Annotated in this window: 47 protein-coding genes and 8 pseudogenes (1 of these 55 only partly in view); 27 read left to right on the top strand and 28 right to left on the bottom strand. The window is 71.7% G+C overall.

All coding sequences use genetic code 11. The annotated features are described in order from the left end of the window. Positions 1–41: 41 nt before the first annotated feature. Together ACFWUY_RS07340 and ACFWUY_RS07335 are read right to left on the bottom strand one after the other, a co-directional pair. The gene (locus ACFWUY_RS07340) at positions 42–482 is read right to left on the bottom strand and encodes an SRPBCC family protein (protein WP_384103009.1); all 441 of its coding nucleotides are present in this window, start codon (positions 480–482) and stop codon (positions 42–44) included. Next, complete coding sequence (locus ACFWUY_RS07335) at positions 479–1,306, bottom strand: DeoR/GlpR family DNA-binding transcription regulator (protein ID WP_384103007.1); 828 nt, start codon at positions 1,304–1,306, stop codon at positions 479–481. The genes ACFWUY_RS07340 and ACFWUY_RS07335 overlap by 4 nt, the downstream gene beginning before the upstream one ends. Before the next feature lie 133 nt (positions 1,307–1,439). Here ACFWUY_RS07335 and ACFWUY_RS07330 point away from each other — a divergent pair, with 133 nt between their 5' ends. Then, on the top strand, positions 1,440–3,923 hold the full coding sequence (locus ACFWUY_RS07330; protein ID WP_384103005.1) for a hypothetical protein: 2,484 nt from the start codon (positions 1,440–1,442) through the stop codon (positions 3,921–3,923). Here the strand turns inward: ACFWUY_RS07330 and ACFWUY_RS07325 are convergent. The 8 genes from ACFWUY_RS07325 to ACFWUY_RS07290 all read right to left on the bottom strand — a co-directional run bounded on the left by ACFWUY_RS07325 (position 3,893) and on the right by ACFWUY_RS07290 (position 15,205). After that, positions 3,893–6,301: a right-handed parallel beta-helix repeat-containing protein gene (locus ACFWUY_RS07325; protein ID WP_384103003.1), complete on the bottom strand. Its 2,409-nt coding sequence runs from the start codon at positions 6,299–6,301 to the stop codon at positions 3,893–3,895. The genes ACFWUY_RS07330 and ACFWUY_RS07325 overlap by 31 nt on opposite strands. Before the next feature lie 242 nt (positions 6,302–6,543). Further along, positions 6,544–7,140 (bottom strand): hypothetical protein, encoded by a 597-nt coding sequence (locus ACFWUY_RS07320; RefSeq protein ID WP_384103001.1) that lies wholly within the window; start codon positions 7,138–7,140, stop codon positions 6,544–6,546. A 93-nt stretch (positions 7,141–7,233) separates the two neighbouring features. Beyond that, a complete protein-coding gene (locus tag ACFWUY_RS07315; RefSeq protein WP_384102999.1) occupies positions 7,234–8,058 on the bottom strand; it encodes an MOSC domain-containing protein in 825 nt (274 codons plus the stop codon). A gap of 53 nt (positions 8,059–8,111) precedes the next feature. Further along, the gene (locus tag ACFWUY_RS07310; protein WP_384102997.1) at positions 8,112–8,600 is read right to left on the bottom strand and encodes a DUF6643 family protein; all 489 of its coding nucleotides are present in this window, start codon (positions 8,598–8,600) and stop codon (positions 8,112–8,114) included. Between the two features lie 194 nt (positions 8,601–8,794). Continuing rightward, positions 8,795–11,719: an NHLP bacteriocin export ABC transporter permease/ATPase subunit gene (locus ACFWUY_RS07305; protein ID WP_384102995.1), complete on the bottom strand. Its 2,925-nt coding sequence runs from the start codon at positions 11,717–11,719 to the stop codon at positions 8,795–8,797. A 1-nt stretch (position 11,720) separates the two neighbouring features. Further along, positions 11,721–13,991: an NHLP family bacteriocin export ABC transporter peptidase/permease/ATPase subunit gene (locus tag ACFWUY_RS07300; protein ID WP_384103310.1), complete on the bottom strand. Its 2,271-nt coding sequence runs from the start codon at positions 13,989–13,991 to the stop codon at positions 11,721–11,723. Next, positions 13,976–14,782, bottom strand: a complete 807-nt coding sequence (locus ACFWUY_RS07295) for an HlyD family efflux transporter periplasmic adaptor subunit (RefSeq protein WP_384103307.1) — start codon at positions 14,780–14,782, stop codon at positions 13,976–13,978. Before ACFWUY_RS07295 ends, ACFWUY_RS07300 begins: the two co-directional genes overlap by 16 nt. A gap of 180 nt (positions 14,783–14,962) precedes the next feature. Further along, positions 14,963–15,205: a hypothetical protein gene (locus ACFWUY_RS07290; RefSeq protein ID WP_384102993.1), complete on the bottom strand. Its 243-nt coding sequence runs from the start codon at positions 15,203–15,205 to the stop codon at positions 14,963–14,965. A gap of 843 nt (positions 15,206–16,048) precedes the next feature. Between ACFWUY_RS07290 and ACFWUY_RS07285 the strand changes: the two genes are divergently transcribed. Together ACFWUY_RS07285 and ACFWUY_RS07280 are read left to right on the top strand one after the other, a co-directional pair. Continuing rightward, positions 16,049–17,764 carry a PP2C family protein-serine/threonine phosphatase gene (locus tag ACFWUY_RS07285; protein WP_384102991.1) on the top strand — a complete coding sequence of 572 codons (1,716 nt, stop codon included), beginning with the start codon at positions 16,049–16,051 and terminating at the stop codon, positions 17,762–17,764. A 105-nt stretch (positions 17,765–17,869) separates the two neighbouring features. Continuing rightward, a complete protein-coding gene (locus ACFWUY_RS07280) occupies positions 17,870–18,217 on the top strand; it encodes a triphosphoribosyl-dephospho-CoA synthase (RefSeq protein WP_384103304.1) in 348 nt (115 codons plus the stop codon). A 110-nt stretch (positions 18,218–18,327) separates the two neighbouring features. Here the strand turns inward: ACFWUY_RS07280 and ACFWUY_RS07275 are convergent, their stop codons facing one another. Beyond that, complete coding sequence (locus ACFWUY_RS07275; protein WP_384103301.1) at positions 18,328–19,545, bottom strand: glycosyltransferase; 1,218 nt, start codon at positions 19,543–19,545, stop codon at positions 18,328–18,330. A gap of 58 nt (positions 19,546–19,603) precedes the next feature. On the opposite strand from ACFWUY_RS07275, the gene ACFWUY_RS07270 reads away from it, so the two are divergent. The 6 genes from ACFWUY_RS07270 to ACFWUY_RS07245 all read left to right on the top strand — a co-directional run bounded on the left by ACFWUY_RS07270 (position 19,604) and on the right by ACFWUY_RS07245 (position 26,266). Further along, positions 19,604–20,395, top strand: coding sequence for a glutamate racemase (locus ACFWUY_RS07270; RefSeq protein ID WP_384102989.1), 792 nt, complete (start codon positions 19,604–19,606; stop codon positions 20,393–20,395). Positions 20,396–20,456: 61 nt separating this feature from the next. Continuing rightward, entirely contained in the window at positions 20,457–21,023 is a 567-nt protein-coding gene (locus ACFWUY_RS07265) for a hypothetical protein (protein WP_384102987.1), read from the top strand. Positions 21,024–21,244: 221 nt separating this feature from the next. Beyond that, positions 21,245–22,846, top strand: coding sequence for an apolipoprotein N-acyltransferase (gene lnt, locus ACFWUY_RS07260; protein WP_384102985.1), 1,602 nt, complete (start codon positions 21,245–21,247; stop codon positions 22,844–22,846). A gap of 81 nt (positions 22,847–22,927) precedes the next feature. Beyond that, positions 22,928–23,410, top strand: a complete 483-nt coding sequence (locus tag ACFWUY_RS07255) for an NUDIX domain-containing protein (protein WP_384102983.1) — start codon at positions 22,928–22,930, stop codon at positions 23,408–23,410. 55 nt (positions 23,411–23,465) lie between these two features. Next, positions 23,466–24,305 (top strand): 3-hydroxybutyrate dehydrogenase, encoded by an 840-nt coding sequence (locus tag ACFWUY_RS07250; RefSeq protein ID WP_384102981.1) that lies wholly within the window; start codon positions 23,466–23,468, stop codon positions 24,303–24,305. 68 nt (positions 24,306–24,373) lie between these two features. Further along, a complete protein-coding gene (locus ACFWUY_RS07245) occupies positions 24,374–26,266 on the top strand; it encodes a helix-turn-helix domain-containing protein (protein WP_384102979.1) in 1,893 nt (630 codons plus the stop codon). Positions 26,267–26,352: 86 nt separating this feature from the next. On the opposite strand, the gene ACFWUY_RS07240 is transcribed toward ACFWUY_RS07245, so the two are convergent. The 3 genes and pseudogenes from ACFWUY_RS07240 to ACFWUY_RS07230 form a co-directional block, all read right to left on the bottom strand. Further along, a complete protein-coding gene (locus ACFWUY_RS07240) occupies positions 26,353–27,720 on the bottom strand; it encodes an MFS transporter (RefSeq protein ID WP_384102977.1) in 1,368 nt (455 codons plus the stop codon). 667 nt (positions 27,721–28,387) lie between these two features. After that, positions 28,388–28,735 (bottom strand): hypothetical protein, encoded by a 348-nt coding sequence (locus tag ACFWUY_RS07235; RefSeq protein ID WP_384103341.1) that lies wholly within the window; start codon positions 28,733–28,735, stop codon positions 28,388–28,390. 92 nt (positions 28,736–28,827) lie between these two features. Further along, positions 28,828–29,786, bottom strand: a pseudogene (locus ACFWUY_RS07230) (ISAzo13 family transposase); the annotation flags it as partial. Between the two features lie 799 nt (positions 29,787–30,585). Here ACFWUY_RS07230 and ACFWUY_RS07225 point away from each other — a divergent pair. Together ACFWUY_RS07225 and ACFWUY_RS07220 are read left to right on the top strand one after the other, a co-directional pair. Continuing rightward, positions 30,586–30,750: a hypothetical protein gene (locus ACFWUY_RS07225; protein WP_384102975.1), complete on the top strand. Its 165-nt coding sequence runs from the start codon at positions 30,586–30,588 to the stop codon at positions 30,748–30,750. A gap of 48 nt (positions 30,751–30,798) precedes the next feature. After that, complete coding sequence (locus ACFWUY_RS07220) at positions 30,799–31,242, top strand: alpha/beta hydrolase fold domain-containing protein (RefSeq protein ID WP_384102973.1); 444 nt, start codon at positions 30,799–30,801, stop codon at positions 31,240–31,242. Here the strand turns inward: ACFWUY_RS07220 and ACFWUY_RS07215 are convergent. Beyond that, a complete protein-coding gene (locus tag ACFWUY_RS07215; protein WP_384102971.1) occupies positions 31,190–33,331 on the bottom strand; it encodes a SpoIIE family protein phosphatase in 2,142 nt (713 codons plus the stop codon). The genes ACFWUY_RS07220 and ACFWUY_RS07215 overlap by 53 nt on opposite strands. Positions 33,332–33,386: 55 nt before the next feature. Then, positions 33,387–33,590 carry a hypothetical protein gene (locus ACFWUY_RS07210; protein ID WP_384102969.1) on the bottom strand — a complete coding sequence of 68 codons (204 nt, stop codon included), beginning with the start codon at positions 33,588–33,590 and terminating at the stop codon, positions 33,387–33,389. Here ACFWUY_RS07210 and ACFWUY_RS07205 point away from each other — a divergent pair. Next, a pseudogene (locus tag ACFWUY_RS07205) lies at positions 33,589–33,642 on the top strand (hypothetical protein); the annotation flags it as partial. The gene ACFWUY_RS07210 and the pseudogene ACFWUY_RS07205 sit on opposite strands and share 2 nt — an antisense overlap. 204 nt (positions 33,643–33,846) lie before the next feature. Here the strand turns inward: ACFWUY_RS07205 and ACFWUY_RS07200 are convergent. Further along, positions 33,847–35,412, bottom strand: coding sequence for a serine/threonine-protein kinase (locus ACFWUY_RS07200; RefSeq protein ID WP_384102967.1), 1,566 nt, complete (start codon positions 35,410–35,412; stop codon positions 33,847–33,849). Positions 35,413–35,588: 176 nt separating this feature from the next. Between ACFWUY_RS07200 and ACFWUY_RS07195 the strand changes: the two are divergent. Continuing rightward, positions 35,589–36,182: pseudogene (locus tag ACFWUY_RS07195) on the top strand (IS5 family transposase); the annotation flags it as partial. On the opposite strand, the pseudogene ACFWUY_RS07190 reads toward ACFWUY_RS07195, so the two are convergent. After that, a pseudogene (locus ACFWUY_RS07190) lies at positions 36,179–36,523 on the bottom strand (transposase family protein); the annotation flags it as partial. The pseudogenes ACFWUY_RS07195 and ACFWUY_RS07190 overlap by 4 nt on opposite strands. 212 nt (positions 36,524–36,735) lie before the next feature. Here ACFWUY_RS07190 and ACFWUY_RS07185 point away from each other — a divergent pair. Further along, positions 36,736–36,900: pseudogene (locus ACFWUY_RS07185) on the top strand (pirin family protein); the annotation flags it as partial. Positions 36,901–37,170: 270 nt separating this feature from the next. On the opposite strand, the gene ACFWUY_RS07180 reads toward ACFWUY_RS07185, so the two are convergent. Further along, positions 37,171–37,638, bottom strand: a complete 468-nt coding sequence (locus tag ACFWUY_RS07180; protein ID WP_384102965.1) for a DUF6326 family protein — start codon at positions 37,636–37,638, stop codon at positions 37,171–37,173. 162 nt (positions 37,639–37,800) lie between these two features. Here ACFWUY_RS07180 and ACFWUY_RS07175 point away from each other — a divergent pair, with 162 nt between their 5' ends. Further along, a complete protein-coding gene (locus ACFWUY_RS07175) occupies positions 37,801–38,940 on the top strand; it encodes a sensor histidine kinase (protein ID WP_384102963.1) in 1,140 nt (379 codons plus the stop codon). Beyond that, positions 38,937–39,593 (top strand): response regulator transcription factor, encoded by a 657-nt coding sequence (locus ACFWUY_RS07170; protein ID WP_329427834.1) that lies wholly within the window; start codon positions 38,937–38,939, stop codon positions 39,591–39,593. Before ACFWUY_RS07175 ends, ACFWUY_RS07170 begins: the two co-directional genes overlap by 4 nt. Here the strand turns inward: ACFWUY_RS07170 and ACFWUY_RS07165 are convergent. Further along, a pseudogene (locus tag ACFWUY_RS07165) lies at positions 39,586–39,807 on the bottom strand (transposase); the annotation flags it as partial. The gene ACFWUY_RS07170 and the pseudogene ACFWUY_RS07165 sit on opposite strands and share 8 nt — an antisense overlap. Here ACFWUY_RS07165 and ACFWUY_RS07160 point away from each other — a divergent pair. Both ACFWUY_RS07160 and ACFWUY_RS07155 read left to right on the top strand, forming a co-directional pair. Beyond that, a complete protein-coding gene (locus tag ACFWUY_RS07160) occupies positions 39,794–40,117 on the top strand; it encodes a hypothetical protein (RefSeq protein ID WP_384103338.1) in 324 nt (107 codons plus the stop codon). The pseudogene ACFWUY_RS07165 and the gene ACFWUY_RS07160 sit on opposite strands and share 14 nt — an antisense overlap. Then, positions 40,081–40,280, top strand: a pseudogene (locus ACFWUY_RS07155) (transposase); the annotation flags it as partial. The gene ACFWUY_RS07160 and the pseudogene ACFWUY_RS07155, both read left to right, overlap by 37 nt. A gap of 375 nt (positions 40,281–40,655) precedes the next feature. Here the strand turns inward: ACFWUY_RS07155 and ACFWUY_RS07150 are convergent. Beyond that, positions 40,656–41,894, bottom strand: a complete 1,239-nt coding sequence (locus ACFWUY_RS07150; protein WP_384103298.1) for an IS701 family transposase — start codon at positions 41,892–41,894, stop codon at positions 40,656–40,658. Between the two features lie 167 nt (positions 41,895–42,061). On the opposite strand from ACFWUY_RS07150, the gene ACFWUY_RS07145 reads away from it, so the two are divergent. After that, positions 42,062–42,466: a type II toxin-antitoxin system PemK/MazF family toxin gene (locus ACFWUY_RS07145; protein ID WP_384102961.1), complete on the top strand. Its 405-nt coding sequence runs from the start codon at positions 42,062–42,064 to the stop codon at positions 42,464–42,466. 214 nt (positions 42,467–42,680) lie between these two features. Here ACFWUY_RS07145 and ACFWUY_RS07140 read toward each other — a convergent pair whose 3' ends face one another. Continuing rightward, positions 42,681–43,775 (bottom strand): alpha/beta fold hydrolase, encoded by a 1,095-nt coding sequence (locus tag ACFWUY_RS07140; protein WP_384102959.1) that lies wholly within the window; start codon positions 43,773–43,775, stop codon positions 42,681–42,683. Positions 43,776–43,883: 108 nt separating this feature from the next. On the opposite strand from ACFWUY_RS07140, the gene ACFWUY_RS07135 reads away from it, so the two are divergent. The 5 genes and pseudogenes from ACFWUY_RS07135 to ACFWUY_RS07115 all read left to right on the top strand — a co-directional run bounded on the left by ACFWUY_RS07135 (position 43,884) and on the right by ACFWUY_RS07115 (position 48,492). Beyond that, positions 43,884–44,618 carry a TetR/AcrR family transcriptional regulator gene (locus ACFWUY_RS07135; RefSeq protein WP_384102957.1) on the top strand — a complete coding sequence of 245 codons (735 nt, stop codon included), beginning with the start codon at positions 43,884–43,886 and terminating at the stop codon, positions 44,616–44,618. 168 nt (positions 44,619–44,786) lie between these two features. Beyond that, a pseudogene (locus ACFWUY_RS07130) lies at positions 44,787–45,449 on the top strand (dienelactone hydrolase family protein). Then, on the top strand, positions 45,449–45,859 hold the full coding sequence (locus tag ACFWUY_RS07125) for a hypothetical protein (RefSeq protein WP_384102955.1): 411 nt from the start codon (positions 45,449–45,451) through the stop codon (positions 45,857–45,859). Before ACFWUY_RS07130 ends, ACFWUY_RS07125 begins: the two are co-directional and overlap by 1 nt. 487 nt (positions 45,860–46,346) lie before the next feature. Further along, positions 46,347–47,270 (top strand): serine hydrolase, encoded by a 924-nt coding sequence (locus ACFWUY_RS07120; protein WP_384102953.1) that lies wholly within the window; start codon positions 46,347–46,349, stop codon positions 47,268–47,270. Between the two features lie 628 nt (positions 47,271–47,898). Further along, entirely contained in the window at positions 47,899–48,492 is a 594-nt protein-coding gene (locus ACFWUY_RS07115) for a hypothetical protein (RefSeq protein WP_384102951.1), read from the top strand. A gap of 493 nt (positions 48,493–48,985) precedes the next feature. Here ACFWUY_RS07115 and ACFWUY_RS07110 read toward each other — a convergent pair whose 3' ends face one another. Next, positions 48,986–49,342 carry a hypothetical protein gene (locus tag ACFWUY_RS07110; RefSeq protein WP_384102949.1) on the bottom strand — a complete coding sequence of 119 codons (357 nt, stop codon included), beginning with the start codon at positions 49,340–49,342 and terminating at the stop codon, positions 48,986–48,988. Between the two features lie 842 nt (positions 49,343–50,184). On the opposite strand from ACFWUY_RS07110, the gene ACFWUY_RS07105 reads away from it, so the two are divergent. Both ACFWUY_RS07105 and ACFWUY_RS07100 read left to right on the top strand, forming a co-directional pair. Then, positions 50,185–51,873, top strand: coding sequence for an endonuclease/exonuclease/phosphatase family protein (locus ACFWUY_RS07105; protein WP_384102947.1), 1,689 nt, complete (start codon positions 50,185–50,187; stop codon positions 51,871–51,873). Between the two features lie 196 nt (positions 51,874–52,069). Beyond that, positions 52,070–52,348, top strand: a complete 279-nt coding sequence (locus tag ACFWUY_RS07100; RefSeq protein ID WP_384102946.1) for a hypothetical protein — start codon at positions 52,070–52,072, stop codon at positions 52,346–52,348. 29 nt (positions 52,349–52,377) lie between these two features. Here the strand turns inward: ACFWUY_RS07100 and ACFWUY_RS07095 are convergent, their stop codons facing one another. Both ACFWUY_RS07095 and ACFWUY_RS07090 read right to left on the bottom strand, forming a co-directional pair. After that, the gene (locus tag ACFWUY_RS07095; protein ID WP_384102944.1) at positions 52,378–52,530 is read right to left on the bottom strand and encodes a hypothetical protein; all 153 of its coding nucleotides are present in this window, start codon (positions 52,528–52,530) and stop codon (positions 52,378–52,380) included. Between the two features lie 306 nt (positions 52,531–52,836). Continuing rightward, entirely contained in the window at positions 52,837–53,235 is a 399-nt protein-coding gene (locus tag ACFWUY_RS07090; RefSeq protein ID WP_384102942.1) for a winged helix-turn-helix transcriptional regulator, read from the bottom strand. Positions 53,236–53,375: 140 nt separating this feature from the next. Between ACFWUY_RS07090 and ACFWUY_RS07085 the strand changes: the two genes are divergently transcribed. Beyond that, complete coding sequence (locus ACFWUY_RS07085; protein ID WP_384102940.1) at positions 53,376–54,221, top strand: NAD(P)H-binding protein; 846 nt, start codon at positions 53,376–53,378, stop codon at positions 54,219–54,221. On the opposite strand, the gene ACFWUY_RS07080 is transcribed toward ACFWUY_RS07085, so the two are convergent. From ACFWUY_RS07080 to ACFWUY_RS07070, 3 genes are all read right to left on the bottom strand, one after another. After that, positions 54,195–54,749 (bottom strand): ATP/GTP-binding protein, encoded by a 555-nt coding sequence (locus ACFWUY_RS07080; RefSeq protein WP_384102938.1) that lies wholly within the window; start codon positions 54,747–54,749, stop codon positions 54,195–54,197. The two genes, ACFWUY_RS07085 and ACFWUY_RS07080, sit on opposite strands and share 27 nt — an antisense overlap. 77 nt (positions 54,750–54,826) lie before the next feature. After that, a complete protein-coding gene (locus tag ACFWUY_RS07075; RefSeq protein ID WP_384102936.1) occupies positions 54,827–55,384 on the bottom strand; it encodes a hypothetical protein in 558 nt (185 codons plus the stop codon). Between the two features lie 746 nt (positions 55,385–56,130). Next, on the bottom strand, positions 56,131–56,190 hold the 3' end of the coding sequence (locus ACFWUY_RS07070; protein WP_384102934.1) for a relaxase domain-containing protein. It continues 708 nt past the right edge of the window; 60 of the gene's 768 nt are visible here — the last part of the coding sequence; its start codon lies beyond the right edge, outside the window; it ends in the stop codon at positions 56,131–56,133.

Raw genomic sequence — 56,190 nt, 5'->3', positions numbered from 1 at the left:
CCGGGCTTCCGCTCTCGGGCCCGCACCATCCGGCCCCCACCTCATTCCCGCCGCAGCAGTCCGTCCACCGCCCGCCCGAACAGCACCCGTCCCGCCCGCGCGAGCACCGGATCGAGAACCCGTGGCACCCCGCGTACGGACAGCTCCTCCGTCCACACCACCCGGCTGCCACCGCCCGGCGACTCCGTCACCTCGACCAGCGCCCAACCCCGCACCACCCGCCCGGACTTCTCCAGCCGGCACGCCCCCGGCCGTCCCTCGGCCGGGGGTTCCCAGCGCACGACCTCCATCGGGTCGTCGAAGGACAGCCGGCCGATGCCCGTACGGGCCGTGAACCGGGTTCCGACCCGGTTCGGCCCCGGCGTCAGCACCCTCGTCCGGGTCAGCGGCACCTGGCGGCCGTGCGCCGGCCAGTCCGTCAGCCGCCGCCACACCTCCCCGGGCGCCGTCGGAACGGTCCGCTCGACCCGGAAGCGGCTCACGCCTGTTCCTCGCCCGCCACCACGAGTCCCGGCAGCTGCTCCGCCACCTCGGCGCGTACGCCGTCGGGCAGGCCGCGGTCCGTCACCCAGGTGTCCACCTCGTCGAGCGTGGCGAAGGAACTCAGGCCCACCGTGCCCCACTTGGTGTGGTCGGCGACCACCACCACCCGGCGCGCCGACCGCATCAGGCACCGGTTGGTCTCCGCCTCCGCCAGGTTCGGCGTCGACAGACCGGCCTCCACCGAGATGCCGTGCACGCCGAGGAACAGCAGGTCGAAGTGGAGCGAGCGGACCGCGCGGTCCGCCACAGGACCCACCAGGGCGTCGGAGGGCGTGCGCATCCCGCCCGTCAGGACGACCGTCGCCGCCCCGCGCCGGGACTCGCCCGCACCGGCGGCGAGCTGGGCCTCGTGGAACACGTCCGCCACCCGCACCGAGTTGGTCACCACCGTCAGGTCAGGGACGTCGAGCAGGTGCCGGGCCAGGGCGAAGGTCGTCGTCCCGCCGGAGAGGGCGATCGCCGTGCCCGGGGCGACCAGGGCGGCGGCCGCCCGCGCGATCTCGTCCTTGGCGCTCGGTTCGAGCACCGACTTGGCCTCGAAGCCGGGCTCGTGGGTACTCGCCTCGACCACCGGAACGGCTCCGCCGTGCACCTTCGCCAGCACGCCCTGCCGGGCCAGCGCGTCGAGGTCGCGACGGATCGTCATGTCCGAGACGCTGAGGCGCCGGGTCAGCTCGTTGACCCGTACACCGCCGCGCCGCCGTACCTCGTCGAGGATGAGGGCGCGTCGCTGCTCCGCGAGGAGGTTCTGGTTGTCAGTCACCGCCGTGGCCGGTCCTTCCGCAGGAGACAAGGGGATGGCTGTCGGATTCGGTGAGGAACGGTGCGCGGGCGCACCCCGTCCGGGATCCTGTTGCCGACGTCGCATCTTCCCACCCTGAGAGGAAGTCCCCTCAGTGTCCCCTGCCACACCTGCCCCGGAGAGCGGGGGCGCGGCGCTCGAACTCCTCGTCCACGGAGTCGGCGGAGCCACCCCCCAGGACATGCTCGACGACCCCAGGACGGTACGGGTCACCGGCGACCGGACCGCCGCCGTGTACCGGCGCGCCGACGACCTCGACGCCGAGGACCACCCCGAGCGGTACGCGGCACGCCCGGTCCCGGAGGCGTACTGCTGGTCCAACCTCACCTCGGGCGACGGCGCCCGCGCCCTGTGGTTACTGCTCCTGCCCTTCATGGTCGTCAACCTGGCGCACTGGATGCGCCCGCCCGCCCGGGGCCGTCAGGGGCTGGTCCGGCTGTACGGGGTCCTCGTCCGGCTCGTGGCGCTCACCCTCACCGTGCTCCTGACCGCCGCCGCCTGCGAGGTGGCGCTCGACCTGACGGCCTGGCAGTGCGCCGGGACCGCCGTCTGCGCCGACGCGTACCCCTGGCTCGGCTTCCTCTCCGAGGGGCGCGGCGGCTGGTGGTCGCAGCCCGGCCGCCGCCTCGCGCTCGCCGCCCTGGTGCCGGCCGCGCTCGTCGGTCTCCTCTGGTACCTGTCGACCAGGACCTGGAGCGCGTACGAGGCCCAACGCCCGCCCACCGGCGACGACACCCCCGCGGCGGAACCACCCGCCGGCCCGAGGACGGCGGACCCGGAGACGGCGGACCCGGAGACGCCCGATCCGACAGTGCCCTGCCCGGAGGCGGTGGGCCGGGCCGGTCCCTTCGGGGCGCGCCCCGCCCTCGGCCGCCCCGGGTTCTGGTACGGGCGCCGGCTCGTCGCCCGCCTCAGGGCCGCCCACACCGCCGCCGGCCTCCTCACCGTCGCCGCCGCCCTCACCACGGCCACCGCACGGCACGACGCGACGACCCCCGGCGCGGGCGTCGCCCTCGGCCGGGTCCTCCAGACCGCCCTCATCGCCCTCTTTGTGTTCGTCGTCTGGGTCGTCTGCCGCCGCGGCCGCAGCGAGCGCCGGCTCGACCTGCGCGTCGAGCGCGCCCTCGTCTCCTGGCTGCCCGGCGGCGCGCTCGCGCTCCTCGCGCTCAGCGCCCTGTACGCGGGCTGGTCCCGCCCCGGCTGGACATCCGGCGGGCCCCTCCCCGGCGACGCCGTCTTCGGCGGCCTCACCCTCGCCCAGGGCGGCCTCGTCGTCGCCCTCGGCATGGTCACGCTGCTGCTCCAGCGGCCCGGCCGTGACCCGCGCACGGCGTTGCGCGGACTCGGCGGCCCCGCCGTCGCCATGCTCGCCTGCGCCCTCGCCGGGGTCATGTCCGGGGGAGTGGCCCAATGGGTCGCCGACTGGCTCGACGGCCCGGGAGCGGGCCACGGCGGTCCCCGGATCGCTCCGCCCGTCCTGCTCAGCTGGCAGGCCTCCGTCATCCCCGTGCTGCTCCTGCTGCTGCTCGTGCCCGCCGTCCTCCTCGCCGTACGGACCGTGCTCGTCGCCCGGCGGCTGCGCGCCACGGTCGAGGCCGACTACCGGGCAGCCGACGAGAGCGACCCGGTCCGCACCGGACAGATCGCCTCCGGCCGGGCGCGTGCGGCGCTCACCGACTCCGCGCCGGTCCTCGTCGGCGTCGTCTCCGGAGCCACCCTGCTCCTCGGGGCCGCCTCCGTCGCCGGAGCCTGGGCCAGCGGAAACGTCCCCGGGCGGGCCTTCGACGGCGCCCACCCCGCCGTCGCGTCGCTCGCCTCCGCCACCCAGGCCCTCGGCTCCTGGATGATCGGCTTCGGCTTCCTGCTCTTCGTCACGTGGGGCCGCCGCGCCTACCGGGACGCCTCCGCCCGCCGCACCATCGGCATCCTGTGGGACGTCGGCACCTTCTGGCCCCGCGCCGCCCATCCCTTCGCCCCGCCCTGCTACGCCGAGCGGGCGGTTCCCGACCTGACCTGGCGGATGAGCTCCTGGACCCGGAGCACCGGCGGCCGGCTCGTCATCTCCGGACACTCCCAGGGCAGCGTCCTCGCCGCCGCCGCCGTCTGGCAGCTGCCGCCCACCACCCGCGGCCGGGTCGCGCTCCTCACGTACGGCTCACCCCTGGAGCGGCTCTACGGCCGCTGGTTCCCCGCGTACTTCGGCCCCGAGGCGCTGCGTGCCCTGCACCGTACGGTGCACTGCTGGAACAACCTGTACCGGGCCACCGACCCCATCGGCGGACCCGTCCGGGTGCCCGCGGAGGACGGCCGGCCGACCGTGGACGCGGCGGTCCTGCGCGACCCGGTCTCCTACGGCCGCACCCGCGAGCACCCGCTGCCCGAACCGATCCTCGGCCACTCCGACTACCGGTCCGACCCGGAGTTCGCGCTCCGGCGCTCCGCCCTCCTGGACCGGCTGCTGCCCGCACTGCCCCGGCAGCGCGACCCGAGCGAGACGATGGACCAAGGAATTTCGAGTCAAGGGAGTCCGAGTCAAGGGAGTTCGGATCAGGGGAGCTCGGGCAGGTCCTCGGGGTAGAGCAGCGTCAGGTCGTCCGTGCTCATCTCGGTGAGCGCGGCGACCCGCCCCGCGTGCCGCTCCACCATCGACTCGAACGTCTGCCGCGCCGTGCGGCCGTTGCCGAAGGCCGGGCCCTTGGGCAGCTTCGTGAAGTACCCGAGCAGCGCCTCGTCCGTGCCCGGGGCGAGCCGGTACTCGTGCTCGTCCGCCTGCTGCCCGACGATCCTGAGCAGCTCGTCCGGCTCGTAGTCGCCGAAGGTGATGGTCCGCGAGAAGCGGGACGCCACGCCGGGGTTGACGGTGAGGAAGCGCTCCATCTCCGCCGTGTAGCCCGCGACGATGACCACCACCGCGTCCCGGTGGTCCTCCATCAGCTTCACAAGCGTGTCGATCGCCTCACGGCCGAAGTCACGGCCCGAGTCCTCCGGCGACAGGGCGTACGCCTCGTCGACGAAGAGCACCCCGCCGCGCGCCCGGTCGAAGGCCTCCTGGGTACGGATCGCCGTCGAGCCGATGTGCTCGCCGACCAGGTCGACCCGGGACACCTCCACCAGGTGCCCGCGTTCGAGGACCCCCAGCGAGGCCAGGATCTCGCCGTAAAGGCGTGCCACCGTCGTCTTGCCCGTGCCCGGGTTGCCCGTGAAGACCAGATGGCGGCGGACCGAGGCCGCCTTGAGCCCCGCCTCCTGACGTTTGCGTCCCACCTCGATCATGTTGGTGAGGGTGCGCACCTCCAGCTTGACGCTCTCCAGACCCACCAGGGCGTCCAGCTCCCCGAGCACGTCCTGCGAGGAGCGGGAGGAGGGCACGGGCTCCGGAGCGGCCCGCGGTACGGGCGCCTGTACGCGCGGCGCCGGCACCGTCCCCAGGAGCCCCGTCGGCTGCGTGGCCGTCAGGACCGTCCCCCCGTCGGGTACGGAGGAGCGGACCGCGCTCTCGTCGCTGGTGCAGTCCTCCGCGCTCGTCCCCTCCTCCGGGAACTCGTAGCCGCCGCGCGCGCACCGCTCCGTACGGCACTTGCGCAGGGTCGTGCGGCAGCCGTCCGTGACGTGGAACCCGTACCCGCCGCTGCCGGTGACCCGGCAGCCGGTGAAGGAGCCGCGGCCCTCCGCCGACACGTAGAAGCCGGCCTCGGCGGGCGAGGTGACCGTGCACCGGTCGATCGTGGGATCGGCGCCCTTGGTGACGATGACCCCGGTCTGCACGGAGTCGAAGGTGCAGCCGCCGAGGGTGCCGCCGCTGCCGTGGTCGCGGAACCAGGCGCCGGTGGAGGCCTCCCGGATCCTGCAGTCGTCGAGCTGCGCCGTCGCCCCGTCGCTCACCGACACCGCCGTGTTCCGCACCTGCGACAGATCGCTGTCGACGACGTCCACCCGGGAACCCCGGTCGAGGACGAACAGCGCGTCCGGCACGTCGTGTACCCGGCAGGCGTCGAGGACGGCGGTCGCCCCGTCGCTCACCCACACCGCCGGGTAGTCGCCCGTACTGTCGTGGATCTCGCACTGGTTGGCGTCCACCCGGGTCCCCGGGTCCCACACCGAGAGGCCGTTGCGGCCGAAGCGGCGGACGGTCGACCGGGTCAGCGTCAGGACCGAGCGCGAACGCAGGTCGACGGCGTTCTCGGGGATGTCGTGGATGTCGCAGTCCGAGAGCGTGAGCACCGCGTCGGTGTCGAGGGTGATGCCGTCCGCCGACGTGCGGTGCACGGAGGAGTCGGTGAGGTGGGCGGTGGCGCGGGCCGCGATCTGGAGGCCGGCGCCCTTGATCTCGTACACCTCGCAGCCGATGCCCTCGAGGCCGCTGCCCTCGCCGGTCACCGCGATCCCGGCGCCGGAGGCGTGGTGCACCCGGCAGCGTTCGAGGCGCGGATGCGCCCCGCCCCGCACCGAGACGCCCGCCTGCCCGGCGGAGACCACCTCGCACTCCTCGAACACCCCGCCCGCCCCGTCGAGTACGGCGATGCCGACCCCGGCGGGATTGTCGACCGTGCAGCGGCGGACCGTCGGCCGGGCCGCGCCCCGCACCTCGATCCCGGCGGCGGAGCGGGTCATGATCCGCAGGTCGAGCAGTTCGGGCGTGCCGTCCTCGACGAGCAGCGCCGGAGCGGCGACGTCCTGCCCCTCGATGTGGAGGTCCTGCACGGTGACGGAGGCGCGGATGGTCAGCGGCACCCCGTCCGGCGGTGCGATCCGCACCGAGCCGACCCCGCCCTCGGGGCCGCGCAGGGTGACGGCCCGCCGCACCACGAGGTTCTCCCGGTAGGTTCCGGGCGCGATCGTGAGCACGTCCCCGTCGCCCGCGGCCTCCAGGGCGGCGGCCAGCGAGGGGTACTCACCCGTGCGGCGCCGCCACCGCGATGTGCCGGTGTGCGTCACCTGGACCGTGCCCTGTGCCATGGGTGTGTCCTGCCCCCGCCTCATGCCTCGCCGCTGAACCGATGCCCCACCGTAGCGCGCGCGGGGCCACGCGGTTGACGGGTCACCGGCCCGTACCCGTGCGGGCGCCGGACTGTCCCTCGGCTCGCGTCACAGGCGGTCGGCGGTGGTCGGCGGCGGTCGAGGTCGGTCGGGCCCGGTCGAACCCGGACCCGGTCCGCGTCCGGTCCCCGTCCGGGTCCGTTCCCCGCTCGCGCCCCGCCTCAGCTGCCGGTGCCGGTGCGGCCCCAGTCGGGGCCGGCCGCCGCCCACGCCCGGTCCAGGCGCGCGTACCGCAGCAGCACCAGCCGGCGCACGGCGAGGCGGCGGACGGTCTCCACCAGGAGACCCGTGAGCAGCGCGACCGTCAGACCGGCGACGGCGGCGTGCGCGCGGGCCGTGTCCGCGGGCAGCGGCGGCGGCACCGGGCGTCCCTCCCGGTCCGTCCACAGGGCGAAGGTGGCGCCGGGGGCGGAGGTCCGCCGGGCCGTCGTCACCGTGCCCGTACGGGCCGAGCCGTCCGGCGCGGTCCACCGGGCCACCACCGGGCGGCGCAGCCGCTGTTCCCCGGCCGTATCGGCGGTCTCCGCTCCGCCCGCGGGCCGCACCACCCGGGCCGTCGTCGGCACGCGTTGCTCCTGCTGGGCGCGGACGGCCCGCTGGAGCGAGCTGTCCGCGGAGGAGCCGGCCGCCCAGCCGGTCAGCGGCACCACGACACAGAGCAGCACGATCGCCACGGAGGCGACCCAGGCCTCGACGAGATCCGTGGTCCGGCGCAGGGGGTTGTGCCGCCAGCGCCAGAGTCCGATGGCCGCGCGCACGTCGGGACCCCCTCGTCGTTCACCGCTTCTCCGACGAGTGTGCCCCGGGGGAGGGCTCCCCGCCCGTCGGGCCGGTGATCGGGAGGTTTCCGCTCAGTCCAGGATCTTCACCTCGTCCCCGACCCGGACCGTGCCGGTGTGCTCGGGGACGAGGTTCTGGCCGAAGATGACCCGGCCGTCGTTCTTGCGGTGCCGGGCGAGGGTCCACAGCGGCTCCTTGCCCCGCTCGGCGGAGAGCTGGTCCGTCGTGGTGACGACACAGCGCCCGCAGGGCCTGGCGACCCGGAAGGTGACCTCTCCCACGGCGAGCCGCGTCCAGCCGTCCTCCGCCCACGGCGCGGTCCCCTCGATCACCAGGTTCGGCCGGAACCGGTTCATCGGCAGGGGACCCTCGTGGGCGTGGTCCCCCTGGGCGACGAGGGAGTTGAGGGCGTCGAGCGAGGACGTGGCGGCGACGAGCAGCGGATAGCCGTCCGCGAAGCTCACCGTCTCGCCGGGCAGCGCGTACTCCGGGTCGACCGGCCGCCGGTGCTCCGGCGCGTCCATGTGGACGAGCCGGAAATCGCCCTCCAGGTACGCCGAGAGCCAGCCGGCCGCCGCCCGGTCGGCCGGCACCGCCTCCACGAACTTGTCGAAGATCTCCACGGTGACGGTGGACGAGGGATGCGGAACCTCGACCGCCAGCACCGGGTGACCGGGCGCGGACAGGGCGACCCCGCCGCCCGGCAGGGGTTCGGCCGTGGCCAGCGCCATCCGGGGGTGACGGCGCTGGGTCACGACCTTGCCCGTCGCGTCGACGACGGCCCAGCGGCGGTCCCCGGCCAGCCCCCAGGGCTGGACCTCGGCCTCCGTGGGAGCCAGCGCGCGCATGGCCTTCACCGGGTGGACGTGGACGGAGCGGAGCACGGGAGTCGGCATGCGGTCATCCTGCCAGCCGCTCCGGGCCCGACGTCCCCCGGTGCGTGGGCCGGTCAGTAACCCCCACCCTGGTAGGGACGGTTGTACGGGTCGTCGTACGGCGCGGGGGCGGGGACCGGAGCGGGCCGGGGCGCCGCCGGACGCATCGCCTCGTATCCCGCGGGCGCGGGGCGGGGCGGCTGCGTGTACTGGCCGCCCTGATAGCCGCGCGGGGCCATCTGCTGCTGCGGGATGTACGGGGCGGGGGCGTGCTGCAGGGGCACGGGTGCCATCTGCGGCGAGGGCTGCGGGTATCCGTAGCCGCCGCCGTAGGAGGGCTGCGGGGTGGGCGCCGCCGGGAGGGCGGGCAGTGCCGCGGGGAGCGCCGGCAGGTAGGAGCCGCTCTGGGGGAAGCTGCTGCCGGTGTCGTAGGCGGCTGGCACTCGGATCGGGGCGATCTGAGGCGTGCCCCGCTCCGCGACCAGGGAGTCGTAGATCGGGGTGTCCGGGAAGGACGGCGCGGTGTGGTAACCGCCTCCATAGGTGGAGCGGGGGGAGGTCATGGCCATAAGTTAAGCCCACGATGTGCTGGTTGGGGAGTCCCCATCTTCGGGTCATCCGATTTACGCTGTTTTTGCCGGGCTGACCTGCCAAAACATCGTTAAAGTCTGCGTAAACAGTCGGGGACTTTCTCCGTTGATCTTGAGCGTGCGAAACTCAGGATTATCAATCTATTACCGATAGTAATCACGGAGTATCAGCCGAGTTGACGCCGGACCAGTTCATGGAAGAGACCGGTCGTGTCGGCGAGGAGTTCCGCGGGAGTGCCTTCCTGGACGACACGTCCGTCCGCCAGGGCGATCACCCGGTCCGCTTCCATGACCGTGGACAGTCGGTGGGCGATCACGACACGGGTCGCGTTCAGGGCGCGGGTCGATTCTATGACGGTCCGCTGCGCCTCGTTGTCCAGGGCGCTGGTCGCCTCGTCGAAGAAGAGGACACGGGGCCGGCGGACGAGGGCCTGGGCGATCATCAGCCGCTGGCGCTGGCCGCCCGAGATGTTTCCGCCGCCGTCGGACAGCATCGTGTGCATGCCCATGGGCATGGCCTTGATGTCCTCCGCCAGGCCCGCCATCGCGGCGGCGGCCCACACGTCCTCCAGGGGATACGTCCCCGCGCCCCGGATGCAGTCGAGGACGGAGCCGGAGAACGGCTGGGCGTTCTGGAGCACGACACCGCACTGACGGCGCACGGCCGCCCGGTCGAGGGCCGCGAGGTCCTGCCCGTCGTACCGGACGGTGCCGGAGGCCGGCCGGTCGAAGCCGATGAGCAGCCTCAGGAGGGTGGACTTGCCGCTGCCGCTGGCCCCGACGATCGCGACGAACTCGCCCGGCCGCACCCGGAGGTCGACCCCGTCGAGGACCAGCGGCCCGTCCTCGGTGTAGCGGTACGACAGGTTCTCGGCCTCGACGGCCCCGGTCAGTTCGCCGGGGTGGACGCTGGAGCCGCGCACCTCGGGTGTCTCCCGGAACACCGGCCTGATCTGTTCGAACATGGGCTGTACGGCGGCGGCCGAGAGGAGCGCGCCGGTCAGCTGCGTGACCGAGGACAGCATCATCGTGACGGCGGTGCTGAAGGTGAGGAACTCGCTCGCCGACAGGGTGCCCCGGGCCGGACCGGCCAGGAGCGCGAACATCACGAGCGTGCACAGCGGCAGGCAGACCGCGCCGACGACGGCGAGGACGTTCTTGATCCGCCCGACGCGCCGGTGCAGCTCGCGGGTGCGGGCGAACTCCCCCGCCCAGGCCGCGTACGCGAAGCTCTCGGCCGCCGCGACGCGCAGCTTCGGCAGACCGCGCAGGGTCTGGAAGGCCTGGTTGTCGAGCTTGTCGTTGATCCGGATCAACCGGCGCTGGTAGCGCAGTTGCCAGAGTCCGAGGCCCAGGAAGACCGCGGCCGTCGCGAGCAGCAGGGCGAGTGCGACGAGGGCCAGGGGCACGCTGTAGACGAGGAGCAGGACGAGGTTGACCGTGCCGACGGTGCCCGCCTGGAGGACCACGGGGCCGATGCCGGACAGGACCCGGCGGATGGCGCTGACGCCCATGGCGGCGGCCGCCAGTTCGCCGGTCGAACGGCCGGTGAAGAACGTCGCGGGCAGGCGCAGGAGACGGTCCCAGACGGCGGGTTGGAGCGTGGCCTCGACGCGGCCCTCCATACGGAGGATCGCGGTGTTCTGGAGCAGCGAGAAGGCGGCCGAGACGACGCCGGCCGCGATGATCGCGATGCCGGTCCTGACGATGAGGCCGGTCTCGGCCGCCGGTACGTACGTGCCGAGCACCTTGCCGGTGGCGACGGGCACCAGGGCGCCGAGGGCCACCGCGACGAGCCCGCCGACGAGGAGGGCGCGGAGCTCCGCCCGGGTTCCCCGCAGGCTGAACCGGAGCAGCGGCAGCAGGCCCAACGGCCGGTCGGGCAGCGGGCGGTAGAACATGACGGCGCGCGGTGCGAACTCCACGGAGTTGGACCGGCCGACGCGCTCCCGCCCGCCGGTGGCGGGGTCGACCGCCACGTACCGGCCCCGCCGCCACAGCAGGGCGACCGGTGACCCGTCCGCCGCGCGGTGGCCCACGAGGGGGCCGCTGTCCTCTCGCCACCACCGGTCACCGAGCCGGACGCCCCGGGTGCGGATCCGGGAGGCGAGCGCGACGCGTTCGACGGGATCGAGCCGTCCGGCGTCGGCGCCCTCCGTCCCGGCCGGTTCCGCGAGCGTGATGCCCGCCGCGGCGGCGACGGTCCGGCACACGGCGTAGGTCGCGTCGTCGTCGGCGCGGCCCCGGGCGGGGGTGCCGCCCCCGCGCCCGAGGGAGGCGAGGAGGGTGTGGTCCGCCCGGGTGCGGGCGGCCCTCCCCGCCTCGATCCCGGCCGCCGCACGGTCCTCGTGGTCGCGTTCGAGCTGCTCGATCCAGCCGTCCAGGGCGTGCAGCAGCCGGTACTGCTGGTCGACCATGCCCTGCCAGGTCGAGGGGTCGACGAGGAGGGTGCCCGCGCCGGGGCTCGGGTGACCTTCGTACACGGCCCCGTACGCGATGCTGCCCGGGGTGAGCCGCATCCAGAGGACGTCGTCGTCGGCCGTACCACCGGTGGGGCCGCCGTCGAGGGCGGCTTGGTACAGGACCCGCAACCCGCGCCCGATGCCGAGCGCGAAGGCGTGCTCCAGGGGGCTGGGCGGAGCCTCGGCCCGCGTCCCGTACGTGCTCCGGTCCTCGTACCACCGGCCCTCGTACCACTGGCCGCCGTATCCCTGCTCCCCGTACCCCTGACCGGCGTACTGCCCCGCCGGGTACGCCAGTTCGCGGAGCTCGACGCGGCGCAGCAGGCAGCCCTGCGCGGGGCGGCCGATCAGGGTGTGCGCGGGGCCGTCGACCGGGCCGAGGAGCAGCGTGCCCGCTTCGAGGCGGCCCAGGAAGTGCCACGGGCCGAGCCGCGCCGCGTCGACGGCGAAGAGGTCCATGGCGCCGTCGACGACGAGCCAGAGGACGTACGGGCCTTCGAGGGCGACGCCGCTCGGACCGGCGCGGTCGACGGCGGTGCCCAGGGTGCCCAGGGCGGCGACGACCGGGTCCTGCGCGCCGCCGTCGTGCCGTACGCCGGTGAGGTCGGCCGGCGGGTGGGGGAAGGTCACCTCAGTCCTCCTTGATCAGGCCGGCGTACGCGCCCCGCGCGGCGAGGAGCTGCTCGTGGCGCCCGCGTTCCACGACCGTGCCCCGGTCGAGGACGACGATCTCGTCGCTGTCGCGCACGGTGCTCAGCCGGTGGGCGATGACCACGCAGGCGCAGCCGCGCCGCCGCAGGTTGTCGATGACGATCTGTTCGGTCGCCGCGTCGAGGGCGCTGGTCACCTCGTCGAGGATCAGGACGCTGGGGCGGCGCACCAGCGCGCGGGCGATCTCCAGGCGCTGGCGCTGGCCGCCGGAGAAGTTGCGGCCGTCCTGCTCGACGCGGCCGCGGATGCCGCCGGGCCTGCGGGCCACCACGTCGTACACGGCGGCGTCCTGGAGGGCCGCGACGACGGCCTCGTCCGGCACGGAGGGGTCCCAGAGCGCCACGTTGTCGCGGACGGTGCCCTCGAAGAGGAAGACGTCCTGGTCGACGAAGGAGACGGAGGCCGCGAGGACACCGCGCGGGATGTCCTCCAGACGCGTCCCGTCGATGCGGATCGTGCCCTCCCACGGTGTGTAGAGGCCGGACATCAGCCGCGAGACGGTCGACTTGCCGCTGCCCGAACCGCCGACCAGCGCGACCTGCTGCCCGGGGCCGACGGTGAGCCGGAAGTCCTTGAGCAGCGGGGCGTCCAGGGGGCTGTACCCGAAGGTGACGCCGTCCAGTTCGACGTGGCCGGTGAGCCGGCGGGTGGGGGCGCTCGGGGCGTGCCGGGTGTGGACCGGGTCGACGGGGAAGTCCTCGACGTCCCTGAGCCTGGCGACGTCGGCGGCGAAGTCCTGGACGCGGCCCGCCACGCCGTTGAGCCGGGCGATCGGTGCCGTGAAGCCGGTCACGAGGGCCTGGAAGGCGACGAGCAGCCCGACGGTGAGGTGCCCCTCCACGGCCCGCAGACCGCCGATCGTGAGGATCAGCGCGCTGTTGAGCACGGCGAGGGCGGGCGCGACGACCGCCAGCCAGGCACCGGGCACGCCGAGCCGCTGCTGCACGTCGAGGGTGATCGCGTGCTGTCCGGCCCAGCGGCGGAAGAAGCCGTCCTCGCCGCCCGTGGCCTTCATCGTCTCGATGAGCTGGAGGCCGCTGTACGCGGTGTTGGTCAGCCGGGCGCTCTCGGCGCGCAGCTTCTGCGTGTCGGTGGCCCGCAGAAGGACGACGACGCGCAGGGCGAGGACGTTGAGCAGGGCGACGAGGACGCCGACGACGGTGAGCTGCGGGTCGTACGTCCAGAGCAGTACCGCGTAGAGCAGCACGACGACGGCGTCGACGGCCGCCGCGGCCAGGTCGCGGGCGAGGGTCTCGGCGACGGCGTCGTTGGACCGGAGGCGCTGGACGAGGTCGGCCGGGTTCCGCTGGGCGTAGAAGGCGAGCGGGAGCCGGAGCAGGTGCCGCAGGAAGCGGGCGCTGCCCAGGGTGGAGGCGATGACGCGCCCGCGCAGCAGGTTCGCCTGTTGGAGGCCGGTGAGGGTCGCGGTGAGGACGAGGGCGGTCGCCATCGCCGCGAAGACCACGCCGAGCAGGGACGTCTGGTTCCCGATGAGGAACATGTCGATGTACGTACGGCTCAGCGCGGGCACCCACGCGCCGACGGCCACCAGGAGAAGGCTGGCGACGACCGCCGCGGCCATGGTGCCGGAGGTGCCGCGCAGCCGGGAGGGCAGGGCGGAGAGGACACCCGGCCGGTTTCCGCCGCGGCGGAAACCGGGGCCCGGCGCGAAGGTGAGGACGATGCCGGTGAAGCTGGTGTCGAACCGGTCCATGGGGACGAACCGGCGGCCGCTGCCGGGGTCGTTGACGTACACGCCGGGGCGGCCGAAACGGCGGCCGGTGCCCTCGTAGACGACGTAGTGGTTGAACTCCCAGAACAGGACGGCCGGGGCGGCCACCTCCGTGAGCGCGGCCACGTCCATCTGCATGCCCTTGGCCTGGAGTCCGTAACCACGGGCGGCCTTCAGGAGGTTGCCCGCCCGGGAGCCGTCGCGGGAGACGCCGCAGGCGATGCGGAGCTCCTCGAGGGGGACGAACCGGCCGTGGTGGCCGAGCACCATGGCGAGGGCTGCGGCGCCGCACTCGACCGCCTCCATCTGGAGGACGGTGGGGGTACGGACGGTCCGGGGCCGGCGGCCCTTGGCGGGGGGCGTACGGCGACGGGCCCCGCCGGCGGGCGGGAGCCGACGCGAGGACGATCGGGAGCGGGTCCGGGCGGACGCACCGGGCGCGCTCACGGGAGCAGCCAGTCGACGGGGCGCTGTGCGGCGAGGTGGACGGCGCCGGTGACGGGCGTGCCGGAGGCGGGGGCCTGCGGGGGCCCGTCGGCGGAGGACCAGACGTAGCCGGACACGGTGGCGGTGGAGCGGTCCAGGGCCACGAGCACGGCGACCGGAGGGCCCTGGCGGGAGAACCGCGCGGCGAGTCCGGCGTCGCCGAGGAAGGAGCCGAGCCGCGCCTCCGACTGGGGCGTGCGGCCGACGGCGGTGACACGGCCGCGGAGCACGCCGAACCGGTCGCGCGGGACGGACTGGACGCCGAGGTCGACCCGGGCGCCCGCGCGGACCGTGGCGGCGGTGTCGCCCGGCAGGTACAGGACGGCCATCAGCGGTGCGTCCGGGTCCGTCACGCGCTCGACGGTCGCCACGTCGGCGCCGGTGGTGACGATCGATCCCAGCCCGGCGTACAGGGTGGTGACGCGACCGCCGGCGACGGCGCGGACGGGCCGGTCGCCCCGGTCCGTGCGGACGGTCAGCAGGGGCGCTCCGGTGACCACGGACCGGCCCTCGTCGACGAGGACCTCGGTGACCTGTCCGGCGACGGGGCTCTGGAGGAGGTAGGAGCCCTCGGCGTGGGTGAGGAGGCCGGGGGCGTTCAGCTTGGACGTCACTGTGCCGGTGAGGGCCCAGAAGCCCGCGGCGGCCATGACGACGAGGGTGACGGCGAGCACGAGACGCCCCTGGGGACGCGCGAAACGCACGGGTACGTCGAGTTCTTCGGGCGATTGCAGCTTGGAAAGCGCATTGCGGCGGAACTGCACGGACTATTCCTTCGGCTGCGTTCTCTCGCATTCCGCGGTCGGGTTTTCCGCGGTATGGACAAGGGGCGGCCGTGAACCCCGGAACCTGGGTGGTTCCGGGGTTCACGGGTGATGTCCGGACCGGCGACCGGACCGGAAACCGGCTCAGACGCCGGTTCGGAAACCGGTTCGGAAACCGGCTCAGATACCGGCGATGCCCGCGGTGTTCACCGAGACGCCGGTGATGCCGGAGGCCAGGCCGGGGACGCCGGCGACGAGGCCCTCGACGCCCTGGACCGTCTGGAGGGAGCCGACGGTGCCGAGGACGTTGGTGACGTCGCTGGTCAGGGCGCCGGCGAGGCCGCCGGAGATGGTGACGAGACCACCGGAAACGGCGTCGAGGTCGGCGTCGGAGATCTCAGCGGTCTCAAGGTCGTGACGCATGATGCGCACCCTTCGTTCATGGGGGGGAATCCGTCTTCTGTGGCCGCGGCGGGATTGATCAAATCACGCGAACGGCTGACCGGACCAATTCGGTTGACGCTTCGGCGCGGGTGTTCCTGCACCTCGGGAAGCGGTCGTGCATTCAATTTCACCGAATGCCGACACATTCTCCTCGGGTTCGAGTAACAGATTCGGTCACCCCGCCGCGTACGGGGAACCAAAGGGGCGGAAAGGTACCGTTCGGACGGCCTGGGCCCTCTGTGGTGTCGGGGAACGGTGAAGGCGCCGCCCCTCCACACGCACACGTTGTGCAGGTTTCCGGTAGACGCGTGGCGACCCGGGGCGGGCCAGTGGGGGAGGGCTTTGCGGCAGAGGCAGGAAATGATCCAGTTGGTCCGTTATGGGATTTTCTCTGAGTTCTCCTACGGGTTCTTCCGGGTATCCGAGTCGGCGGGCGTTCGCGGTGGGGCTGGCGTGCTGCGCGGTGGGAGGGGCGCCGGGAGGCTGCTCGGAGGGCGGCGGCTCCGGCGGGGCGGGCGACGCGGCGGCGGCGGTCGACCGCGCGTATCTGTTCCTCGGCCGCCGCGTGGACGAGGCCGCGGGTGGCGTGCAGGGCCGGGCCGGTTCCGCCGGGCGGGAGTGTCTCATCGGCCGTACCGAATACTTCGGACATAAGGTGGACTTTGTGGCGTGACGCGGGTCTCTCGCGGGGGCCGAAGGGCCCGGACGGGTGGCACCTCCGTCCACGGCCCGGCCGCCCCACGGCCCGGCCGCCCCATCGCCCGGTGGTCCGCGACCGCAGGCCGGCTCGCACGCCGTCACGACCCACGGAAGGCCCGGCTCATGGAGGAGGTCCCCAGGGGACACGATCCCCGCGCCACGCTGGATCTCCAGGCCCTGCGCGAACTCCTGGCGGCCCAGCGCCGCCGCATCGGCACCTACGCGGACACCCACGCCCCGCCCCCGCGCACCCCGGGCCCCACCGCCCCGGCCCGCCCGCTTCCGGACGCCGTCGTCGAACTGCTGGACGCCCTGCCGGTCGCCGGCATGCTCGTCTCCCCGGTGGTCGACGACAGCGGCCGGATCGGGGACTTCCTGTACGTCGCCCAGAACGAACGCGCCCGCGACTACGGTGCCGCCCGAGTGCCGCGCGGCTCGGTGCCGCGCTGGCAGGGCCCGGTACCCCTCTTCGAGCGGTTCCCCGTCCTGGAGAACACCGCACTGCCCCGCATGCTCGCCGCCGCCCACCACGAACGCGCGCCGCAGGGCCCCGAGATGCTGGAGTGGTTCATCCCCCGCCCGGCCGGCCTCCCGGCCCGGCTGAGCAGCGACGTGACCGTGGCCCCGTGCGGCGACCACCTCCTCGTCACCTGGGAACCGGGCCACCGCGTGCGGATGGCACTCGCCGCCCAGAAGCTGGTCAGAACCTGCTGGGCCGAATGGAACCTCGCCGACGACACCGTCGAACCCTCCCTCGGCTTCGGTTACGTCCTCGGCCTCGGCCCGGCGACCCCCGTCCCCCAGGACATCCTCGGCCTGGCGGACCTGATCACCCCCGACAGCCTGCCCGAGCTGTACCACCTGCTCTACGAGGTACTCCTGCGCAAACGGCGGTCCGAGTGCGAACTGCGCATGCGCGACCCCGTCGAGCGGTACATCCGCGTGGTCGCCGAACCGGTACGACCCGAAGGCGGCCCCGTCTGGGCCGTACGCGCCGTCCTGATCGACGCCACCGACGACCACCACCGCCGCGCGCTCGCCCGGGCCGCCGACGCCGAGGCGCGCCGCCAGCGCGCCCGCGCGGAGGCGCTGGCCGAGATCTCCGACGCGCTCCGTGACGCCGTCCTTCCCCGGTTCCCCGGCGAACTCGCCTCCTACGGCCTCGACGCGGCCGCCGTCTACCGACCGGACTCCACCCGGTCCGGCGTCGGCGGCGACTGGTACAAGGCGCGCAGGATCCCCGGCGGCCGCCTCCTGGTCGCACTCGGCGACGCCCGCGGCCACGGCCTGGAAGCGGTCACCCTCATGGCCAAGCTCCGCTACGCCCTGGCCGGCCTCGCCTACACCAACGAGCCGGTCGAAGAACTCACCCGGTGGCTCAACGACGTGGCGTGCGACGACGGCATCGAATCGACCGCCACCGCCGTCATCGCCCGCTACCACCCGGAACGCTCGACGCTCCGCTGGACCTGCGCAGGCCACCCCCGCCCCGTCCTCCTGCGCGACGGCCGGGCCGCACAGCTCCCCGCCCCGGACGGCGGCCCCGGACTCTCCCTCGGTGTCCTGCCGGGCGCCACCTATACGGCGGCCGAGACCCTGCTCGACGACGGCGACATCGTCCTGATCTACTCCGACGGGCTGATCGAACGCCGTGACACCGACCCCGACGAGGACACCGCGCGCCTCCTCCGGGCCGCCGAGCACTGCCTGCGCACCACACCACCGGTCCGCGACCACCAGACCCTCCAGGACTACGCCGAAGATCTCCTGGACCGGCTCGACGGGCCCCACCGCTCCGACGACGCGACCCTGCTCGCACTGCGCCGCGCCACTCCCTGACGGGACGGGCGGAGCGGGCGGGGCGGCCCGGCTCCCGCGCCCCGAGGCCTTCCCTCCGCCCTCTCCTCCTCGAATTCCGGCGCCCACCGCGACGACCACGCGCCCCTGCGGCCCCACGACAGGACACAGCTCCTCGCGTCCGTCCGCGAGGCCCTGCCCGCCCTGCACGACCGGCGGGCCCGGGGAGCTTCGGGGACCACCGCGCAGATCGACACGATGCTCTCCCCCATCGCCACCCTCGACGACAGCCGCGTCCGGAGCGCACACGGCCCCCTGGCCCTGCGCATGATCCAGCGCGACGCCGGGCGGATCCTCGCGGCGGGAGGGTCGGGCACCGACGAAGACGCCGCCGGACTCCGCGAACTGGACGAACTCACGCACCACTACGACATCCGTCCCGTCGCCGGCGGCGCGCTCATGAGCGCCCTCCTCTTCCTCGACCAGGCCTCCTGACCGCACCTTCTGACCGCAGAGAGCCCTGGCGGACGCGCCCGGACGTATGCGCGCCCGCGCGGCCGGCCCGGCACGGTCACCGGCCCGGCACGGTCACCGGCCCGGCACGGTCACCGGTCCGGCGCCGCCTCCGGGCGCGCGTACGTTCGCCCCTTCCACGCCGCACCGGCACCCCGGTGGTGCCGTACCGCCGAGTCCACCGTCATCAGGAGGTACAGGAACGCGGTGAACGGAAGCAGCGGGGCGAGCCACAGTGGCTGCCGGTAGTAACGGAGCATCGGCACGTACGTCCCCGCCATCACCGCCCAGGCCGCGCCTCCGGCCCAGGCCGCCACCGCGTCACCACCCACCGCTCCGGCCACCAGGGCCACCGGCGGCACCAGGTAGACGAGGACGAGGCCCGCCACCGTGCCCCCGAGCAGCCACGGGCTGTGCCGCAGCTGCGCGTACGCGCTGCGCGCGACCATCCGCCACAGCTCGCCGAGCCCCGGATACGGGCGGACGCTGTCGACCCGCTCCGCGAGCCCCAGCCAGATCCGCCCACCGGCCCGCCGCACCGCCCGCGCCAGCGACACGTCGTCGATCACCGCCTGCCGGATCGTCTCCGGGACGCCCGCCGCCACCGCCGTCTCCGTCCGCAGCAGCACACAGCCGCCCGCGGCGGCCGTCGCGAGCGGCCGCGCCCGGTTGATCCACCGGAAGGGATAGAGCTGAGCGAAGAAGTAGACGAACGCCGGCACGACCAGGCGCTCCCACGGGCTCGCGACCCGGAGGCGGGCCATCTGCGACACCAGGTCCAGGTCGTTCCCCACCGCCGCCGAGACGAGCAGCCGCAGACTGTCCGGCTCATGGGCGATGTCCGCGTCCGTCAGGAGCAGGAACCCGGGCTCACGCGCGCGTGCCAGCGCCATGCCGTGCCGCAGCGCCCACAGCTTCCCCGTCCAGCCGGGCTCCGGCTCACCCGGCGACACCACCGTCAGCGGCAGCCCCCCGTGGAGACGGGCCAGCCCGGCGGCGACCCGCGCCGTGCCGTCCGTACTCCCGTCGTCCACGAGGATCACCTCGGCGACGCCCGGATAGTCCTGCGCGAGCAGCGACGGCAGGCTCAGCGGCAGCACCCCGGCCTCGTCCCGAGCCGGCACGACGACGGCCACGCGCGGCCACGCGTCCGGCTCCCCGCGCGCGTGGCCATGGACCGGCCCCCCGCGCGCGTGGCCCCGCGCGGTCGGCGGCAGGCGCTGGTCCGTACGCCAGAAGAACCCCTGGCCGAGCAGCAGCCAACCCCAGACGACCGAGGAACCGAGCGCGAACCAGGCGAGGGTGCTCACTCGCGGCAGTCTGCCCCAGATCGCGGGGGATGTGAGGCTCATCAGCTAGGGTGACCGGGTGAAGATCGCGCTCATGGACTCCGGAATCGGCCTCCTCCCGGCGGCGGCCGCGGTGCGACGGCTCCGGCCGGACGCCGATCTCCTCCTCTCCAACGACCCCGACGGCATGCCGTGGGGCCCGCGCACCCCCGAGGACCTCACGGAGCGCGCCCTGGCCGTCGCGCTCGCCGCCGCCGCGCACCGCCCGCAGGCCCTGATCGTGGCCTGCAACACCGCCACCGTGCACGCCCTGCCGACCCTGCGCGCCGCCCTCGAACCGGACATCGCCGTCATCGGCACCGTGCCCGCGATCAAGCCTGCCGCCGCCGGGGGCGGCAAGGTCGCCATCTGGGCCACCCCGGCCACCACCGGCAGCGCCTACCAGCGCGGACTGATCCGCGACTTCGCCGACGGCGCCGACGTCACCGAGGTGCCCTGCCCCGGGCTCGCGGACGCCGTGGAGCACGCCGATCCGGAGGCCGTGGACCGGGCCGTGGCCGCGGCCACGGCGCTCACCCCCCGGGACGTCCGCGCCGTCGTCCTCGGCTGCACCCACTACGAGCTCGTCGAGGAGCGCATCCTCGCCGCCCTCGAAGCCCGCAGGACCGGCCTGCCCCCGCTCGTCTTCCACGGCTCCGCGGACGCGGTCGCCGCACAGGCGCTGCGCCGCGTCGGGGCCGAGCCGGCCCCCGACGCGGCCCCGACCGGAAGCCTCTCCGTCCTCCTCAGCGGACGCCCCGGTCCACTTCCCGCCACCGCCCTCGGCTACGCCGCCGGCCGGACCCTCCAGGCGGCGGCGCCCGCTCACTGAGCGTGTGCGGACGGATGCGCTCCGGCGCGCCGTCGCGTCCCGTCCTGGGTACGCTTCCCTCATGAGGGAGTACCACCGGAACCCGCGCGCCGACGAGCGGCCACCCGCCGTCTGGACCGGCCGCGCCACCAACCGTTTCCAGTGGCTGGCCGCGGCCGCCGGCGCCGCCTTCATGGCCCTCGGCGTCACCCTCGCCGTGGAATCGGCCTGGACCTCCGGCATCGCGGCCCTCCTGATGGCCGTCATCGGCTGTGTCGCCGCCGGACTGCTCGTCCTCTTCGGCACGCTCGCCTTCGTCCACGTGGCCGTCAAGGTCGACGACCTCGCCATGGAGGTCCGCTGCGGCCACATCGGCGTACCGCGCCGCCGCATCCTCCTCTCCCACATCGTCGGCGCGGACTTCGCACCGAGCGTCACCCCGCGCCACTGGGGCGGCTGGGGCTACCGCTGGCGTCCCGAGAAGGGCACGGCCGTGGTCGTCAGGCGCGGCGAGGGCCTGGTCCTGCGCCTCGGGGACGGGCGTACGTTCACGGTCACCGTCGACGACGCCGAGACGGCGGTACGGGTCATCCGCGACCACCTCCGCCGCCCGACCCCACCGGGCCCGCCCACACCGACGGGCGCCTGACCCCCGGGAAGCCGAGGGCGAGAGCCTCGGCGGAGCCGACGGCGCCCGACTCCTCGGCGGAGCCCGGTCTCGGAACGCCGGTGGCCCGGACCCCGGGCGCACCTACAGGCCGTCACGTCCCTGTGCCGCTTCCCGGCGGGGATTCCGGGCAGGTCACCGGGGCCCGCGCCCCGGACCCACCTGCCTCCTGACCGACGGGAACGCCCCGTAGACTCCGCAAGGTGAGCGCCACCATCACCCCCGTCGACCCGTCCGGAACCGACACCGCACCCACGCCGGGTTCCCGGCTGCGGCGGTTCGTGCGGCCCGGGGCGGCTCTGCTGTCCGGGTTCCTGCTCTACCTGAGCTTCCCGCCACGGCCCCTGTGGTGGCTCGCGCTGCCCGCCTTCGCCCTGCTCGGCTGGGCCCTGCGAGGCCGCCGCCTCCGGGCCGGCTTCGGCCTCGGCTACCTCGCCGGGCTCGGCTTCCTGCTTCCCCTCCTCGTCTGGACCGGCGAGGAGGTCGGCGCCGGCCCGTGGCTCGCCCTCGCCGCCGTCGAGGCGCTGTTCGTGGCCGCCGCGGGCCTCGGCATCGCGGCCGTCTCCCGGCTCCCGTGGTGGCCGGTCCTCGCCGCCGCGGTGTGGATCATCGCGGAAGGGGCACGCGCGCGCGTGCCCTTCGGCGGCTTCCCCTGGGGCAAGATCGCCTTCGGGCAGGCGGACGGTGTCTTCCTGCCGCTCGCCGCGGTCGGCGGTACGCCGGTGCTCGGCTTCGCCGTCGCCCTCTGCGGTTTCGGCCTGTACGAGACGTACCGGCAGGTCCGCGCCTACCGCGCCACCGGCGCCGTCCCCCGCGGCCCGCTCGCCGCCGCCGCGCTCTCCGTGCTCGTCCCGGTCACCGGCGCCCTCGCGGCCCTGCCGCTCGTCGACGACTCCGCCGAGGACGGCACCGCCACCGTCGCCGCGGTCCAGGGCAACGTGCCCCGCCTCGGCCTCGACTTCAACGCCCAGCGCCGGGCCGTGCTCGACAACCACGTCGCCCGCACCCACGAACTCGCCGCCGACGTCCGGGCCGGCCGCGCGCCGCAGCCCGACTTCGTCCTCTGGCCCGAGAACTCCTCGGACATCGACCCGTACGCGAACGCCGACGCCGCCGACGTCATCGACGGAGCGGTCAGGGCGATCGGCGTACCGACCGTGATCGGCGCGGTCGTCACCCCCGAGACCGGCAAGCTCCGCAACACCCTCATCGAGTGGGACCCGGAGCGCGGTCCGGTCGCCACGTACGACAAGCGGCACGTCCAGCCGTTCGGCGAGTACATCCCGATGCGGTCCGTCGTCCGCGTCTTCAACAGCAACGTGGACCGGGTGAGCCGGGACTTCGGTGCCGGTACGAAGGTCGGCGTCTTCGACCTGGCGGGCACCGAGGTGGGCCTCGCCACCTGCTACGAGGCGGCCTTCGACTGGGCCGTGCGCGACACCGTCACCCATGGCGCCCAGCTCATCTCCGTCCCCAGCAACAACGCCACCTTCGGCCGCAGCGAGATGACCTACCAGCAGCTCGCGATGTCCCGGGTGCGTGCCGTCGAGCACAGCCGGTCCGTCGTCGTGCCCGTCACCAGCGGGGTCAGCGCGATCATCCACCCCGACGGCGAGGTCGTCGCGCAGACGAGGATGTTCACCCCGGACGTCCTGGTCGAGAAGGTGCCGCTGCGCTCCTCGCTGACTCCGGCGACCCGGATGGGCACCCTGCCCGAGGCCCTGCTCACGGCGCTCGGGGCGGCCGGTCTCGGCTGGGCGGCGCTCCGCTCCGTACGGGCCCGCCGTGCCCGCAGGACCGCGTGAGGCGTCTCCGCGGCCCGCTGCCGGAACGATCCGGTCCGATCCACGGATGATCCGATCCGCCGATGATCTAGGGTCGGATCCATGGCTACCCCTGACTTCATCCGGTCCCTGCGCGAGAAGGCCGGCCACCAGCTCCTCTTCCTCCCCGGGGTGAGCGCCGTCGTCTTCGACGACCACGGCAGGGTGCTGCTCGGCCGGCGCGCCGACAACGGACGGTGGGCGATCATCGGTGGCATCGTCGAGCCCGGCGAGCAGCCCGCCGACTGCGCGGTGCGCGAGGTGTACGAGGAGACCGCGGTGCGCTGCGAGGTCGAGCGGGTCGTTCTCGTCGAGACCCTCCGCAAGCCGGTCGTCTACCCGAACGGCGACGAGTGCCAGTTCATGGACGTGACCTTCCGCTGCCGCGCGGTGGGTGGTGAGGCGCGGGTCAACGACGACGAGTCCACCGATGTCCGCTGGTTCGACGTGGACGACCTGCCGGAGATGAAGCGCTTCTCGTACCTGCGGATCGAGAAGGCCCTGGCCGACGAACCCACATGGTTCCGCACCACAGCATCCAGCTGAACTATGGTCCCGACACACATCGGTGGGGGAGAGAGCCCTTCATAGGGTGCGGAACATGAGCGCCCCCATCACCGCCCACGGTGCCGCGTCGGGTACCGGTTCCGTCTCCACCGCACCCCTGCCCCGTGCCGTCCTCCTCGACCTCACCGGCCGCACCGCGCTCGTCACCGGCGCGGCCGGCGGCATCGGGCGCGCCTGCGCGCTGCGGCTCGCCGCCGCAGGGGCCAGGGTCAGAGCCGTCGACCGGGCCGCCGACGGCCTGGAGACCCTGGCCGAAGAGGCCGCCGCGCTCCCCGGAAGCCTCGAACCCCGGCTCCTCGACCTCACGGATCTGGCCGCCGCCGAGGCCGCCGCCGCGGGCGCCGACATCCTCGTCAACAACGCCGGACTCCAGCTCGTCCGCCCCATCGAGGAGTTCCCGCCGGACGTCTTCCACACCGTCCTCACGGTGATGCTGGAGGCACCCTTCCGGCTCATCCGGGGCGCCCTGCCCCACATGTACGCCCAGGGCTGGGGACGGATCGTCAACCTCTCCTCCGTCCACGGGCTGCGCGCCTCCGCCTTCAAGTCCGCGTACGTGGCCGCCAAGCACGGCCTGGAGGGCCTCTCCAAGACCGCCGCCCTCGAAGGCGCCCCGCACGGGGTCACCTCCAACTGCGTCAACCCCGGCTATGTCCGCACCCCGCTCGTCGAACGGCAGATCGCGGACCAGGCAGCGGCCCATGGCATCCCCCCGGAGCGGGTCCTCTCCGAGGTCCTCCTGAAGGACTCGGCGCTCAAGCGGCTCATCGAACCGGAGGAGGTCGCCGAGGCCGTCCTCTATCTCTGCACCCCCCACGCCTCGTTCATCACCGGCACCTCCCTCACCCTCGACGGCGGTTGGACCGCCCACTGAGGGATGTCCCTGTGAAGCTTGTCCACAGGGGTGGTGCGACCACACGTTCGGCAGGTATCCCTGTGTCCATGTCCCACGAACACGTCTCCTACCTGGAACTCCTCGCCCGGGGAGCAGCCACGGAGGCCTACGACCGGCCCGTGCTGCTCGCCCGTGCGAGCGGCGCGGGCCCCGAGGCGCTGGCCGAGCTCGAAGAGGCCAAGCAGCTCGCCCTGCGGGTCCGGGCCGAGCTGGAGGGACGGCGCCGCCGCGAGGCGGAGCTGTCCGCGCTCTTCGCCACCGCCCACGACCTCGCGGGACTCCGCGACCTCGACGCGGTGCTGCGGGCCATCGTCCAGCGCGCCCGCTCCCTCCTCGGCACCGAGGTCGCCTATCTGAGCCTCAACGACCCGGCCGCCGGGGACACGTACATGCGGGTCACCGAGGGCTCGGTCTCCGCGCGCTTCCAGCAGGTCAGACTGGGCATGGGGGAGGGGCTCGGCGGCCTCGTCGCCCAGACGGCCCGCCCGTACGTCACCGACGACTACTTCGAGGACCCGCGCTTCCAGCACACCCGGACCATCGACGCGGCCGTACGGGACGAGGGCCTCGTCGCCATCCTGGGCGTCCCGCTCAGCCTCGGCAGCCAGGTCATCGGCGTCCTGTTCGCCGCCGACCGCAGGGCCAGGGTCTTCGAACGCGAACAGGTCGCGCTGCTCGGCTCCCTCGCCGCGCACGCCGCCGTCGCCATCGACACCGCCAACCTCCTCGCCGAGACCCGCTCCGCCCTCGCCGAGCTGGAACGCGCCAACGACATCATCCGCGAGCACAGCGGCGTCATCGAACGGGCCTCCGAGGTCCACGACCGGCTCTCCGAACTCGTCCTGCACGGCGGCGGCGTCCACGACGTGGCCCGTGCCGTCTCCGAAGTCCTCGGCGGCACGGTCGAGTTCACCGAAGAGGGCGCCGGGGCCGCCCGCCGGGCCGGGGGCCACGCGGTGCGCGAGGGCGACGACTGGGTCGCCGCCGTCTCCGCGGGAGGCGAGACCCTGGGTGCCCTGGTGCTCCACGGCCAGCCCGACCTCGACCCGGTCGACCAGCGCACCCTGGAGCGCGCCGCCCTGGTCACCTCCCTGTTGCTGCTCGCCCGCCGTTCGGCCGGGGAGGCCGAGCAACGGGTGCGCGGCGAACTCCTCGACGACCTCCTCGACGCCCCCGACCGGGACCGCCGACTGCTGCGGGAGCGCGCGGAGCGGCTCCGTGCCGACAGCGAGGCCCCGCACGTCGTGCTCGCGGCCCGCATCGACCGGGCCGGCGGGGTGGCCGACACCGACGCGGGCGGCCGTGAGAGCGCCGACCGCCAGCGTCTCTGGTCGGCCGCCACCCACCTGGCCGCCACCCGCCACGGACTCGCCTCGGCACGCGACGGAGGTACGGTCCTGCTGCTGCCGCTCGGCCCGGGCGAGAGCGCCACCGACCTGGCCAGACAGACCGCGAGAAGCCTCGGCGGCACCCTGCGCGAACCGGTCACCGTGGGCGCCTCCGCCTCCGTACGGGCGCCCCTCGACCGGCCGGACCAGGTGGCCGTCGCGTACGAGGAGGCCCGCCGCTGCCTCGACGCGCTCGTCCTGCTGCACCGCTCGGGCCAGGGCGCGGCCGCCGAGGACCTCGGCTTCCTCGGCCTCCTCCTCGCCGACGGCCGGGACGTCGACGGCTTCGTCGACCGGACGATCGGCCAGGTCGTCGCCTACGACCGGCGCCGGGGCACCGACCTGATCCGTACCCTGGACGCCTACTTCGCGAGCGGCATGAGCCCGGCCCGTACCAAGGACGAACTCCACGTCCACGTCAACACGGTGGCCCAGCGGCTTGAACGGGTCGGCCGGCTCCTCGGCCCCGACTGGCAGTCTCCGTCCCGCGCCCTGGAGATCCAGCTGGCGCTGCGCCTGCACGCGCTCTCGGACGCGGTCACCGGCACGTAGGGCGCGGGAGAGCCCGGTGCCCGCTCCTCGTGAGCGGGCACCGGGCTCTCGCGTCGGGCCTGGTCGGATCCGGTCGGGTCGGCGGATCAGACGTCGGCGCGGACGCGGGAGTCCGAGGGGGTCCGCTCCTCGATCTCCCCGAGGTCGCGGTCGCGGGTCTCGCGGGCACAGCCGATGGCGACGACGGTGAGCAGCGCGGCCGCGATCACGTACAGGGCGATGGGCGTCGAGTTGCCGTGGTCCGCCAGGAGCGCGGTCGCGATGAGCGGGGCGGGCGCGCCGGCGGCCACCGAGGAGAACTGGGCGCCGATGGAGGCACCGGAGTAGCGCATCCGGGTCGCGAACATCTCGGAGAAGAAGGCGGCCTGCGGCGCGTACATCGCCCCGTGCAGGACCAGGCCGACGGTCACCGCGAGCAGCAGGCTGCCGAAGGAGCCCCGGTCGATGAGGGCGAAGAACGGGAACATCCAGGCCCCGACGCCGACCGCGCCGATCAGGTAGACGGGCCGCCGGCCGATCCGGTCGGAGAGCGCGCCCCAGAGCGGGATCACCGCGAAGTGGACGGCGGAACCGATGAGGACGGCGTTCAGGGCGGTCTGCTTGGAGAGGTCGACCTCGGTGGTGGCGTACACGAGGATGAACGCGGTGATCACGTAGTACGAGATGTTCTCCGCCATGCGGGCGCCCATCGCGATCAGCACGTCCCGCCAGTGATGCTTCAGGACGGCGACCAGCGGCATCTTCTCGACCTGCCCGGCGACCGCCTTGCGCTCCTCGGCGGCGGCGAGGGCCGCCTTGAAGACGGGCGACTCGTCGACGGAGAGCCGGATCCAGAGGCCGACGATCACCAGGACGCCGGAGAGCAGGAAGGGAACGCGCCAGCCCCAGGAGGTGAAGGCGGCGTCCGAGAGCAGCGCGGTCAGCGCGGAGAGCACACCGGTGGCGAGCAACTGCCCGGCCGGCGCACCGGTCTGCGGCCACGAGGCCCAGAACCCGCGCCGCTTGGCGTCCCCGTGCTCGGACACGAGCAGCACGGCCCCGCCCCACTCGCCACCGAGCGCGAAGCCCTGCACGAGTCGCAGCACGGTCAACAGCACCGGAGCGGCGGAGCCGATGGTCGCGTGCGTCGGCAGCAGCCCGATGGCGAACGTCGCCCCACCCATCAGCAGCAGGCTGAGCACCAGCAGCTTCTTCCGCCCGAGCCGGTCCCCGTAGTGCCCGAACACCAGCGCCCCGAGAGGCCGCGCGGCGAACCCGACCGCGTACGTCAGGAAGGACAGCAGGGTCCCGACCAGAGGATCGGACTCGGGGAAGAACAGCTTGTTGAACACGAGCGCCGCGGCGGACCCGTACAGGAAGAAGTCGTACCACTCGATGGTCGTGCCGATGAGACTGGCGGCGACGATTCTCTTGAGGGAGTTGGGTGGCGTCGGGGAGGGTGTTGCGGCGGCCATGTGCACCACTTCCAGGCAGGTACGGGGACGTTTCGGTGTCGCCACACCGTAGGAAGGTGCAGGTCAGGGGCGTATGTGGTGGGACACCATAGTTCTGGCGGGACGTGTGCGTCCGGCCTCCATGGCCTGCTGTTGCGACCCTGGCGACGGCCCCAGAGGGACGGGAGAGGGGCTGTCCGGGGTGCGCTGATCGGGCACGTTTTGGTGGTGCGCTGCTGACTCCCGTGCTGGTTCGGTGCTGACTGAAGTCCCATGTCAGCGCCCCTGCCGACCTCTCCCGTGCTGAGTTGGTGCTGACTACGCAGCGTTGAACTCCGACATCTGCGACAGACCGGGCTCCGATGGATGCGCCAAGGTCGGTCGGTCGTAGGTTGCGATCCCCCATGCGTGGCGCTCCTGCCCGTGGGGCGGTCGGCCGTCCGCGGAGGCTGGTTCGAGTGGGACGATTTCCCGAGTAGCCGCGCACACGGGGGAGTGGGGCGCGGGGGATGCGTCTCCCGGCGCCGTAGCCTGCGCCGCTCATGGGCCGGCGGGACGGTCGTGCCGCGTGCAGGTCTTGTGCGAGGACCTCCCGCTGTCCGCCCTGGGCGTCGCCGGTGGCGCCCTGCTCGCCGCCGGTGTGACCGGCGGCGAACCGCGATGGACCCAGTCAACCTGTGCTTCCTCGTCAGCCTGGGACCGGCCCCGTTCCGCTGCCGTGGCCGTAGGGGCCGTGCGGCGGCATCATCGGCATCCACTTCGGCGACACCTCGCAGCTCGCGATCTCGGTCGTCTCGCGCAGCTTCTTCTGGTGCGTCTCGCCGAAAGCGGTCAGAAGAACTCGCCTCGCTTCGGCGGTAGCTGACCAGCAGATCTTCGTTCGCTGGTAGTGCTCCAGCACCGTCTTGTGGGTCTCCCGCCTGATGCCCGACTGCTTGTGGCCGCCGAAGGCGGCGTGTGCGGAGTCTGATGGAACTCCGTAGGAGCGGAAGGCGGATGACCAGGCATGATGGCGGGCGAGGAGTGGCTTGATCACTGGTCGCAACGGGCTTCATGCCTCTCGGAGGCGACCCTGGAGCGAGTCCTGGAGCACCTACGGGAGAACAGCCGGTGCTCGATCTTGTTCTACTTCGAGGTGCCCGGCGGCATATGGCAGACCGTGATCTCCAGGCCGGTCTCGGCGGCCAGGGCGGCGAGTTCGGTCTTCCAGGCGCGGGTGCGGTATCCGTTGGAGCCGCCCGCGTCCGCGGTGATCAGCAGCCGGGCGGCCTGCGGGTAGTCGTGGCTTCCACGGGCCTGCCACCAGCGCCGGATCGAGGCGACGGCGAACGCGGCCGTGTCGTGATCGGTGCCGACACTGTCCCATCCGGTGTTCGCGGCGACGTCGTAGATCCCGTACGGGCTCGCCTTGCCCGGTCCCTGGCGGACCAGGACGTCATGGGTACTGACCTGGGCCGGCAGTCCTTTCGGATGCCACTCGCGGCCCCGTTCTTGTACTGCCCGACCAGCTCCTTCTTCTTGGTATCGACGCTGATCACCGGGTCGCCGGCGCCCATGTGGTCCTTGGCCCGGTCGTTGATGTGGCAAAACTGGGCATCCCGGTCGGGATGCTGAGCTCCCTCGAGATTCTTGGCATTGGCCCGGAGACCGAACCCTTCCTCCCGTAGCAGGTCGGCGACGGTATCCGCCGAAACGCGGTGGCCCTGCCTGGTGAGCTCGCCGGCGAGCCTGCGGGTGGACTTCGTCGTCCATCGCAGCGGCGACATCGGATCCCCTCGCATGTCCGGCTCGACCACCACCCACAGCGCGGGCCGCAGACCTGGATCCACCTCAGCCGCCCGCTTACGCCCGCCACCGGGACGGCGGACCCGGCCCAGCGGTTCCGCCCCCGCCTCCCACTCGGCCACTCCCTTGCGGACGGTGGTCTCGCTGACCTCGGCCGCCCGGGCGACCGCCCGGATCCCGCCGCGGCCCAGGATCCTGGCCTCGGCCCCCATCAGCAGCCGACGCTGCCGCTCGGCCAGGTGTGGGAACAACACCTGGAACCTCACCGCACGTTGACCACAGACCTCGTCAGATATGCGCATACCGCACCAGCGAGCCGAACTGCGGGAAGCGACACCCTGATTCTCTGCGAGCCCTTGGTTGCCTCACATGTCTGACGCTCATTTCGCACCCGAGACAGCAGCGGCCAGCAGTGACCTGAGGGAGCGTCACTTCCAGCTGTCGGACTCCAAGGCGTACGCCGTCTCGCGCGAGCCGGTCCCTCGCAATCGAACATCGAGGCAACTCTCCGTGACGGCTCCCAAGATCTGTGCCAGAACCGCGTTAGGTGCGATATCTGACGCACATCTGACGGCACGGGCGGTGGAGTTTCTGGATGGATCGGCATGCCCGATCGGTGACCGCCGGTGGAGCCCCCAGCTGTGTGGTCGGAGGCGTCCTGAAGTGGCTGGGGCACTGGCTGCCGAGCTGTTGACTACCCCTGCCCCATCCACTTCTCGGTAGTGACGTTCCGTGACGTCAGGTTGGGTGTCCGGGGCGCGTTGTGCCAGGGGCCGCAGGGGCTCGGCACGGCATCACCGTCGCTTGCGTCGCGCCGTGGGTTCTCGATCGCTCCGGCTCGCTCGCACCCGGCATGCTCGCCCTCGCCGGCGTCTCCTCATCGCCGCGCTCCTCATCCTCACCGTCTGCATGGGAGCACTGTCCACCCGTACCCGCCTCGTGCCTGGAGCGGAAAGGCAGAGCTCATGACACCGTCGCTTCCTTGTCCACCCTGCCCATGGACGCGGAACTGGCGGCGCTACTGGCACAGACGCCCGTGTCGCAGCGGCCGACGACCATCACGCCCGAGACGATCGGCGCACTTCACAGAGACTCTCCGTCATGGAGCCCGACGACGAGGAACTGCGCCGCGACGGCGCCTTCGACATCGAGGAACGCCACCTCCCCGGCCCCGAAGGCGCCCCCGACCCCCTGCTCATCGCCCGCCCCACCCGGCCCCGGGACCGCTGCGGCCCCTCCGGTGTTTCATCCACGGCGGGGGACTGATCGCCGGGAGCAATCAATCGTCCCTGAGACCCGTACTTGACATCGCCCATGAGGCCGGACTGGCGGTGGTGTCCTTTTGAATACCGGTTCGCACCCGAGCGCCCCTATCCGGCAGCGGTGGACGACTGCTTCGCCGGCCTGGAGTGGACCGCGACCCACGCGGCGGAACTCGGCACCGACTCCGGGCGGGTCCTCCTGTGCGGAGCGTGCGCCGGCGGCGGACTGGCGGCAGCGGTCGCCCTGCTCGCCCGCGACCGAGAAGGCCCCGCCATCGCGGCGCAGATGCTGATCTGCCCCATGCTGGACCACCGCAACGACACCCCCTCCAGCCACCAGATGGCGAGGCAGAGCTTCTGGAACCGCCAAGCCCGGTGCCCGGTGCCCGGTGCTCGGGGGCCGAAGGCCGACGCGTCCCACGCGTCTTCGACCCGCCCCGGACTCAGGCGTCACCGTCCGTCGGTGTCGAGGCCGACGGATGGCGACGCCCAGTGACCTGGGCGAGGAGGAGCACGGTGTCGTCGGTCGGGCCGGCCGGCAGCAGGTGCGTGAGGATGCTGTCCGCCGTCTCTTCCAACGTACCGGCAAAGCCCGCCAGTTGGGTGCGGAGTGCTCCGATGCCCGCGTCGATGTCCTTGCCACGGGACTCGATGAGGCCATCGGTGTAGAGGGCCAGGATGTCTCCCTCCTGGAGTGCGATCTCGTGCGTGCCGAAGGGGAAGCCGCCGACACCGAGGGGAACCCCCGGCACGTTGTCGATGATCTTCACCGAGCCGTTCGGTGCGCGTACGAGGGGCGGGGGATGGCCGGCGTTCGCGATGTGGGCGCGGCCCGTCGCGGGGTCGTAGTGGATGTAGAGGCAGGTCGCCAGCTCGATGCCCGCTTCCTGGACGCAGGCGTCGAGTTCCCTGAGGAGGTCGTCGGGTTCCAGGTTCTGGCGGGCCAGTGCCTTGGCGGTGATCCGTAGCCGGCCCATCGCCGCGGCCGCCGGCACGCCATGTCCCATGACGTCGCCGACCACGAGGGCCACCTGGCCGCCCGGCAGGTCGATCACGTCGTACCAGTCGCCCCCGACCTCCGTGAGGTGGCTGCCGGGGAGGTAGCGGTGAGCGATGCGCAGGGACGGGCTGGTCGCCAGGTTGGTGGGGAGCAGCGCGCGCTGGAGGGTGAGCGCGATCTCCTGGACCTGGCTGTAGAGGCGGGCGTTGTCCAGACACAGGGCGGCGCGCGAGGCGAGTTCGCCGGCCAGGCTGAGGTCCTGCTCGGTGAAGACCGGGCGGGCGGCGGAGCGGCCGAACATGGTGATTCCCTGGACGGTGCCCCGGGCGATGAGGGGAGCGATGAGGAGGCAGGTCAGGCCGCTGTCGATCAGCAGCTGGGCACGGGCCTGGTGGATGACGGTCCGTGTCATGAACTCATCGTTCACGGGGACACAGACGGGCAGGCCCGTTCTCAGTGTCTCGTGGATCGTGGATCCCGGGGGATAGGTCACACGTTCCAGTCCGCCGACGAGTTCGGGGGCCGGAGGCGGCAGGCTGGTGCCGGATGCGATCCGTCGCGTGACCAGGGGGAGGTCCGGGTCGAACACCTCGGGTTCGTCCATCCACTCCACGACTTCCACGACGGAGGCGTCGGCGAACTCCGGAACGGCCGCTTCGACCAGCTCACGGGCGGTGACGTCCACGTCCAGTGTGGTGCCGATCCGGGCCGCGGCTCGGTCCAGCAGAGCCAGCCGCTGCCGTCCGGCCGTCGCTTCCACGATGGCCTGCTCGCGATCGGTCACGTCCACGAGGAGACCGCCCAATCCCGGCCGCGTATCGCCCGCCTGGCTCAATGGGAAGAAGCTCACCGAGCGCACCTGGTCCCGGTCGGGACGGCCCGGCGTGCGAAGGACGACCAGCGCGCTCACGACGGGCTGCCCCCCGTCGGCGACGGCGTGCAGCATGCGCTGGTACTCGCCTCCGTCGGACGTGATCATGAAGTCTTCCATGCTGCGTCCGATGTGGTCCTCGATCGGGATTCCGTCCATGTCGGCGAGGGCCTGGTTGAGGTGGACGTAGCGCAGGTCCTCGTCGAGCATGACGAGGCCGATCGGGCACGTCTCGAAGAGCGCGTCGAGGAAGGAGAGGTTGGTCTTCACCCGGTCGAGTTCGTCGCCCCTGCTGGCCAGGCCGACGATGACGGTGCGGCCTTGGCGGCCTGTCACAGGGAAGACCCGGAATCCGCAGTCGAAGACCGTTCCGTCCTGGTGCAGGGCAGGCATTCTTACCCGCCAGTAGCCCAGGCTGCGACCACGTTCCGCGAGCCGTTCTGCCGCACTGGTCCCGTCCACGGGGGCGGCGGGAAACAGGGTCGCGGCGGGCTTGGCAAGGACGTCCCCGGCCTTGTATCCGAAGAGTCTCTGCGCGCCGGGTCCCCAGTAGCAGATCCGGTCCTCGTCATCCATCCCGAGCACGGCAACGGCCACGTGCTCCAGCAAGGTTCCCGGCTCCGACCAGAGCGGCCCGGGAGCCTGCGCTTCCCCTGTTGGATTCGATGACACCAGGTGTCCTTTCAAGCGCACCCCCACAGCCGAGTGCGCCATTCGCCGGTGGACGGGGACCTCACGTCAATTCTGCTCGCCGTCCGAGGTTCGGACATCACGGCGGCAGCAGGTGGGGTGTGCGCTGTGCCTCAGTGCGCCGCTCGCCACGGCCGCCGCACTCGCCGTCCAGGATCCCGTGGCCGCGTTCGACGACGCTGTCGCCCTGGAAGCGGTCGGTGTCCTGAGGCCCGAGGAGGACGAGCACGGTGTGCACCGACACGCACGGCGTCTCCATCGTCGGGTTCGTCTTCGCCCACATGCTCGGCTTCAGCCTGCTGCCCCGGCTGAGGAACGTCGCCCCAGCCTGTCCGTACAGGCCGGCGACCGGGGCGGCAGTGGCTACTGGCCGGCCGGAGATCGGGACCAGGGTCTCTCTTTCGGATCACGTCGGGGTGGGGCAGCCCCGCGAGGTGCGTACGGACCTCGCGGATCTGCGGCGCGTGCGGCTCGTCCGTGGTCACTCTGAGGCGCCGCGGTCGGGGCCGCGGAGGAGGACGGTCTCACCGCAGGAGTCGTCAGGAGCCGGGGGCGATCGGCTTGCGTATGTCGTTGCGGATCTCGCTGGTCTCCGCCGCCGCCTGTTCGATGGTGACGGTGGCGTCGAACGTCACCACGGCCCTGGTGTTGGCGTCTCCCCACGCGCAGAGGGTCTGCTTGGTCGTCGCCTCGCAGCGGAAGTCCACGTCCGCGCCCGGGACGCGTTTCGTGGTGGCCGGCTCGACGACGCTGTCGTCGCCCCTTTCCGAGGAAGACATGAGGCTGTCACGTTTCGCTTCCACGAACTTGTACCGGCCGAACTCGCCCCAGATGTGCACCGTTTCGGACTCACGGCCCTCGGCAGTGGCGGCGTACGTGACGCTGAAACTCCTCGTGTCCCTCTCGAAAAAGCCGTCCGAAGGCCCGTCCGGCGTGAGAGACGAATGGCCATCGTGTGCGTACGTGCCCCCCAGCAGGGTCGTGGGCACGATGAGTTCGTGCGTGGCGTCGGGGAAGGACGCGTCGGAAAACTCGTAGCCTCCGTAGCCCGCACCGCCGAGCAGGATCACGGCTCCCGCGACGTACAGCCTCGTGCGCCACTTCTTCCTCGGCCGGCGTGTGGTGCCCGCCTGCTGGTCAAGGGAGGTGCGCTGCGCGCGAGCGGCCCGGGGCGCGGTGCCCGGGAGGGCGCCAACGGTCATGGCGCTGTGGACGCCCCGCTCGCCCGGCGCGGTCGCCGCCCCAGGCGTCGGCGCCGGCGAGGAGCCTACGCCCACATCCGGCGGGGTCAGCGCATGCCCCACCGCCGTCGGCTGTCGGGCGGTGCTGGGCACGAACAGGTCGAGCAGCCCGGTCGGGGTCGGCCGTTGTGCCGGGTCCTTGGCCATACAGGCGGCAACCACCGATCGGATGCCTTGGGGGAGGTCGGACAGGTCCGGCTGATCGTGCACCGCCCGATACATCAGCCCCATCGGCGTACCGTCTCCGAACGCCCTGCCACCCGCCGCCGCAACAAGCACCGCACCCAACGCGAACACATCGGCGGCCGGGCCGACTTCGAGTCCCTGCGCCTGCTCGGGGGCCAGGAATCCGGGGGTGCCGAAAGCTGCTCCGGTCGAGGTGAGCCGGGACGATTCCAGGGCCCGGGCAATCCCGAAGTCGAGCACCCGCGGCCCGTCGTCCGCCATGATGATGTTGCCCGGCTTGAGATCACGGTGTACGAGACCACAGGCGTGAATGGCCTGCAGCGCCTCCGCCAACGCCGCACCGAGCAGACGGATCGCGGGCTCGTCCATCGGCCCCCGGTCGGCGATCAGTTCCGAGAGCGTCGGCCCGGCGATGTAGGCGGTCGCCAGCCAGGGTGCGGCCGCGTCGGGGTCGGCGTCGACCACCTGCGCGGTGTGGAACCCGCCGACTCTGCGGGCGGCGTCGACCTCCGCGCGGAACCTGGCACGGAAGTGCGGATCGGCAGCCAGCTCGGCACGGGCCACCTTCACGGCCACAGTGCGTCCGCCCCGGGAACGTGCCAGGTACACCGTTCCCATACCGCCCGCGCCCAGCTCCCGCTCCACCGTGTAGTGGCCCACGCGCTCCGGCAGATCCATTGCGCCGCCCCCATCCCGCCTCATGTGCCCCGCCCCCGTTGGAATGCCGCGCGCCAGTATGGTCGACTTCACTGTCCAGGGCCACGCAGGGGTGCTGGGGCGGTAACAGAGGGTGGCCGCAGCGCTCACCGCGTCGGTGGGCGTTTCCTTCGGATCATCTGATCGTTGGTCGATGTGTGTCGTTGGCTGAGGCCCAGTGGGCGAGGATCGAGCCGTTGCTGCCGGATCGGAAACCTCGGCGGGGCGGGCGGTGGCGTGATCACCGGCAGGTGATCGACGCGATCGAGTTCAAGTTCCGCGCAGGGACACCGTGGGTGGACCTGCCCGAGGACTTCGGCTCGTGGAAGGCGCTCACAACCGGCTGCGGAAATGGGCAGCCGACGGCACCTGGGAGAAGGTCTTCATCGCTCTGCTTCCCCAGGCCGACGCCGAAGCCGACCTCGACTGGGTCGTTGCGGTCGACTCCACGATCGTTCGAGCTCATCAGCACGCCCTGGGGCCCGTCAAAAGGGGCCCCGGCCAGCGAGCCGGAGGATCATGCCCTCGGACGGTCGTGTGGCGGACTGACCACCAAGGTCCGCCTCGCCGCGGACAGCCGCTGTCGCCCGCCGGCGTTCGTCATCACGCCTGGCCAGGCAGGTGACGCGCCCGCGTTCCCCAAGGTGATGACCCGCCTGCGGGTGCCGCGGTCGATCGGCCGGCCCAGGACCACACCGGATGTGGTCCTGGCCGACAAGGCCTACTCGTCCCGAACAATCCGCACTCATCTTCTGGGCACCAGGGTGCCGTCCACGATGAGCACGGTGTCCTTGGCGAACCGCTGGCGGGGACGCAGCGCAAACCTCGGGCCGAGGTCGTCGATCACCCGGTCCACGGCCGACTTCGACACCCCGAACAGCGGGGCCAGTTGCCGCATCGTCAAGTTCGTCCGTCAGCACGCGGCGATCAGCAGTACCCGGTCCTCCGACGACAGCTTCCACGGCCGGCCCCGGCCCGGAGGGTCGGCACCCTCGCGACGCAGTGCGGTCACCAACCTGCCGAAGGCGCGGGGACTCGGACCGGTGAACGGAGCTATCCAGAACGGCTCGGACGCCGTGATCACGCCTGACACGGTCGAGATCATGGGGTCCTGGCGTCGGACGAGCACAGTGGCAGACGAGCGTGGTTCCCTGTCGGTAGGCCCTTGGAGACCGTCAGGCGCTGATAGGCGGACCCGGTTGACTTTCGCCCCGTGTGTCGCCGCGATGGTCGGAAGTGAGAACGATGCTGACCTCGGCCGCGCCGATGTGGCTTTCACCTGCGGAGACGCCGTAATGAGGTGCGTTGTGGTGGAACTTCATCGGCCGATCCGGTGACGAGATCGCACAAGCGCGCGAGGACTGGGAGAAGGGCTCGCGGTTCGGCGAGGTCCACGGCTACGACGGCGCCCGACTGTCCGCCCCGGAGCTCCCCGCCACCCCGCTGAAGCCGCGCGGGCGAGTGCGCTGACCTTGGAAAACGTGGGACGGGACGGTCGCGCTCGACTGGTGGCCGCCGTGCGGGAACCCTTGATCGACTGCCGTCCTTTCGGCCGTGGGCCAGGGGTCCGCTGGGCTCGGGAGGGGGTGAGCGGATTCTCAGGTTCAGATGCGTACGGCAAGGCCTACTCGGACCGATGCCGACCTTTTGCTGACCTTTTCTGGCGCATAATCAACACACGGTTCCGGGTGCTGTCGTTGCAGGCAGGGATTCGACGCTTGTGGCTGGGCGCGAACGGTTTCACGGTCCGGGCTGGTCGCCGTGGTCGCCGTGGTCGCCGACGGTACGGGGCCAGGTCCAGGCGTACCGCACGATGAGGGCGAGAAGGATCAATTCCAGTGCGATGCCAAGGCCGTAGAAGTACAGCCAGGACGCGCCCACCACGTTGAACGCCGTGACGGGGACGTAGAGCGAGGCCACGATGAGGTTCGTGATGCGGTTCGCCCGGGCGGGCAGCGTCGCCGACAGGACGACCATAAAGATGGGGATGGCCATGAGGGCCAGCGCCGTGGTCGAAAAGGTCTGGGAGAGGTCGAACTCGAAGACCTTTCCGTCGAGGATGTCTTTGATGACGCCGGGCGTGAAGAAGTTGAGAATGTCCACGTAGGCGTAGAGGAACATGAAGGCTGTCCACGTCGCGGCGAGCTTGGCTCTCAGCGGGATCCGCTGGTCTTCCAGTGTGGCGGTGCTGGGTCGACGTGTTCTCATCGTGGGCTCCGTTGTCGCGGTGAGGATCGGTAGGTCCACGATCGCTGAGCCCGGCGGCGGGCGCCTCGGCCCGGGGGTTTCGGTTCGCCTGGCCGATGGCATGGTCTCTCTCTCGTTCTTTCGGCGGATACGCCGAGGCGCGACGATGCCTAGGCTGGAGCCGTGGTCACTTTCCGGCGCTCCGTCTGGCATGAGCCGCGGCCTGCTGACGCCCCACCCATCGGTCGTCTGGACTGGCTGCTGGTGGGCGTGTTCACGGCCGCCGCCTTGGTCGAGGGCATCGTTCGGCCGGGCTTGGCCTGGCGACCACTTGTGACGGTGCTCGCCCTGGCGCTGATGCCTGCTCTGCTCTGGCGGCGGGGCCGCCCCCTCATGGCCGTCCTGGTCGGGTGGGGGGTCGCCGGGCTGCTCTCGGTCCTCCAGCTGACTGCGCACGCCGGGGACCTCGGCCTCTACTCCATGATGGCCGCCCTGATCCTGCTCTACTCCCTGGTGCGGTGGGGCTCGGGACGGGAGATCGTCTTGGGGACGGCGTTCGTGACAGTCGTTGTCGCGCTGGGGATGTACGCCACCTCCGCGGGCTGGGCCGACGTTTTCGGCGGGAGCGTCCTCTTGCTGTTGTTCGTCGCCCTCGCGGTGGTGTTCCGCTACCGCGCGGACCTCTGGCATCGCCAACAGCGCGAGATCCGCAATCAGGAGCGGGTGGCGCTGGCGCGAGAGCTGCACGATACCGTGGCCCACCACGTCTCGGCCATCGCGGTGCAGGCGCAGGCCGGTGGCGTAGTCGCCGGCATCCAGCCTGAGAAGGCTGCCGAGGTCCTGGCCGCGATCGAGTCTGAAGCGTCGCGAACCCTGGAGGAGATGAGATCCATGGTTCGGGTGCTGCGTGAGGAGGAGGCCGTCGCCTACTCACCGCAGCTGGGTGTCGCGGACCTGCCTGCTCTGGCGCGCGCCCACACGACGCCTACTGTCGAGGTCTCGCTGGACGGTTCGTTTGCCCGGCTGGCACGACCCGTGGACGCCGCGCTCTACCGGCTCGCGCAGGAGTCGCTGACCAACGCCGTACGGCACGCCCGGAGCGCGACCTGCGTCGCGATCGACGTACGCCGGGAGGGCGACGCCGTCAGGCTGCGTGTCAGCGACGATGGACAGACCGAGCCGGGGCCGGCCCCGGAGCCCGGGTTCGGCCTGCTGGGCATGGCCGAGCGCGCCCAGCTCCTCGGCGGATCGCTCTCCGCGGGGCCGGGGCCCGAGGGTGGCTGGGTGGTCGAGGCCGTGCTGCCGATGGCGGTGTTGGCATGAGCATCCGTGTTGTCGTAGCCGACGACCAGGACTTGGTCCGGACCGGGCTGGTGATGATCCTCGGCGCGCAACCCGACCTCGAGGTCGTGGGGGAGGCGGCAGACGGGCTCGCAGCGCTCGACCTGGCGACCCGGCTGCGTCCCGATGTCCTCCTCGTCGACATCCGGATGCCCGGGCTCGACGGCGTCGAGGTGACGCGGCGCCTGGCCGGGCCAGACGTGACGGACCCGATGGCGGTCGTCGTGATCACCACCTTCGACCTCGATGAGTACGTCCTCGGCGCCCTACGCGCCGGCGCCCGCGGCTTCCTGCTCAAGAACGCCGGGCCGGAGCTCCTCGTGCAGGCCATCCACGCGGCGGCCAACGGGGACGCGCTGATCGCCCCCAACGTCACCCGCCGGCTGCTGGCGACCTTCGCCGACCAGGCACCGGTGGTACCGGTCCAGCCGAGCAACCCGCTCACCGAGCGCGAGGAGGAGGTGCTCGCGCTGGTGGCACGAGGCCGGACCAACGCCGAGATCGCCACCGAGCTCTTCGTCAGCCTGAGCACGGTCAAGACCCACGTCGCATCGTTGATGACCAAGCTCGGCGCACGCAACCGCGTCGAGATCGCGATGTGGGCACACGACACCAGACGCGTGAGAGCCGATTAGCGCGGATCGCGGCGTAGGCACCTGGGGTTCGGTAGCCCAGCGATGAGCGCGGCCGGTCGTGGTCCTACTCCTCCTTCCAGTCGCCGATGGTGACCCTGACGTGGGTCAGGGACCAGAACAGGTGGATGCTGAGGCATTCGTCGCGCAGGCGACCGTTGAAGGACTCGATGAAGGGGTTGCGCCACGGCTCCCCGGGTGGGATGAACAGGCAGCCGCGCACGCTCTCCGGCCTCCTGTCGGACCGCACCGCGCTGCGCGCGCGGTTCGAGCTCGTCAGATTGCAGACGCAGACGCAGACCCGCGACACGTTCACCGTGGTGCGGTCGTCCCCGAGGCTGACCGGGACCGGACGGTTCCTCGTGGACATGATGGGCGACACGATCGCGGAGTGGACCGACGACGAGAACGTCCACGACGCCGTGGCCGCCCTGGCGACGGAGGCGGCCACGGCCCACCGCCTGCGCTGGCGGCTGCGCCATCTGCGGCGCTGCCGCTGTGGCTGTGGTCCTCCGCCACCGACATGACCGCCGCCGGCGTCGATCCGCGCTGGCGGGCGTTCCTGCGACGCTTCGACTCGTCGCGCACGCCCACCTGCGGCTCGCCAGGCCGCTTGCCGAGGACATTCGCCGGCCTTGGGACCGGCCGCTGGAACCGAGCAGGCTCACCCCGGCCCGGGGCCGCCGAGGTGGTGGCCATGTTGGTTGGCTCCCGGGCGTCTTGCTGGCCTTTTGCTGACCTCGGATGGTGGATCGGGCCTCTGAGCTGGGATGAAACGGCAATCCCGTGCTATGTGCTGGAACTCCGTCGGCCGCACGGACGAGGAGATCCGCCAGGCCCGCGAGGACTGGATGACCGGCGACCGCTTCGGCGGCGAGGTCAAGGGCTGCGACGGCGCCCGCTTCGGTCAAGTGGAGGGCTACGAAGGGGGGGCGACTGCCCGCCCCAGAGCTCCCGTCCGTGGCTCTGAAGCCAAGGGGCGGGAGGCGCTGACCTGGTTCTTTGCGGTAGGGGTGGTGGCCTGTCGAGCGTTGCGCCTAGTACTCCAGCTGTAGATCGTGATCTTCATGTCTGGCATGCGGCTTGTCGCTGGTAATGGCCGGTGCGGGATCGCTGCTGATGGCGGCGTCGCCAGTCGGACCAGCCGAGTCGGTGGGCGACATCGTGGAGGGGCTGGAAGACGAGCGTGATGAACAGGCGCTGGATCTCGTTACAGGACAGCGGGACCAGCCCGTTTGGGGCGGGGTTGCGGGCGTGTTCGTCGGCGCGGACGACGGCCAGGAAGGCGTGAGCGAGCATCGCGAGGGTGACCCAGCGGGTCCAGGAGGGGTAGCGGCGGACCTGGTGCTCATCGAGTCCGGCCAGCCCTTTCTCGGTGTGGAAGGTCTCTTCCACACGCCATCTGGATCCGGCTACCCGCACGAGCTCGGTCAGCGGCACCGGCTGGGGTGAGAGGCAGCGGTAGTAGGCGAGTTCGCCGGTGGTGCGGTTGCGGCGGATCAGGAGCTGGCGGCTGCCCGGCGCCGCCTCGGTGAGATCGATGACGGCCCAGTCGTAGAACCGCTGCCCCTTCGCACCGCGTCCAGCCGAGAGTTTCTGCCAGGCACGCTTCAGCACCTTCTTCACCAGGGCGTCGGCGCGGAATGTGCCCGCACCGGTGGCCACTTCGGCCGAACAGACCACCGCGAGGACATAACCGATGCCGCGTTCCTCCAGAGCCGTGCGCAGTTTCGGGTTGCTGCCGTAGACCTCGTCACCGGTGACCCAGCCCACGTGATGTCCGGCGTCCAGGAAGCGTTCGATCATCGTGCGGGCCAGTTCCGGCTTGGTCGCGAAGACGGTGTCGCCGCCGAGCCCCGCTGCCCGGCAGCGGTCCGGGGCGCTTGTCCAAGAGCGCGGGATGTACAGCTCCCGGTCCACCGCCGCGTGTCCCCGCTCGCCGGCGTAGACGAGGTAGACGGTGACCTGGGAGTTCTCGATCCGCCCGGCCGTTCCGGTGTACTGGCGCTGGACCCCGACCGTGTGGGTGCCCTTCTTCACGTCGCCGGTCTCGTCGACGACCAGCACTGCCGCCTCGTCGTGGAGGTACTCGATGACGTATTCGCGCACGTCGTCGCGGACGGCGTCGGCATCCCAGGAGGCCCGGCACAGCAGATGTCGCATGCCGTGCGGGCTGGCCTCCCCGGCCCACTCCGCGATCGTCCAGCAGTTCTCGCGCGGCAGGTCCGACAGCGGTCCGAGCACCGACTTCCGGACCCGGAACCGGGGTTCGACCCGCGTGAACCGTCCCGCTATCCGGCTCATCAGGCCCTCGAACGCCTCCTGCCAGCGGGCAGGGTCTACGCTGTGACCTGCGGCCACCGCGCGATCGTTTGTCTTCACACACCGATGATCAATGGGTGGCCGCACCCGTCTCCGCAGCGCGTCAGGCTCGCGCAGCGTCTGTCTGCCGTCCTGTGTCTGGAGGACTTGTGCAACGTGGCGAAGTCTGGTGGGTCCAGTTCGACGAGCGGCGGCCGGTCGTACTGCTGTCGGGAGACGACGCGTCCGGGATCCGGGTGATGCAGGTCGTCGCTCGGGCGGGTGTCGACATCACCGGTCTGGGGGTCGAAGTGGCAGTAGGCGCCGTGGAAGGACTGCCCTTTGAAGGCGTGCTGCGGTTCGCGTTCCCGCGTCCGGGCTTCACCCCGTGCACGTGGCTGACCACCGTGTCCCGGGACGACCTGATAGAGCGGGCGGGTGCCCTGTCCTCCGCGAAACTCAGCGAGATGGAGAACGCCCTCCGTCTCGGTGAGCAGGCGAAGGAGTGGACCCCGGCGACGACCGCTAAGCTCAGCGAGATAAGGAACGCCCTCCGTCTCGGTGGACTCGGGTAGGCGGAGAAGGAAACGGACACCCGCGACGGCGTGGTCGGTCTCGTCCAGATGGTCGACGCTGCCAGCTGCCTCCTCGGCGCCCCTCACGATCGAGATCACGCACTACGGCTGCAGTACTAGGCGCGCCAGTGGCAGGTGGGACACGCACGTCGCGCAGATCGTTGACCGGCCAGGTGGAGGCGGGCGAGACTCGGGACCGTTGTCCGCAACCGGGTCAGATGTCTGCTGCAGCGGCCGACTCGCCGGCGGTCACGATCGGCCGTACGTGAGCGAGCAGCAGTTCGAGGAAGCGTTCCGGGCGACGGAACGCCGCGAAGTGGCTGCAGTCCTCGATCAGCGCGAAGGCCTTGACCGGGGCCTGGACGTCGTCGAAGAAACGGCGGGCGCGGTCGGGCGGCGTGAGGACGTCCTTCTCGCCCTGGAAGAGGAAGAACGGGAGCTCGAACGCCGTACCGTCCGCCCAGTCGTCGAACCCGGACGTGCCTGCGGTGACCCGCTCCGAGAAGCTCATGCCCTTGACGAAGTGCCCCAGCTCGCGCAGCGAGTGCAGCGGCGAGAGCCACAGGGACCCCATGACGACCTTCTTCATCGTGTCCAGGGTCAGCGGATCGCTGGTGGCCAGGAGCTTGGCGTGCATCGCGCCCTCCCGGGCGGTCCAGCGGTGCTTGTCGGCGTCCAGGGCCTCGACCGCCGCGAGTTCCTTGCGCTTCCCCGTCGCCCGCAGTCGGACGAGGAGCGCCTGGTGCACGGAGTCGTCGCGGCCGGCGTCGTGGATGTTCTGGTCGGTGCCGACGTACGCGGAGTAGCGCTCGGGGAACTCGCGGGCGAGCCGCAGGCCGAAGGCGCTGCCGTAGGAGTGGCCGAGCAGGACGACCTTGTCGACGCCGAGGCGGGTGCGGATGTGGTCGGTGACCTCGACCGCGTCCGCGGAGATCCGCTCGAAGGTCATCTCTCCCTGGCCGTCGGCGCCACTGCGGCCGAGGGTCTTGAGGGTGCCGCGCATGTCCCAGCGGACGATCGTGAAGTGCTTCTCCCAGGATCTGGTGCGCGGTCCGAAGATCGCGGTCGAGGCACCGGGGCCGCCGTGCAGCTCCAGGACGACCGGGTTGGCCAGGTCCTCGCCGCGGATTGAGATCCACTGGTCGATGCCGCCGATGCGGACGAAGACCTGCTCGTCGATGCCGTTTGCGCTGTCGATCTTCATGAGGGAGGCGTTGCGGGAGCGCTTCAGGGCGCGGTGGCCGAGGATTCCGGCCGTCGGGGCGGCGAGGAGCGCGGCGACGGAGGCGGTGACGAGGGCGGTGATCAAGACGACTCCCTGAGATCCATGACGCAAACTGTGTATGTCATAAGCAGTTAGCTATACGCTATAAACAGTAGTGCGGGCCGTCAACGGGTGATGGTGAGGGAGTTCGGGATGAGCACGAAGGAGCCCCGGAAGTCGACGGGGAAGCAGGGCGGCGCGAAGGCGAGCTTCGCGCTGCTGTGGGGCGAGCAGGGGCAGGCGAGCCGGGGTCCGAAACCCTCCCTGACCGCAGGCCGGATCGCCGAGGTGGCGATCGGGATCGCCGACAGGGACGGCCTGGACGCGGTCTCGCTGGCGCGGGTCGCCAAGGAGTTCGACGTCACCGCGATGGCTCTCTACCGGTACGTCCCCGGAAAGGCGGAACTGGTCGATCTGATGGTCGACCTCGCGATCGGCCCCCCGGTCCCCGTCGCCGGCATCCCCGGCGGCTGGCGCCCGCAGCTGACCGAATGGGCGCGCCAGTGCTCGGCCGTGTACCGCCGCCACCCGTGGATCCTGACGGCCACCGGCATGCGCCGCCAGATCATGGGTCCCCATCAACTCGGCTGGCTGGACACCGCCTTGGCCGCGCTGGCCGGCACCGGCCTGTCGGCCTCCCAGCGGCATGACACGTTCCTGCTGCTCGTGGGCCACATCCGCAACATCGCCCAGCAGACCGTCGAGCACGACGAGGCGGCGAACGAGGAGTGGGCCCACCTCACCGCCGACGTCCTGGAACGCCACGCGGACCGCTTTCCCGCGCTGACGTCAGCGGTCGCAGAAGGTGCCTTCACGCCACAAGACGGGGACGCACTGGACTTCGGCCTGGAGCGGATCATGGACGGCGTGGCGGCGCTGATCCCGTAACCAGCTCGTCGCAGCCGCCAGTCAGGGCCCCTGCCGCTCAGTCCCTGTTCCACGGGATCAGGGACTGAATCCCGTGCTGCTTGGATGACACGGGTTCGGGCAGGGGCTGGTTTCATCGGTGTGGGGGCTCAAACCGACTCCGTCCTGTTCAGCGGGGAGGAGATCCCCATGATCGCGGAAGAAGTCAACGTCCCGGTGGCCGGATCGGCATTGTCCGGCGGCCTGGTGGTGCCGGCGGCCGGCCCGAGGGTGGTGTTCGCACACGGCAGTGGCAGTTCACGGCACAGCCCGCGCAACCGCGCGGTGGCCGGCCGAGCTGCGGCGGGCCGGGTTGGGGACTCTGCTGTTGGACCTGTTGACCGAGGAGGAGGAGCGAGCCGACCTCCTGACTGCCGAGTACCGCTTCCACATCGGCCTGCTGAGCGAGCGGCTCGCCTCCGCGGTCGACTGGCTCGGTGCCCGAACGGATACCGCGTCCGCGCCCGTGGGCCTGTTCGGGGCGAGCACCGGCGCGGCGGCGGCGCTGCGGGCAGCGGCGGAGTGCCCGGGCGCGTTCGGTCCGTCGTCTCCCGGGGAGGCCGCCCGGACCTGGCCGGCGACAGCGCTCTGCGTCGCGTCCAGGCACCGGTGCTGCTGATCGTCGGCGGCGAGGACCGTGAGGTGCCGCGGCTCAACCGGGAGACGGCCGAACTGCTCCCCGTACCGCACCGGGTCGAGGTGATCGCCGGTGCCACGCATCTGTTCCAGGAGCCCGGGGCACTGGAGCAGGTCGCGCGCCTCGCGCGGGACTGGTTCCCGTACCCCGGGAGCGACGGCCTCGGGAAGGAGTGATGAGCAGTCCCACGCTTGACCGGCAGCAGGAGATCAGGGCCGAGGCGCTGCCGCTGGACACGGGCCAGTCGTTCGATCCGCTGCTGGAGCGGATCGGAAACGCCCGCTTCGTCCTGCTGGGCGAAGCCTCGCACGGCACCGCCGAGTACTACCGGTGGCGGGCGGTACTGACGCGCAGGCTTCTGCTGTCGTACCTCAAGGGACTGCGGTTCATCCAGATCGAGGCCTTCAACACCCCGGCCGCGCTCACCGCCACCGGGCCGCTGCACGCCGGGCACTCCTGGGCTGCCGTCCACGCCGTCCACGCCGCCCGCCCCTCCGCCGACTTCCCCGCGGACCGCTTCCTGCTCTCCCTCGCACCCGAGTTGTACGACGGGACCGACGTCCAGGCCGTCCACCCTGACCAGTAGCCGTACGGCTTGCCGCCGAACTGACCACCGCGCAGGGCGTCTGGGCCGCCCGGCGCACGACCCTGACCCCGGAGGACCGGGCCGAAGTGGACGAACTCACAGCCGAGTCCGCGCAGGTGCTGCAGCACCTGCGGAGCGAGCGGTAACGAAGGCCGACCGCACCCGCTGCGTCCTGTCCGAGAGAGAACGAGCGGATCTTCCGCTCGTGGACCGTGCCGCAGCTCCGATCTCGCCGCTGAACGTGCTGTTCTCGGGGTGGTGATGCTGTCGAAGAACTCCCTCGCGGGCGTCGCGATGACGCTGGTGCCGGAGCGACCCGGCCGCTGGTCCCAGGACCAGCGGCCGGGTTCTTCGCGGCGGCATCGTGTCCACGGGGGACGCCCGATCCCCGGGTTTCGCTGAATTCGTGCAACCATCCGCGCGCTCAGGAGTCATGTAAGACGAGTGCGCTATAGGCGTGTTCGTTTCGTTTCCAGGGGGGACCTACATGACTCACCACATATTCCTGCGTGCCCGCGTGCTTCCGGCCGTGGCCGCGGCCGGGATGCTCGTGCCCGTCGTCGCGGGCGCCGCGCCTGCTTCCGCCGCTACCGCGCCGCAGGTCAGCTGCACGTCGGGCAAGGCCGGGCTCGCCGCCAAGCTTCAAAGGGACATCACCACCGCTCTCGCCACGCGCACCGGTACCGTCGCCGTCGGCCTGCGCGACCGCACCACGAACACGACCTGCACCCTGCGTGCCACGGTCTCGTACGACTCGGCCAGCATCGTGAAGGTGACCGTCCTCGCCACGCTCCTCTGGGACGCCAAGAAGACCAATCGGTATCTGACCTCACGCGAGTCCAACCTCGCGACCGCCATGATCACCAAGTCCGACAACGCGGCCACCACCTCTCTGTGGAACCAGCTCGGTGTCACCAAGGTGAAGGGTTTCCTGTCGGCTGCGGGCATGACGCGTACGGTGCCGGGGTCCGGCGGCTACTGGGGCCTCACCCGGATCAACGTCACCGACGAGCAGCGGCTGCTCTCGCTGATCACGGCCAGGAACTCCGTCCTGAGTGACAACTCCCGCGCCTACGTCCTCAAGCTCATGGGGAACGTCATCACCTCGCAGAGATGGGGGACCACGGCCGGAGCGCCCTCCTCCGTGTCCAAGCACGTCAAGAACGGCTGGCTGCAGCGCGCCACGCGCGGCTGGCGCGTGCACAGCGTCGGCACGTTCAAGGGCGGCGGCCACGACTACACCATCTCCGTGCTCACCGATGGCAACAGCACGATGAACTACGGGGTGAACACGATCCAGGCCGTGGCCAAGGTGATCCACCGAGATCTGATCCCGACCGCGTCCGCAGCGTCCCTTTACACGCCGACCACCAGCCCCAAGGAGGCGTACATCGCGGTGCCCCAGGGCTGACACCCTGATCGCGCGCAAGGGGGCAAACGGGAAATCGACTCGTACGATGATTGCCGTGACCCTCCGCCGAAGTCTTGGGACCGGCTCCGAAGGACTCGCCCATGTCAGGAGCGCTCAGGCCGTCCTTCTCCGCGGCCTGCCAGGTGTCCGCCTGCCCGACCTCGAGGAGCTGCGGGCCCGGGGCGTCCTGGGTACGCACCCAGCGGGGCAGCCGCCCGCCCGTCGGATCCTCGGAGAAGGAGGCCGTCCGGACGGCGACGCGGCCGGGCCCGTCGGCTGGGGCAAGCCCCGACGGGCCCACGCCGAAGGGGCGCCGCCCCTTCGGCAAGTCAACGGGGCGGCGGGCGTTCGACCCTCCTGCTGTTCGGCTGTCACCTCCTGGCGTCAGCCGGCGCACTGATCGAGGCAGCGCTTCGGGAGCGGCTGGTCCGGCGGGTCGAGCAGGACCGCGTGGTCGCCCGGGTGGTCGCGGATGGTGCACTGCCCGGTCACCTGCTACCCGCGGGACCAGGTGCTGTCCGGCCGATCATGTCGGCCCGTCCGCCGGACGAAGGGCCTGACGGGCGTAGGTGATCATGGTCGCGGACCGGGCCGGACCGGTCCGGGAAGGCACAGGGGCAGGGGAGCCATGGTCGCGTTCCACTCATCCGCACGGGACGGAGTCGCCGGCAATCCGGCGTTGCCGACACCGCTGCTGTTCCGCCTGCTCGCCTTCGACGACGGCGGTCACGGTCCGCCCCGCCACGCCCTCCAGCGGGCCGGACACCCCGAGCCGGCCGTCGCGGTGATCCTGGCCCACCCGACCCCGGGCGCCCGGATCCACTTCGCGACGAGCGCCGGGGCCGAGCCCGCACAGCGGGCCCGGCTCGCGGACGACCCCTCCCTCAAGGTACGGGCCGCTCTCACGTACGGACCCGACGTGTACGACCCGCGTACGAAGGTCGCGCCGCTGCCGGACGCCGTGTGCGCCCGTCTGCTCGACGACCCCGCTCCTTCCGTACGGGCGGCCCTGCTGGACTCGCCCCATCTGACGCCGTCGTCCGTGACCTTGCCGGCCACGCACCACGATCCGGCGGCGCGGAGGCTCGCGGTGCGCGCGGGAGATGCTGCCGCCGGGCGAGCGGTCGGCGCTGCGTGCCGATTGCGACCCGGAGGTGCGGCGGGCCGCCGCACTGGGGGAGTGCCGACGGGACGCACACCTCACTGCCGAACTCCTCCATGATCCGCGGTCCGCCCCCGAGGCGCTGCGCCGCGGTCTCCTGCACCGCGCCGTCGCCGAGCGGTGCGCCGCCGAGCGGACGCACCTGGCCGCCAGTCAGGGCTGGTCAGGCTCCTGGCGGACGGGCCCGTCGTCGAGATCCTTGCTGATGCCGGCTATCAGGGGTTCGGTGCCCAGACCGGCGGTCGAGTCGTGACACCGCCCCCCCCGCAAGTTCAAGAAGGACGCCCCCGACTGGTATGAGAAGACCGCGAACGCCGGCGCAAACCTCACTCCTCCTGCCGCATCCGGGTCGAGCACGGCATCGCACACCTGAAGAACTGGCGAGCGCTCGCCCGCCACCACGGCCGCCGCGAGCACATGACCGACACCATCCAAGCCATCACCGGTCTGCTGTCACACCAGCAGACCATCACCCTCGCGGCCGATGAGCGAAGGTGCATGCCGGGCGGAACCGTACCCCTCGACGCACCACCGTCGACCATGCACGAGCTCGTTAGCCGGGCAGCCGCTCCTGCAGGGCCGTGAGCAGGGGCGCGGGGTCTGGGGCGTCGCCGGTGTGGACGGCCTGCAGGACGGAGGTGGGCCGGTCGATGCGGGCCACCACGACGGCGTCGGTGACACCAGAGCGGGAGCGCAGCGCCTGTGTGACCTCGCTCAGCCCGACCCGGTAGCCGTTGATCTTGATCTGACTGTCGAGGCGGCCCAGGTGGACCAGGTCGTCGCCGTGGTTTTCCACCTGGCCTCCGGTGCGGTACCAGGCGGTCTGCGCCGGCTCCCCGCTCCCGTGCGGGGCGAGGTGCTCGTTCACCACCAGGGTCTCGGCGCCGGGGTGGGCGGTGCCAATCGGCACAGTGTCGTTGGGGGAGCACGGTCAGCCGGCAGGGCCGGCCAGGAGGCGGTGGCCGGTGCAGGTGGCGGTCAGTTCGGCAGGACCGTAGAGGTTCTCCAGCCAGGCGCCGGGCGGCAGCGCCCACCCGTATTCCGACCCTCAGCCGGCGCCCCGCCCACTGCGGAGCCGTCCCCCGCAGGGGACGTGCGTCCACTGCGCTGTCACGACCGCCCTGGCCGGTGTGGTGGGTGCCGTCGCGGGCGTCCTCGCCCTGTCCGCCGCAGACCATCCTTTCGACCACGGACCGCGTCCCGCCCGCCCTTTCGCCGATGGTGCTCGGTTGTGTGGTGCTGGTGGCCGGGTGGGCCCGGAGTGTGACGTTCGGCCCCGGTCCAGCCGGGACTACAGGGGCCGAAGGAGCGTGAGTATGAGGGCAGTGAGCACGCCTCCGGGAAGTCAGGTCCGGCGCCAGGCTGTCTACCCGAAAGCGGACTGGGCGACCCGGCGGGATCCGGCCCGGAAAGGGCAACGGTCGGCGTTCCTCGGGCGAGCTCCTGACGAGGATGCGCGGGTGAACGCGCCAACCGCGCCGTCGGCTCCGAGCTCCTACCAGGCTGCGTCGCCGGCCTCGAAGCACAACCCATCTCTACAGCCGACGACGAGTTTGACGGTCCGTTCGTGAACACGTGTGCGATACCTTGTGGATCTTTCGATCGAACTTCCATGGGGTATCTATGCGAATACTTAGGTGGTTGCGGACCCCGGTGGCCTCCCTGGCCGTCGTGCTGACCGCGCTGATGCTGACGGCGCCTCAGGCGCAGGCGGACGTGGTGGGTCCCGCGACGGCACCTCAGGTGCGAGTGGTGACCTACAACCTCTGCGGCAGTGGGGCGACTTATGGCTGTGACGTCTCCGCGAAAGCCAACGACGTGCGCTACCAGAAAATCCTGGACGAGGTATCGGCTACGGGATGGGGCGCCGACTACGTCGCCCTGGTCGAGGTGTGCAAGTACCAGTTCGACCAGCTCGAGGATCGCCTCGGCTCCGCGTTCGCCGGTAACTACGCACATACGGCGACGACCGGGTCGGGGTACTGCGTAGACCCGACGAACGTCGGCAATAAGGTCAACGGGGACTACGGCATGGCCGTCTTCGTGCGCGGTACGAAAATTCTCGAGGACGACCTCGTACTGGACACCGCTGGAGACATCAACGCCCAGCTGGGTTCCTTCAAGACGAACGAGGACATCGTCGCTCCGTGCCTGAAGACGCTCACCAGCAGCGGAACCACATGGGCCTGCTCCGTTCACCTCTTCTGGGGAACGCCCGGAAGCGACGGCAAGTTCGTGATGGATGAGGAGGCCGCGCTCCTCGCCCAGCGGGCCACACTGTGGGAAGACGAGGGAACGCCGGTCATTCTCGCCGGTGACTTCAACACCTCGCCCTGGACGACCGTCCTCTCCCACCTGTACGAGCCCGCCACCGGGGAGAAGGCGATCGGCAGGTTCATCGAAGCCGACGAGACCGACGCCGACTACTTCACCAACTACCTGTACGGCGCCCCCACCTGCCTCGCAGGCACTCTGCGCTGCCGCCGAGGGGAGATCACGTACCTCGCCAAGGGCAGGCCCGTGACCGACCAGCGAAAGATCGACTACGTCTTCTTCAGCTCGAAGTACTTCCGCAATGCCGTCGGCGATGCCCTCCCGGAGGTCCCGGGCCCGAACACCGGCAAGTTCATCTCTGACCACGTGCCCGTCCGGGGAGCGGCCGAGTGGATCTGCGGCCCCTCGGACATGACCGACAGCTCCGTGCTCCGGCGGGGCGCGAAGGGCGTCCTGTACCGCCACGCCCTCACCTCAGGCCAGAACCCTGGCACCACGGACGTCACGCTCGGCAAGGAATGCAGGGTCGGCGTCGGCTGGAACGGGATCCAGCTCGTCGCACGCCAGGGCACGGACCTCATGGGCGTCGACGCCAACGGCGTGCTCTGGCGCTACAAGCGCACCGCTGACGGCACCTACGACGGCGCCGTCGGCAATCGCGAGCAGGTCGGCGAGGGGTTCACCGGCCTGAACCTCCTTCTCGCCCCGGGCAACTTCGACGGCGATCCGAACTCCACACCGGATCTCCTCGGACGTGACACCCATGGAGCCCTCTGGCTCTACAGGGGTACCGGAACCGGCTACGCCTCCCGCGAGCAAATCGGAACGAACTGGGATGTCTACCCGACCCTTGTGGCGCCTGGCGACTTCACCGGCGACAACAAGCCCGACCTCCTCGGTATCGACACCGCAGGAAATCTCTACCTCTACAACGGCACGGGAAGGCCGGGCTACTACGAGCCGGCCGTGGACATCGGCGACCGGTGGAACCTTTACAACGCACTGGTCACCCCTGGCGACGTCAACGGCGACGGCAGGGCTGACCTGATCGGGCGCGACACGGCAGGCGCCACCTGGTTCTACTCCGGAACCGGCACCAGCCCCTACTACACCCCGCGCAAGCAGATCACCACCGGCACTCTGCCGGCCGGCCACCTCATTCTGTAACCGCATCGCGCTGTGCGCCCCCGGGTTGGGCGCGGAGAGGTCGGTCCCCGCCCGTGACGAGACGTAACGGCTCCGACGATGTCATAGGACATGAGTGAGAGCCGGATTCCGGCAGAGGATGCCGACCGCCAGGGGACCGGGGCGAAGCTGCCTGGTGCAGCCCGCCCCCTCGTCAGAGGGAGTGAGCGTGGGAGATATGACCGCCAAGACGCGAGTGGCGGATCTTGTCATCGCGTACGCAGCACTGGTCGACGCGTCCAATGCGTGCGATGCCCTGGACGAGGTGGTGGTGGCCGCCGACAGTTGGGCTTCAGCCACGGACCTCCTGCGAGCCTGCGGCTATCGCAAAGTCCCCAGGCGGGCCATGAGCAACAAGATCCCGGAACAGGCAGTCGCAGCAGCACTCACCAGTCCCGGAACGGTGTTCCGCAAGCGCTTTATGGCGGACACACCGTGGACACCCGCCGCCGGATGAAGGAAAGACCCCCGCACTTGTTGACAGGGTTACGGCCAGTCACGGGCGGGAGTGACGCCGGGATCGGCCGGACCGGAGCCGAGGCAGCGCCGCCGGGCGAGCCGAGCCTCCGCCCGCCCGTCGGGCGCGGGGACGGGCTCGGCCGTCCAGTCATCGGCGACGGCCCGCTCGGCGGCCGTCATCGCCCGCGGATCGCGGGCGGCCGGCTCGGGCCGATCGGTACGGCCGGGCCCCAGGGGGGGCGGCGTCGTACGGCACTCACTGCCCAGCCCCCCGCACCAGGGCGGCCGGCCGGACCGGCTGTAGGGGTCTCTCACTGAGAGACACATCAGTCCGCGAGGCGCTGCACAGCCCTCCCGGCCCGTACGGGCGGCGCCCCACTGCTGGGGCTCCGTGAAAATCGCCAGTCCGACTCTTCGCTCCACTTGCTTGCGGGATCAATCAGGTAGCGGAAGTTCGGACAAGGATCGAGTTCTCTCGCTGACGCGCTACCGGGGTGGATCGGTGTCGTAGTCGTGCCGGGCCTGCTCGACCTTGTCCAGGTTGCCGGCAGCCCATTCGGCGAGGTGCGCGAAGAGCGGGGCCAGGCTGCGGCCCAGCTCGCTGATCTCGTACTCGACCCGAGGAGGGACCTCCGGGTGGTACGTACGCACGACCATGCCGTCGCGTTCCAGCTGCCGCAGTCGCTGGGTCAGCACCTTCGGTGTGATCGTGCCGATCCGTCGTTGCAGCTCCACGAACCGCTGCCGACCATGCATGTGGAGAGTCCACAGGATCGGCGTGGTCCACCGGCTGAACACGATGTCCACGACCGCACTGGTCGGACAGGCGAGTTCCGGGTCGGTCGTGGTCGCTGCCACCCAGTCGGTGTCGTCGGCCATGCGCATCCTTCGGGATAGTCACTTTCCCATAGGTACCTACTATATCGACGGTGTTAGCGTCCCCGTGTCGCCCGGAGAGCAGCTTTCCGCGGCGGTCCTGCCCGCTCGGGCGGCGACAACCATCTGAATTGACAGGGGAGTTGTTCATGTTCGTAGTGACGGGTGCGACCGGTAACGTCGGCCGATCGCTCGTGCGGATCCTCGCGGCAGCCGGTGCGCAGGTGACCGCGACGTCCCGGGGGATCTCGGACGCGGACGTGCCGGAGAACGTCCGGTACGCGCAGGCGGACCTGGTCGATCCTCAGAGCCTGCGGCCCGTTTTCGACGGAGCCGACGCGCTGTTCCTGCAAAGCGGTGGCACCAGCGCGCACCTGCTGAGGCCACAGGACATCCTCGACGTCGCCAAGGCCGGCGGCGTCGAGCGGGTCGTCCTGTTGTCCTCCCAAGGAGTCGTGACCCGACCGCATTCGGCCTCCCACGGGGACCTGGGACGGTCCATCGAGGACGCCGTCCAGCAGTCAGGCATGGACTGGACGATTCTGCGGCCCGGTGGCTTCAACTCCAACGCGTACGCCTGGGCCGAGTCGGTCCGCGCCCGAAGGGCCGCCGCCTCGCCGTTCGCCGACATCGGCCTGCCGACCATCGACCCGGACGACATCGCCGAGGTCGCCGCCGCAGCCCTGCGGGAGGACGGCCACGCCGGGCAGACATACGAGCTGACCGGGCCTGCCCTCAACACGCCCCGCCAGCGGGCCGAGGCGATTGCCGACGCACTCGGCGAACCCGTCCGGTTCATCGAGCAGACCCGTGACGAGGCCCACGCACAGATGCTGCAGTTCATGCCCGAACCCGTGGTCGAGACCACACTGTCCATCCTCGGTGAGCCCACCCCCGCCGAGCAGCGCATCAGCCCCGACGTCGAGCGGCTCCTCGGCCGCGCGCCCCGCACCTTCGCCGACTGGGCCCTACGCCACGTCGCCGCCTTCCGATAGGCCCTGCGTCTTTGGCCGAGGCATTCCTGGACGACCCGTCACGACGCACCGTCGACCGCACCCAGACGGTCCCCTCACCTGGGAGCGGGTCTCGGTCAGGGTTCCGGCGTCACCGACGGCGGGCGCGGACCACTCCACGGTCCCCGTGGTGGTGGCGCTCCCCTTGCAGCGCTCGTCGGGCTGGTCGTAGGCGGCGCGCTCGTACAGGTGGCCGCACGTCGGGGGAGGGGTCTTGGCCTGGCCGGGGGTGCAGCGGGTGTCGGGGCCGGCGCAGGTGACGATCTTTCCGCCGCCCATGTCCCAGCGGACCGACGACACGGGCGCGGTGGCGGTCACGGTGATGCCGCCGGCGGTCGCGGACGCGGTCACCGGACCGAAGGTGTTCGGGGACGGGGTGACCCACATCCACATCGGCATCCCGACCAGGTACGTTTCGGCCGAACGCAGGGAGGCGGCGGCCGGGCCGTCCAGCCGCATCGAGTCGACCGCCCGGCGGGCCGCGACCTCCGGGTCATGGCCCGAGCCCACTTCTCCCCGCTCGTGTGACGGCTGAGGGCGGCAGCCGGGAAGGCCGTCGCCCTGGCGCACCTTGAACCGTCCGCCTTTCAGCCCTGGGCCGGCGGAGCGATCTGATGGTCGTAGAAGACCTTGACGAGAGCCTTCATCAAGGAGAGCTGACGGTCGCAGTCGTGGACCACGTCTCCGGCCGACTCGAAGACGAGTTCCTGTGTGTTGGCCGGTTGTCCCCCTTTACGAGCGAAGGCGGCGCTCAGGCGGCCGGTGCCCGGATCATCGGGGCAGCTGGTGTGGAACGCGGCCTCCTGGCCGAATTCGGGCAGCGCGCCGAAGCCGGACGCCGTCCCGGGCTTGCCCATGGTGGCGTCCTTCGCCCGGGCGAAGACGTCGAGGCGGATGCCGAGCGGGTGACGCGCCGCGGGCTCGTATCTGCAGTGCCACCCGCCGTCCCGCCATGCCTGATGGCTCGCCAGCTGGAACGCCGGCCTCCCGAGGATCGGTTCCAGCACACCGGCGTCCGGGCATCCCGTCGAACTGTCCACGCTCGTCGGCGCCTGTGCGTTCGGCCGCCCTTCACCGTCGGAGCCGGACTCGGACGCCGGAGAAGCGCAGGCCACCGATCCCGCGAGAACCACCGCGGCGATCAAGGACCGGCGGATGTGAGCGTGGCGCATCGGCAACTCGCTTTCCATGGACTGGCTTGAGCAGGTCAGGAGTCGGTCTGATGCTAGGCGTGCGCGCGGCGCTACACATCGTGGTTGTCCGCATTCCCTCTCCGAAAGAGCGACCCGCGCGATGGAACCTCCCCTCAGTCGGTCTCGGCAGATACAGCCTTCGGACGCCGTGGCGCGCCGCCTTCACCGACGGCGGTACCGGCGCAGGCGCACGGCGCGCCCCACGTTCGGCCGGCCCCCGAGCCCTGCCGCGCGCGGCGGTAGAGCGGTGACGGGACGCCCGTCGCGTACAGGCCACCCGGAGCCGGGAGGCGTCGACGAGCTGCTCCAGGCGCTCCAAGAGTTCCGGAGATAGAGGCGGGACCGGCTGGACCATGAGGACCTCCGTATGTAAGTGACCAGTCCTCTCGCCCTCGCCCCGCTCCGGCGCCTCCATGCCGTGGGTGCCGGTCGCGTCCCGGCCGGTGCCCCGGCGACCTCGCGCGGTATCCCACCGGGAGGAACCGGCATGCTCCCGGCTGCGGCCGTCAGCGCTCGGGCGTCGCTTCCCTGCCGTGGTCGGTTCCGGGGTGCTGGGGCTGCCGCTGGTCGGCAGGAGTGGGAGCTGGGGTGCTTGCGTCGGCTGCCGGTCCGGGCCGTGTCCGCTCGTAGTCGCGGCGGCGAGCGTCGGCGGCCAGGGTGGATTCGGCGAGGCGGGCGATGTTCTCCGGTGTCCGCGGTCACGTCGCCGGGCCGGTCGTCCGGCCCTCCAGGTACTCCTGTGGCATCGCGGCCTGCTG

The sequence above is a fragment of the Streptomyces sp. NPDC058664 genome, assembly GCF_042716635.1.
Taxonomy (GTDB): domain Bacteria; phylum Actinomycetota; class Actinomycetes; order Streptomycetales; family Streptomycetaceae; genus Streptomyces.
Note: the sequence above shows the minus strand (reverse complement) of the source record. Positions and strands in the feature narration are given on the sequence as shown.

What these genes read in the sequence shown, in the direction of transcription:
- ACFWUY_RS07085 (WP_384102940.1), top strand. Translation starts at nt 53,376, where the DNA reads ATGTTCGTAGTGACGGGTGCGACCGGTAACGTCGGCCGATCGCTCGTG.
- ACFWUY_RS07310 (WP_384102997.1), bottom strand. Translation starts at nt 8,600, where the DNA reads ATGACCTCCCCCCGCTCCACCTATGGAGGCGGTTACCACACCGCGCCG.
- ACFWUY_RS07200 (WP_384102967.1), bottom strand. Translation starts at nt 35,412, where the DNA reads ATGGATCTGCCGGAGCGCGTGGGCCACTACACGGTGGAGCGGGAGCTG.
- ACFWUY_RS07225 (WP_384102975.1), top strand. Translation starts at nt 30,586, where the DNA reads ATGGAGCCCGACGACGAGGAACTGCGCCGCGACGGCGCCTTCGACATC.
- ACFWUY_RS07095 (WP_384102944.1), bottom strand. Translation starts at nt 52,530, where the DNA reads ATGACGGCCGCCGAGCGGGCCGTCGCCGATGACTGGACGGCCGAGCCC.
- ACFWUY_RS07210 (WP_384102969.1), bottom strand. Translation starts at nt 33,590, where the DNA reads ATGTGGGCGAAGACGAACCCGACGATGGAGACGCCGTGCGTGTCGGTG.
- ACFWUY_RS07170 (WP_329427834.1), top strand. Translation starts at nt 38,937, where the DNA reads ATGAGCATCCGTGTTGTCGTAGCCGACGACCAGGACTTGGTCCGGACC.
- ACFWUY_RS07315 (WP_384102999.1), bottom strand. Translation starts at nt 8,058, where the DNA reads ATGCCGACTCCCGTGCTCCGCTCCGTCCACGTCCACCCGGTGAAGGCC.
- ACFWUY_RS07250 (WP_384102981.1), top strand. Translation starts at nt 23,466, where the DNA reads ATGAGCGCCCCCATCACCGCCCACGGTGCCGCGTCGGGTACCGGTTCC.
- ACFWUY_RS07135 (WP_384102957.1), top strand. Translation starts at nt 43,884, where the DNA reads ATGAGCACGAAGGAGCCCCGGAAGTCGACGGGGAAGCAGGGCGGCGCG.
- ACFWUY_RS07180 (WP_384102965.1), bottom strand. Translation starts at nt 37,638, where the DNA reads ATGAGAACACGTCGACCCAGCACCGCCACACTGGAAGACCAGCGGATC.
- ACFWUY_RS07100 (WP_384102946.1), top strand. Translation starts at nt 52,070, where the DNA reads ATGACCGCCAAGACGCGAGTGGCGGATCTTGTCATCGCGTACGCAGCA.
- ACFWUY_RS07245 (WP_384102979.1), top strand. Translation starts at nt 24,374, where the DNA reads ATGTCCCACGAACACGTCTCCTACCTGGAACTCCTCGCCCGGGGAGCA.
- ACFWUY_RS07325 (WP_384103003.1), bottom strand. Translation starts at nt 6,301, where the DNA reads ATGGCACAGGGCACGGTCCAGGTGACGCACACCGGCACATCGCGGTGG.
- ACFWUY_RS07115 (WP_384102951.1), top strand. Translation starts at nt 47,899, where the DNA reads ATGGTCGCGTTCCACTCATCCGCACGGGACGGAGTCGCCGGCAATCCG.
- ACFWUY_RS07265 (WP_384102987.1), top strand. Translation starts at nt 20,457, where the DNA reads ATGAGGGAGTACCACCGGAACCCGCGCGCCGACGAGCGGCCACCCGCC.
- ACFWUY_RS07120 (WP_384102953.1), top strand. Translation starts at nt 46,347, where the DNA reads ATGACTCACCACATATTCCTGCGTGCCCGCGTGCTTCCGGCCGTGGCC.
- ACFWUY_RS07290 (WP_384102993.1), bottom strand. Translation starts at nt 15,205, where the DNA reads ATGCGTCACGACCTTGAGACCGCTGAGATCTCCGACGCCGACCTCGAC.
- ACFWUY_RS07090 (WP_384102942.1), bottom strand. Translation starts at nt 53,235, where the DNA reads ATGCGCATGGCCGACGACACCGACTGGGTGGCAGCGACCACGACCGAC.
- ACFWUY_RS07255 (WP_384102983.1), top strand. Translation starts at nt 22,928, where the DNA reads ATGGCTACCCCTGACTTCATCCGGTCCCTGCGCGAGAAGGCCGGCCAC.
- ACFWUY_RS07240 (WP_384102977.1), bottom strand. Translation starts at nt 27,720, where the DNA reads ATGGCCGCCGCAACACCCTCCCCGACGCCACCCAACTCCCTCAAGAGA.
- ACFWUY_RS07285 (WP_384102991.1), top strand. Translation starts at nt 16,049, where the DNA reads ATGGAGGAGGTCCCCAGGGGACACGATCCCCGCGCCACGCTGGATCTC.
- ACFWUY_RS07160 (WP_384103338.1), top strand. Translation starts at nt 39,794, where the DNA reads ATGAACAGGCAGCCGCGCACGCTCTCCGGCCTCCTGTCGGACCGCACC.
- ACFWUY_RS07125 (WP_384102955.1), top strand. Translation starts at nt 45,449, where the DNA reads ATGAGCAGTCCCACGCTTGACCGGCAGCAGGAGATCAGGGCCGAGGCG.
- ACFWUY_RS07150 (WP_384103298.1), bottom strand. Translation starts at nt 41,894, where the DNA reads ATGAGCCGGATAGCGGGACGGTTCACGCGGGTCGAACCCCGGTTCCGG.
- ACFWUY_RS07220 (WP_384102973.1), top strand. Translation starts at nt 30,799, where the DNA reads ATGAGGCCGGACTGGCGGTGGTGTCCTTTTGAATACCGGTTCGCACCC.
- ACFWUY_RS07215 (WP_384102971.1), bottom strand. Translation starts at nt 33,331, where the DNA reads ATGGCGCACTCGGCTGTGGGGGTGCGCTTGAAAGGACACCTGGTGTCA.